General features: G+C 37.1%; 56 protein-coding genes (2 of these 56 cut by a window edge). 6 read left to right on the forward strand and 50 right to left on the reverse strand.

What is annotated here, in order from left to right:
- Window positions 1-193, forward strand: the 3' end of a protein-coding gene (locus tag M2419_RS11360; RefSeq protein WP_259255083.1) for an AraC family transcriptional regulator. The gene continues 665 nt to the left of window position 1, outside the view; 193 of the gene's 858 nt are visible here — the last part of the coding sequence; the start codon falls outside the window, past its left edge; it ends in the stop codon at window positions 191-193.
- 52 nt (window positions 194-245) lie between these two features.
- Complete coding sequence (locus M2419_RS11365) at window positions 246-1,160, forward strand: hypothetical protein (RefSeq protein WP_259255084.1); 915 nt, start codon at window positions 246-248, stop codon at window positions 1,158-1,160.
- Between the two features lie 461 nt (window positions 1,161-1,621).
- Here M2419_RS11365 and M2419_RS11370 read toward each other — a convergent pair whose 3' ends face one another.
- A complete protein-coding gene (locus tag M2419_RS11370; protein WP_259255085.1) occupies window positions 1,622-2,068 on the reverse strand; it encodes a nuclear transport factor 2 family protein in 447 nt (148 codons plus the stop codon).
- 326 nt (window positions 2,069-2,394) lie between these two features.
- Between M2419_RS11370 and M2419_RS11375 the strand changes: the two genes are divergently transcribed.
- A complete protein-coding gene (locus tag M2419_RS11375; protein ID WP_259255086.1) occupies window positions 2,395-3,045 on the forward strand; it encodes a type 1 glutamine amidotransferase domain-containing protein in 651 nt (216 codons plus the stop codon).
- A gap of 208 nt (window positions 3,046-3,253) precedes the next feature.
- On the opposite strand, the gene M2419_RS11380 is transcribed toward M2419_RS11375, so the two are convergent.
- Window positions 3,254-3,700, reverse strand: coding sequence for a nuclear transport factor 2 family protein (locus tag M2419_RS11380; protein ID WP_259255087.1), 447 nt, complete (start codon window positions 3,698-3,700; stop codon window positions 3,254-3,256).
- 609 nt (window positions 3,701-4,309) lie between these two features.
- Here M2419_RS11380 and M2419_RS11385 point away from each other — a divergent pair.
- Together M2419_RS11385 and M2419_RS11390 are read left to right on the forward strand one after the other, a co-directional pair.
- Complete coding sequence (locus M2419_RS11385) at window positions 4,310-4,540, forward strand: YfbM family protein (protein ID WP_259255088.1); 231 nt, start codon at window positions 4,310-4,312, stop codon at window positions 4,538-4,540.
- Between the two features lie 81 nt (window positions 4,541-4,621).
- On the forward strand, window positions 4,622-5,158 hold the full coding sequence (locus M2419_RS11390) for a hypothetical protein (RefSeq protein WP_259255089.1): 537 nt from the start codon (window positions 4,622-4,624) through the stop codon (window positions 5,156-5,158).
- A gap of 368 nt (window positions 5,159-5,526) precedes the next feature.
- Here the strand turns inward: M2419_RS11390 and M2419_RS11395 are convergent, their stop codons facing one another.
- The 44 genes from M2419_RS11395 to M2419_RS11610 form a co-directional block, all read right to left on the reverse strand.
- Complete coding sequence (locus M2419_RS11395) at window positions 5,527-5,814, reverse strand: hypothetical protein (protein WP_259255090.1); 288 nt, start codon at window positions 5,812-5,814, stop codon at window positions 5,527-5,529.
- A gap of 48 nt (window positions 5,815-5,862) precedes the next feature.
- Window positions 5,863-6,198 (reverse strand): hypothetical protein, encoded by a 336-nt coding sequence (locus tag M2419_RS11400; protein WP_259255091.1) that lies wholly within the window; start codon window positions 6,196-6,198, stop codon window positions 5,863-5,865.
- 736 nt (window positions 6,199-6,934) lie between these two features.
- The gene (locus M2419_RS11405; protein ID WP_259255092.1) at window positions 6,935-7,645 is read right to left on the reverse strand and encodes a hypothetical protein; all 711 of its coding nucleotides are present in this window, start codon (window positions 7,643-7,645) and stop codon (window positions 6,935-6,937) included.
- 234 nt (window positions 7,646-7,879) lie between these two features.
- Complete coding sequence (locus M2419_RS11410) at window positions 7,880-8,443, reverse strand: suppressor of fused domain protein (RefSeq protein ID WP_259255093.1); 564 nt, start codon at window positions 8,441-8,443, stop codon at window positions 7,880-7,882.
- A 534-nt stretch (window positions 8,444-8,977) separates the two neighbouring features.
- Window positions 8,978-11,356 carry a TonB-dependent receptor domain-containing protein gene (locus tag M2419_RS11415; RefSeq protein WP_259255094.1) on the reverse strand — a complete coding sequence of 793 codons (2,379 nt, stop codon included), beginning with the start codon at window positions 11,354-11,356 and terminating at the stop codon, window positions 8,978-8,980.
- A gap of 65 nt (window positions 11,357-11,421) precedes the next feature.
- Complete coding sequence (locus M2419_RS11420) at window positions 11,422-12,129, reverse strand: LytTR family DNA-binding domain-containing protein (protein ID WP_259255096.1); 708 nt, start codon at window positions 12,127-12,129, stop codon at window positions 11,422-11,424.
- Window positions 12,130-12,131: 2 nt separating this feature from the next.
- A complete protein-coding gene (locus M2419_RS11425) occupies window positions 12,132-13,193 on the reverse strand; it encodes a sensor histidine kinase (protein ID WP_259255097.1) in 1,062 nt (353 codons plus the stop codon).
- A complete protein-coding gene (locus tag M2419_RS11430) occupies window positions 13,183-13,545 on the reverse strand; it encodes a hypothetical protein (RefSeq protein ID WP_259255098.1) in 363 nt (120 codons plus the stop codon). Before M2419_RS11430 ends, M2419_RS11425 begins: the two co-directional genes overlap by 11 nt.
- A complete protein-coding gene (locus M2419_RS11435) occupies window positions 13,545-15,722 on the reverse strand; it encodes a peptidase domain-containing ABC transporter (RefSeq protein WP_259255099.1) in 2,178 nt (725 codons plus the stop codon). The genes M2419_RS11430 and M2419_RS11435 overlap by 1 nt, the downstream gene beginning before the upstream one ends.
- Window positions 15,712-18,687, reverse strand: coding sequence for a lantibiotic dehydratase (locus tag M2419_RS11440; protein WP_259255100.1), 2,976 nt, complete (start codon window positions 18,685-18,687; stop codon window positions 15,712-15,714). Before M2419_RS11440 ends, M2419_RS11435 begins: the two co-directional genes overlap by 11 nt.
- Window positions 18,684-19,790 carry a lanthionine synthetase LanC family protein gene (locus M2419_RS11445; protein ID WP_259255101.1) on the reverse strand — a complete coding sequence of 369 codons (1,107 nt, stop codon included), beginning with the start codon at window positions 19,788-19,790 and terminating at the stop codon, window positions 18,684-18,686. Before M2419_RS11445 ends, M2419_RS11440 begins: the two co-directional genes overlap by 4 nt.
- 1 nt (window position 19,791) lies before the next feature.
- Window positions 19,792-19,947 carry a hypothetical protein gene (locus M2419_RS11450; RefSeq protein ID WP_259255102.1) on the reverse strand — a complete coding sequence of 52 codons (156 nt, stop codon included), beginning with the start codon at window positions 19,945-19,947 and terminating at the stop codon, window positions 19,792-19,794.
- Window positions 19,948-20,157: 210 nt separating this feature from the next.
- Window positions 20,158-20,313 (reverse strand): class I lanthipeptide, encoded by a 156-nt coding sequence (locus tag M2419_RS11455; protein WP_259255103.1) that lies wholly within the window; start codon window positions 20,311-20,313, stop codon window positions 20,158-20,160.
- Window positions 20,314-20,415: 102 nt separating this feature from the next.
- A complete protein-coding gene (locus M2419_RS11460) occupies window positions 20,416-20,571 on the reverse strand; it encodes a class I lanthipeptide (RefSeq protein ID WP_259255103.1) in 156 nt (51 codons plus the stop codon).
- A gap of 101 nt (window positions 20,572-20,672) precedes the next feature.
- Complete coding sequence (locus M2419_RS11465) at window positions 20,673-20,828, reverse strand: class I lanthipeptide (RefSeq protein ID WP_259255103.1); 156 nt, start codon at window positions 20,826-20,828, stop codon at window positions 20,673-20,675.
- Between the two features lie 1,916 nt (window positions 20,829-22,744).
- The gene (locus M2419_RS11470) at window positions 22,745-23,098 is read right to left on the reverse strand and encodes a hypothetical protein (protein ID WP_259255104.1); all 354 of its coding nucleotides are present in this window, start codon (window positions 23,096-23,098) and stop codon (window positions 22,745-22,747) included.
- 181 nt (window positions 23,099-23,279) lie between these two features.
- The gene (locus tag M2419_RS11475) at window positions 23,280-23,927 is read right to left on the reverse strand and encodes a DUF4279 domain-containing protein (protein ID WP_259255105.1); all 648 of its coding nucleotides are present in this window, start codon (window positions 23,925-23,927) and stop codon (window positions 23,280-23,282) included.
- A gap of 9 nt (window positions 23,928-23,936) precedes the next feature.
- A complete protein-coding gene (locus tag M2419_RS11480) occupies window positions 23,937-24,344 on the reverse strand; it encodes a hypothetical protein (RefSeq protein WP_259255106.1) in 408 nt (135 codons plus the stop codon).
- A gap of 88 nt (window positions 24,345-24,432) precedes the next feature.
- Window positions 24,433-24,837 carry a hypothetical protein gene (locus tag M2419_RS11485; protein ID WP_259255107.1) on the reverse strand — a complete coding sequence of 135 codons (405 nt, stop codon included), beginning with the start codon at window positions 24,835-24,837 and terminating at the stop codon, window positions 24,433-24,435.
- Window positions 24,838-24,913: 76 nt separating this feature from the next.
- On the reverse strand, window positions 24,914-25,294 hold the full coding sequence (locus M2419_RS11490; RefSeq protein ID WP_259255108.1) for a hypothetical protein: 381 nt from the start codon (window positions 25,292-25,294) through the stop codon (window positions 24,914-24,916).
- A 277-nt stretch (window positions 25,295-25,571) separates the two neighbouring features.
- A complete protein-coding gene (locus M2419_RS11495; RefSeq protein WP_259255109.1) occupies window positions 25,572-25,970 on the reverse strand; it encodes a hypothetical protein in 399 nt (132 codons plus the stop codon).
- Between the two features lie 371 nt (window positions 25,971-26,341).
- Entirely contained in the window at window positions 26,342-27,877 is a 1,536-nt protein-coding gene (locus M2419_RS11500) for a family 43 glycosylhydrolase (RefSeq protein ID WP_259255110.1), read from the reverse strand.
- 323 nt (window positions 27,878-28,200) lie between these two features.
- Complete coding sequence (locus M2419_RS11505) at window positions 28,201-28,680, reverse strand: hypothetical protein (protein ID WP_259255111.1); 480 nt, start codon at window positions 28,678-28,680, stop codon at window positions 28,201-28,203.
- A 38-nt stretch (window positions 28,681-28,718) separates the two neighbouring features.
- The gene (locus M2419_RS11510; RefSeq protein ID WP_070565284.1) at window positions 28,719-29,129 is read right to left on the reverse strand and encodes a Dabb family protein; all 411 of its coding nucleotides are present in this window, start codon (window positions 29,127-29,129) and stop codon (window positions 28,719-28,721) included.
- Window positions 29,130-29,140: 11 nt separating this feature from the next.
- Window positions 29,141-30,466, reverse strand: a complete 1,326-nt coding sequence (locus tag M2419_RS11515; RefSeq protein ID WP_259255112.1) for a hypothetical protein — start codon at window positions 30,464-30,466, stop codon at window positions 29,141-29,143.
- Between the two features lie 87 nt (window positions 30,467-30,553).
- Window positions 30,554-31,933: a cell wall metabolism sensor histidine kinase WalK gene (locus M2419_RS11520; protein ID WP_259255113.1), complete on the reverse strand. Its 1,380-nt coding sequence runs from the start codon at window positions 31,931-31,933 to the stop codon at window positions 30,554-30,556.
- A complete protein-coding gene (locus M2419_RS11525; RefSeq protein WP_259255114.1) occupies window positions 31,930-32,619 on the reverse strand; it encodes a response regulator transcription factor in 690 nt (229 codons plus the stop codon). The genes M2419_RS11520 and M2419_RS11525 overlap by 4 nt, the downstream gene beginning before the upstream one ends.
- Window positions 32,620-32,819: 200 nt before the next feature.
- Window positions 32,820-33,530 (reverse strand): SH3 domain-containing protein, encoded by a 711-nt coding sequence (locus M2419_RS11530; RefSeq protein WP_153846974.1) that lies wholly within the window; start codon window positions 33,528-33,530, stop codon window positions 32,820-32,822.
- Window positions 33,531-34,262: 732 nt separating this feature from the next.
- Window positions 34,263-35,021 carry an NADAR family protein gene (locus M2419_RS11535; RefSeq protein WP_259255115.1) on the reverse strand — a complete coding sequence of 253 codons (759 nt, stop codon included), beginning with the start codon at window positions 35,019-35,021 and terminating at the stop codon, window positions 34,263-34,265.
- A 302-nt stretch (window positions 35,022-35,323) separates the two neighbouring features.
- Window positions 35,324-35,533 (reverse strand): hypothetical protein, encoded by a 210-nt coding sequence (locus M2419_RS11540; RefSeq protein ID WP_182329784.1) that lies wholly within the window; start codon window positions 35,531-35,533, stop codon window positions 35,324-35,326.
- An 80-nt stretch (window positions 35,534-35,613) separates the two neighbouring features.
- Window positions 35,614-38,262, reverse strand: a complete 2,649-nt coding sequence (locus M2419_RS11545) for a hypothetical protein (protein ID WP_259255116.1) — start codon at window positions 38,260-38,262, stop codon at window positions 35,614-35,616.
- A 21-nt stretch (window positions 38,263-38,283) separates the two neighbouring features.
- Window positions 38,284-39,099: a GLPGLI family protein gene (locus M2419_RS11550; RefSeq protein WP_153846979.1), complete on the reverse strand. Its 816-nt coding sequence runs from the start codon at window positions 39,097-39,099 to the stop codon at window positions 38,284-38,286.
- A 510-nt stretch (window positions 39,100-39,609) separates the two neighbouring features.
- A complete protein-coding gene (locus M2419_RS11555; protein WP_153846980.1) occupies window positions 39,610-39,990 on the reverse strand; it encodes an SH3 domain-containing protein in 381 nt (126 codons plus the stop codon).
- A 352-nt stretch (window positions 39,991-40,342) separates the two neighbouring features.
- Window positions 40,343-40,765: a hypothetical protein gene (locus tag M2419_RS11560; RefSeq protein WP_153846981.1), complete on the reverse strand. Its 423-nt coding sequence runs from the start codon at window positions 40,763-40,765 to the stop codon at window positions 40,343-40,345.
- A 62-nt stretch (window positions 40,766-40,827) separates the two neighbouring features.
- Window positions 40,828-41,391: a suppressor of fused domain protein gene (locus M2419_RS11565; protein ID WP_153846982.1), complete on the reverse strand. Its 564-nt coding sequence runs from the start codon at window positions 41,389-41,391 to the stop codon at window positions 40,828-40,830.
- A gap of 348 nt (window positions 41,392-41,739) precedes the next feature.
- A complete protein-coding gene (locus M2419_RS11570) occupies window positions 41,740-42,186 on the reverse strand; it encodes a nuclear transport factor 2 family protein (RefSeq protein ID WP_153846983.1) in 447 nt (148 codons plus the stop codon).
- Between the two features lie 156 nt (window positions 42,187-42,342).
- Window positions 42,343-42,831 carry a PepSY-like domain-containing protein gene (locus tag M2419_RS11575; protein WP_259255118.1) on the reverse strand — a complete coding sequence of 163 codons (489 nt, stop codon included), beginning with the start codon at window positions 42,829-42,831 and terminating at the stop codon, window positions 42,343-42,345.
- Between the two features lie 222 nt (window positions 42,832-43,053).
- Window positions 43,054-44,292 carry an McrC family protein gene (locus M2419_RS11580; RefSeq protein ID WP_259255119.1) on the reverse strand — a complete coding sequence of 413 codons (1,239 nt, stop codon included), beginning with the start codon at window positions 44,290-44,292 and terminating at the stop codon, window positions 43,054-43,056.
- Window positions 44,293-44,296: 4 nt separating this feature from the next.
- A complete protein-coding gene (locus M2419_RS11585) occupies window positions 44,297-46,042 on the reverse strand; it encodes an McrB family protein (protein WP_202883687.1) in 1,746 nt (581 codons plus the stop codon).
- A 128-nt stretch (window positions 46,043-46,170) separates the two neighbouring features.
- Window positions 46,171-46,575 (reverse strand): hypothetical protein, encoded by a 405-nt coding sequence (locus tag M2419_RS11590; protein ID WP_182329794.1) that lies wholly within the window; start codon window positions 46,573-46,575, stop codon window positions 46,171-46,173.
- Window positions 46,576-46,659: 84 nt separating this feature from the next.
- Window positions 46,660-47,040, reverse strand: a complete 381-nt coding sequence (locus M2419_RS11595) for a hypothetical protein (RefSeq protein WP_182329796.1) — start codon at window positions 47,038-47,040, stop codon at window positions 46,660-46,662.
- A gap of 44 nt (window positions 47,041-47,084) precedes the next feature.
- Window positions 47,085-47,492, reverse strand: coding sequence for a hypothetical protein (locus M2419_RS11600; protein ID WP_259255120.1), 408 nt, complete (start codon window positions 47,490-47,492; stop codon window positions 47,085-47,087).
- Window positions 47,493-47,579: 87 nt separating this feature from the next.
- Window positions 47,580-47,984 (reverse strand): hypothetical protein, encoded by a 405-nt coding sequence (locus tag M2419_RS11605; RefSeq protein ID WP_259255121.1) that lies wholly within the window; start codon window positions 47,982-47,984, stop codon window positions 47,580-47,582.
- 416 nt (window positions 47,985-48,400) lie between these two features.
- Window positions 48,401-48,847: a nuclear transport factor 2 family protein gene (locus M2419_RS11610; protein WP_259255122.1), complete on the reverse strand. Its 447-nt coding sequence runs from the start codon at window positions 48,845-48,847 to the stop codon at window positions 48,401-48,403.
- A gap of 342 nt (window positions 48,848-49,189) precedes the next feature.
- Between M2419_RS11610 and M2419_RS11615 the strand changes: the two genes are divergently transcribed.
- Complete coding sequence (locus tag M2419_RS11615) at window positions 49,190-49,531, forward strand: hypothetical protein (RefSeq protein WP_120335500.1); 342 nt, start codon at window positions 49,190-49,192, stop codon at window positions 49,529-49,531.
- A gap of 571 nt (window positions 49,532-50,102) precedes the next feature.
- Here the strand turns inward: M2419_RS11615 and M2419_RS11620 are convergent.
- The 4 genes from M2419_RS11620 to M2419_RS11635 all read right to left on the reverse strand — a co-directional run.
- Window positions 50,103-51,668 (reverse strand): DUF4832 domain-containing protein, encoded by a 1,566-nt coding sequence (locus M2419_RS11620; protein WP_228280021.1) that lies wholly within the window; start codon window positions 51,666-51,668, stop codon window positions 50,103-50,105.
- A gap of 44 nt (window positions 51,669-51,712) precedes the next feature.
- Window positions 51,713-52,927, reverse strand: coding sequence for a SusE domain-containing protein (locus tag M2419_RS11625; RefSeq protein WP_259255123.1), 1,215 nt, complete (start codon window positions 52,925-52,927; stop codon window positions 51,713-51,715).
- A 123-nt stretch (window positions 52,928-53,050) separates the two neighbouring features.
- Window positions 53,051-54,691: a RagB/SusD family nutrient uptake outer membrane protein gene (locus tag M2419_RS11630; protein WP_120335571.1), complete on the reverse strand. Its 1,641-nt coding sequence runs from the start codon at window positions 54,689-54,691 to the stop codon at window positions 53,051-53,053.
- 16 nt (window positions 54,692-54,707) lie between these two features.
- Window positions 54,708-57,671 carry the 3' portion of a TonB-dependent receptor gene (locus tag M2419_RS11635; RefSeq protein WP_259255124.1) on the reverse strand. It continues 33 nt past the right edge of the window, so the window shows 2,964 of its 2,997 coding nt (coding positions 34-2,997); the start codon falls outside the window, past its right edge; its stop codon occupies window positions 54,708-54,710.

Below are 57,671 nucleotides of genomic sequence, written 5' to 3' on the forward strand. Positions count from 1 at the left end.
ACAGCCTAATGATGTGATAAAGAACAGAATTCTGTTAGAAGCAAAACGGCTGCTGGTACATACCAATCTGACGGCAAAAGAGGTTGGCTATGAACTGGGATATGAAGCTCCAGCATACTTCAGCAGGCTATTTGTGCAGAAATCAGGTGAAACGCCATCAGCATTCCGGGCAAAATTTCTTGCCATAAATTAAATTCAGTCTTTTTTGTAAATTCAGTCTTTTTTGCTCCAAAACAAAATTCAATATGATAAGCAGATTTTTTACTTACTTATTTTTTTCTCTTATTATCCCGATGGCTCTTCGCGCACAAAGTCCAGAAAGCCGGTCCTTGTCAGAATTGGCAGAACGAATAAAACCGGCACCGGACGAAGTTTTCAACAAATTTCGCGAAGCAGGTTTGCAGCCAGTGGATCATGTACTGACAGCCAAAGAAAAAGACAAGGTCGCAAAGGCTTTTAACATGCTGTCGCCGCTACATAGTAAAATTCTGAAACAACATCTGCACAGTATAAGTTTCATGGATAATATGCCCAACACGGCACTTACATCCCCGGTTGAAACAGCCGATTCAACCCAAAAATTCAACATCACTTTTCGTGCAGAGATTATTAATGAAACTGTTTCCCAATGGGCCACATGGAAGGAGAATTCATACTACACATTTCCTGAAGACAGCGGACTGAAGGTAACGATAGATGCCGGCGAGCTGGACGCTATGGTGTACGTATTGCTTCACGAGGCAACGCATGTAGTGGATGCGGTGCTGGCTCTTACACCTCACTCCTTCGAAAGTGATACAGTTGCGGCACCTACAGCATTTACCCGGGGTATCTGGCATGCCGCGAATGTGCCCGAGAAAGCGTTCATTAGCCCTTTGCTGGCAACCGCACGCTTCCGGAGCGGAAAGCAGGTGTCAGTTTCTGATGCACCTAAAATTTACAAAGAGCTTCAAAAAACACCCTTCGCGTCACTTTACAGTACAGCTGCATGGTTTGAAGACCTCGCTGAGCTAGTGGCTATCTATCATTTGACAGCAAAGCTAAACCAGCCGTTTCGGGTATCCGTAAAACAGAACAGCAAAGAAATCATGAGTTTTGAACCGATGAAAAGTAAGCTGGTAAAAAAGAGGCTGGAGCAGCTGAAGGTATTTTATGATTAGCGGTCCTTCATGATTAATCCCGAGTTGTAAGCTCTGGTTGATAATCAAAGGATGTTTCAAATGTTTACTAGTACAACCTGTACTTCACTAAGAGCGTAAGCTTTTTGAATTAAAACTGCAGTTAGTAAAAAATTATAAAACTATTTTGAACTGGCTATTGTTCTTATAATACAAAACGGCTACAAGCTACCTTTCGAAAGAAAGGTTCAACATAAAAATTGGCGTCGTACAGTGAAAATCCAATAGTCTTTAAAAACATTGGATGACGAAACAAAAAAGAGGAAACGATAGGAAACATAAAAATTACTGTACAAGTAAACGCTAAGAGAAAGGGTCTGATGAGAATCAGGCCCTTTTGACATAAAAAAGCCAGATCTCGCGACCTGGCCTTTAAACTAAACTTAAACATATGATTCACTAGTGCTCTACCTATAGCTTCGCAGAGCAATAGTTCTTGAGATTTATTTATATGAATTAATTGATTTGGATACTTTCCAGTAATTAGCCACACGCTCCAAGGTAACTAAGTCCGTTTTGGTGAAATTTTCAAATTTTAGAGTCACTTTAGCTACCATATAATCTGCAGATTCTTCGAGGACATCAATGCTTACTGTGCAGTCTAGTTTTTCGCCTTTTTGTTTTTTTAAGTATTTAACTACTTCGCTACGGCTGTTAGATTGCGTATTGGATGCTTGGATCTTTTGATTAAAATCAGCTGCAAATAACTGCTCTACACCTGCTGATTCGCCCTCAGTCGTTACCGCAACATAATGATCCAAAGCCAAGTCTGCTGTGGAAAGGTTAACGTTTGCTTTTGTTGCTTTTGCTCCAGGTCCTTCAGCTGCCATAGCGAAAGTTGATACTGCGATTAAGGCTGCTGCTGCGAATGTTTTTACTAATGCTTTCATAATGTCTTTTTTATAGTGTTAGTTTTTTTCTGTTCTTATTTGTTGACTCAAAACTACGGCACAATAGGCCCCTAGCCTAAGGGCTTTAGACCAACGCTCAGGAAAACTCGGTAAATGACGGGAATGGAGAGGTGAATTTTAATTTTGTGATGTAGGTCACGGTAAACTACCATACAAAATCAAGAAATTTGTTCCAACAAGAAGAAAATCAAAACGATATGAAATCAAAACAATTCTTTAGGCAAATAGGAATATTTTCGGTTTTTTTAATCTTAATAGTGACGCATTGCTATGCAACAAACCGAAAACCAAAAATTCTATTTGTAGTGACTAGTCACGATACAAAAGGCAATACAGGCGAAAAAACAGGTTATTATCTCGGGGAAGTCTCGCATCCATGGGAGGTTTTAACAGCTGCTGGATATGAGATTGATTTCGTTAGCCCACAGGGCGGAAATCCACCTGTGGATGGATTTGACCTAAATGATCCCGTTAACAAAAAATTCTGGGAGGATAAATACTACCACAGTAAAATCACCCATTCACTCAAACCTTCTCAGGTAAAACCTGAAGAATATAAAGCTATCTTTTATGCCGGAGGACATGGTGCGATGTGGGATCTTCCTTTCGATTCATCAATCGCAAAGATTGCCAGGAATATATACGAGGCAAATGGGCTTGTTGCAGCTGTATGTCATGGACCCGCAGGCTTAACCAACATCAAACTGAGCACCGGCGAATATTTGATAAAAGGGAAAAAAGTTAATGGCTTTAGCAACGAAGAAGAAGAGCTTGTCAAGCTTAGCAATGTCGTCCCCTTTTTACTAGAGGATAAGCTAAAGGCAATAGGTGGGATTTATGAAAAATCCGAACCTTGGCAGTCCCATGTCACCGTTGACGGCAGATTGATCACTGGCCAAAATCCGCAATCTGCCAAAGCTGTAGGAATGGCTATCGTCAAGGCATTAGGTGAGTAAGGCATCCCCCCAAGATAACAACATTGGCTCTTTGAAAACCATGGGTCTGTTTAATAATTGCTAAACAAGAAAACACGAAGAGAAAGGGTCTGATGAGAATCAGGCCCTTTTGACGTAAAAAAGCCCGATCTCCCGACCTGGCCTTAATAAACATATGATTCACTAGTGGTTTGTCTTTTATTACTGGCAAACCACCAGTTGTAAAATTTTATCTATACGTATTGATTGATTTGGAGACTTTCCAGCTGTTACCCACACGCTCCAAGGTAACCAAGTCAGTCTTGATAAAGTTTTCGAATTTCAAAGTCACTTTAGCGACCATATAGTCTGCCGATTCCTCAAGGATATCAGTATTTACTGTACAGTTCTGCTTCTCTCCTTTTTGTTTTTTCAAGGATTTAACCACTTCGCCACGACTATTAGATTGCGTATTGGAAGCTTGGATCTTTTGGTTAAAATCTTCCGCGAACAATTGCTCAACGCCTGCCGATTCTCCCTCAGTGGTTACAGCCACATAATGATCCAAAGCTAAGTCTGCTGTTGAAAGGTTAACGTTTGCTTTTGTTACTTTTGCTACAGGTCCTTCAGCTGCCATAGCGAAAGATGATACGGCGATTAAGGCTGCTGCTGCGAATGTTTTTACTAGCGTTTTCATAATGTCTTTATTTTATAGTGTTAGTTTTTTCATCTAAATAATTTGTTCTTCATTTGTGATGAAGCTATCATGAGCATTTCCATCGATGCTCATGATGGTTTTTGTTCTTATTTGTTGACTCAAAACTACAACGCAATAGGCCCCTAGCCTATGGGCTTTAGACTAACAGACCGGAAAACTCGGTGAATGGTGGAAATAGGGAGGTAAGCCTGCTTCGTATCAGATTCGTACCACGTTCGGATCATCTACAGATGATGTACAGACACCCAACAGACCTTTACCAGTCTCTATACAGGGAAAAACTGTTCAGAGACTGGTCAACAATAGAACCCTACCTGTCCTGATCCGAAGGCTATACGAAGCAGGTACGAACACAACCCCAACAAAAGCCATTTCCAAAATTGATATTTTAATGCAAATGATAAGAGTTACTTTTTGCATTATTATCATTCTAACTAGGCTCTGAATCACAGATCGTCATATTGTTTTTAAAAGACTAGTTTATTAGCTTTATAAATATTTCTTTTGCCAGGATGACTAGGTATCATTTTTCAAAATTTGATGCTGTGAAGTGGAATTGTTAACCGACTAATTACTATAAAAATGGGGATGATCCAACAATACATACGCATAGACAACAAAACTCTTCATTCTTTTATTGAAGACAGTAGCCGCCTAGAAGACATTATATTTAAACAAGACAATACCGATAACGAAAGTTTCCTTGATTTGGATAAAGCTTGGGACGGAGTTTTTTTTCTAATAACCGGACAAAGTTTGGCAAACGCTGTTGAAGAAGAAGCGCCGCTTTTAGGTAGGAGAATGGAGAGGCTGTGGTGATGTTTTTGAGTTAAGCTAATTATACTTTTTCAGAACTTAGAAATATTTTGAACAAACAATAACCAATTTGAATTAATCGACATGAAACAATTAATATTTACAATACTTTTTACATCAGTATATTTACTAAGCTACGCCCAGACGCCAGTTCAAGAATCAAAGCCCTCCAAAGGAGTACCTATTATGTTTGTTGATAGTGTTCGGGTAAGCCAAGCAGAGCTGCAAAAATATAAATCTGATGATATAGCTACAATAACTGTGTATAAAGACAGTATGAAATTTAAATATCTCGACAGTAACGCGATTGGAGCCATGTACATTGAAACGAAACAATTCAGCAAAAAACGCTTCCTGAATTACTTCAATTCTAAATCATCAGAGTTCAAGCATCTATTGACTTCAGAGCAAAGTGACGACAGCTTTCTGTATATCCTTAATGGGAAAGTCCTGGGTAAAGGCTATGAGGGCAAGCTAAGCGCCATTAGCGACAAAAATTTTAAATCTATAACAATCATTAACAAAAAGGAACTTGTGGATAAATATGGCGATACGGAAAAGAATTTTGGAATATTGATAGTCTCAGATGTTCCAGAGAATGCACCAAAGAAGAAAGAGTGACTTTAGCTTTCATTGAACTCAGCTAAAAGTATCAAAAAAACACACTATTAAAACTATTTCAAATTGACTGTTGTTCTTACTATACAAAACGGCTACAAGCTGCCTTTCGAAAGAAAGGTTCAACATAAAAATTGGCGTCGTACAGTGAAAATCCAATTGTCTTTAAAAACATTGGATGACGAAACATAAAAGAGGAAACGATAGGAAACATAAAATTACTGTACAAATAAACGCTAAGAGAAAGGGTCTGATGAGAATCAGGCCCTTTTGACGTAAAAGCCTCGTCTCACGACACAGCCTTGATAAACATATGATTCACTAGTGGCTTACTTGCACTAAATAGTATAAATTGGATATGCTACAAAAATCTATTTCATAGAATTTTTAAAAATAAATTCTATGATAATTCTACCAATTAACAGTATAGTCCACAGTATTATAGTTCCGACAAAAACAACTATTGGATGAGTAATCAAAGAAATCAAAGCTCCGGAAATACCTATCAGATGTTCTCCATTAAAATTCGCGGGCCTTTGTCCTGTAAAAGCAAGCGGTGATACAATCAACGTGAAAGGCAGGGTACCGAAAAATAATTGCCAAAAAAGTATAGAAAATTTAATATTTAATTTACTTGAATTTTGGAAATAAGCTTTCATTTGTATTTAATTTTGAATCAAAATATTCGGTTATCAACTTAAAGCTACTTAATAATCATTTTCCAATTCTGTAATGAATAAATTTGGATCTTCAATGGCATATCTTAACCATATTGAATCTCCTTCGTGAACATTATTAGGATTTTTACTCCAGCCACCGCTATTTTCGTATTCCTTATTATCAACAGTATATTTTACACGAATACTACGACCTTTATAATAAAACATTTTGGTAATAAGCCCTTTTACATACCGATCGTTTCTATTGACAGCTTCAATCTTTATAGCTCTTTCGTTTTCCCCCGTTTTCCAAATCCAATAAAGACCTCCGAAAACAATACTTGCAATTAAGATATTGCAAAAAACCAACTTAAACCTATCCATTAAAATAAATATTGTAAAATCGCAGCTGTGTTTACATTTCCGATATGTAATTCTGCGGAATTTGTCCAAGTTATTACAAATTCTTCACTTCAGTAGAACTATTTTAGATCGACAGCTGATTTTATAATAAAAACGTGAAAAAGATACCTTTCGAAAGGATGGTTAAACATAAAAATTTGGCGTCGTACAGTGAAAATCTAGGTTTTTAAAAACATTGGATGACGAAACAAAAAAAGTCACCTCTCACGACGGGCTTCTAAACTAAACTTAAACATATGATCCTCTCGTGGTTTGCCCATTTACGACGATGCTTACTTTAGCATCGGTGGCATTGTACAGTAATAATCTTTTTTATAACTATCTACATTCACTGACGCGAAACCCACGCTATATTCAAATAATGTAAAATCAAAACGAAAAGGAATAGATTCTTCAAAAAAAACTTTAAAATCTTCATATAACGGTTCCTCTATGAAATACAATTTTGAATCTTCAAATAGATATCGTTCATCTGTAATTTGTTCTCTAAATATTTCCTAAAATTTTTCATAAGGAATATGGGAAATATTTATAAATCCAAATACGTGTCTAGAATTTACTAAAGCTACCTCTAAAAAAACCTTATAATATAATTTGTCTTTTTCCATTTTGGTAATATTGAATTTACGGTATTGGTGAATAGCGAAAATGGGGAGGTAAAAGCCAAACAAGAGTAATTTTACCATTATTGCTATTGCTAAAATGGCATTGTTACCACTCGTGCATTATATTTACCTTTTTTAATCTCAAATAAAACTGCATACCCACCAGCCCCATCGCCATTAACAGAGGTGATGTATAAAATATCATTTGAGTCATCATAGTGGCATGATGCAAACTCGTTGTTTACATTAAATAGGTTCTCAATTTCCTTTGCTGGGATCTGGATAAATCTTCCCTTTATAGTAGCTTGAATAGAGGTGTAGTGGCTTGTAGGGATTTCGCCATCTGTTCCCCAGACCTGCTGCCCTCTAAATTTGTCTAAAATGGTATGCTCATCATATTCAGTCGACGAAAAATCACCTTTATTTTTTTCATAATCGAAGCTATGGGAATTTATTTGCACGGTTATATCTTTTGTCATAAATTTTGCTGTGCCTTCATCAAAAAATATATTAGGGATCTGCTTATAGGATTCTATATATTTAATTCTTGAATTGTGTACATACCCGGTGATGCTCTTATTATGGTTGTCGGTATAATCTACGATTACCCAATCACCGAACTTTTCATCAGGAAATGCATAAACAATTTCATCAGCAGCAATTTTTGAAACAACCGCACTATTAACTGTAGCTTGTTTCCTCACATTTACATAGCCGTCTTTGTCAAAGATTTTTGCAAATTGAGCCGAGGCAAATTGACATACTGTGAGAAAAAGTAGTACTAAAAGATATCTCTGATTCATTTGGTACAAAGTTATTTATTACCGATAATATTTTGCCCCCAAATTATTAAGATCTTGGACCACACGATCTTCCCATTACTTTATGAAAAAATATGCCATTTTCCATTGGGTGACCATATATTCTAATAACATAACCATCGCCTAATTCTTCTATCTTACATTAGTATCCAGTTTGCGCAGCTTGTATTGCAATAAACTGCATTATTCTTCCGTTAGGTCCGTAATCCTTTTAATTCAAACCAACGTGTCCCTGAATGGATCTAAATAATTTAATCCTCGTTCTTCAAATATTTCCTCAAGCTTTTCGGCACCATTTTCCTTTTTAAAAGCTACTTCCTCCTCCGTAATCGGCAGCAACCAATAGAAATGGACTAATTTATTATTATCAAGAGTAAGAATTTCGAGTTTGGGCCCGTCGAGATAAGGTAGCGAAATAAGGCCATAAGAGCAAGAAGAATCCAGACGCCATCCTCTTCCCCAGTTGATGGTATGCCAATGGCTCAGACTCGCGCCAAATTTATGATAATGTGCTACGACTATTAATGATTCAACTAATGTTTCATCTTGCTCACCAGAAAACATGTGCAGTTCGAGAGCAAATTCATCGTCCAAGCTGGACATGCCTATAGTGGCATAAGTCCACATGCTCCGTTCGGTTGTTGGGGGAAATTCCAAGATCCGAAAGTGATCGCCTAGATCCTTGTAAGGTCCTTTCTGCCAAGTCAATATATTATATCCTTGTCCCCAATTACAGGTGTAGTGTTCTAAAAGCTTTCGATGATATAAGGCTGTACCCATTTTAATTCAATTTATCAAAAAAAATCTACTCCAATAAAACTATTTCAAATTGACTATTGTTCTTATAATAGAAAACGGCTACAAGCTACCTTTCAAACGGAAGGTTCAACATAAAAATTGGCGTTGTACAGTGAAAATCCAATTGTCTTTAAAAACATTGGATGACGAAACAAAAAAGAGGAAACGATAGGAAACATAAAAATTACTGTACAAATAAACGCTAAGAGAAAGGGTCTGATGAGAATCAGGCCCTTTTGACGAAAAAAGCCACATCTCCCGATAAGTCCCGTTCACTGGGATCATCGATCCTTATAATCAAACGAATATTTGTGCAGCTAAGATTTTCTACACGCTACGTAGAGAATTGGTCAAATTCTGGGAACACTTGGTAAAACCGCCTCATGTTCTACAAATTGTCCATAAAAAAGCCACATCATATGATGTGGCTTTGAAATTTACAAATGACAAGCTCCTTTTGATTTAACAAAAAATAATTGCATAACAATTTTCATTAATTTTTCTTTATGCTCACCCTTAAATTCCAAGTCTTTCCTTTAAGGTTTTGTTTCCATCGTTTTCCAAACTTTTACTCTTTGATTTAGCTCCTGCAGAAAAATTGTATTTAAAACTGAGCGTAATTTTTCTCGTATCCCTTTTAAGATAACTTTGAGATATCGCTGGCAGGTCCTCTGTTTTTACTTTCACATTAGCATCATAGAAAAGGTCTGATACCGATAATTTTATAAACGCCTTTTTCCCAAAAAGAGATTTTCGGACGCCCAAGGTAGTGTTTGAAAAAGCGCCAATACTGTAAAGTCCATCCAAAAATGCTGTACTCCCAAAAAACACTGCTTCTACATTCCATCCTTTTGCTATCGAAAAACTGTTATAGAAACTTAGATTTCCATAATACTTTGACTTACTTTTGATCTCCCTATCCTGCAGTCCTGGATAACTAAATTTTAGATGATTACCCTCTAAATATAGATTGGAATTCCAAAATTTCACGAAATTGAAAGAACGAGAAGCACTCAGTATCCATTGATATTTATTATAGAAATTATCTGTAGTAAGCGTATATTTATATGTTTCAGGGTTATATAGATAATAATCGTTCAAACTATTATTTGTTATGATATAGTTTAAAGCAAGGTTAGTTTCCTTCAGACTGGCATTTATAGAAAGCTCATGATTAACTTCCGGAATTAATTTTGAATTTCCACGACTAACCGTGTAATTGTCTATGATAAATTCGTATGGTATCAATTTGCTGTACGAAGGTCTATTTATATTTTTTGCATAACCCGCAGAGAAAGTATAACTATCATTTAGCAAATAATCGAATCTCATTTTAGGTAAAAAATGGAAATAGTTTCTTTTGAGTTCCTGCTGAAGAGAAAGCTGATAGTCTGTATTTTCACCCCTTAATCCTAAGCTGAGGTTAACCTTTTCCGAAAATTTATATTCACCAAAAAGATAAAGGGCAAAAATAGATTCATTAAAACGGCTTTCCAAGGTATCAGTTTTATTAACCTGATTAAACAACTGTGTATTATCACTCTGCGTATGAACATATTTCGTTCCAACACTATACTTAAGTCTTTTATAATTCTTATCAAAATCTATGGCAAATGTCTTTGCATTAAATTTGGAATATGTATTATTAAAGGTATATCGCTTTTCACCTTCGATAATTTCCTCCAGTTTCTGATTTTTTTCATTTTCATATACTAAGACATCTCCAGAAAACTGAATCCGTGAATCCAACGTATCTAGTGTTCGAATATAATTGGTACCAAATGTATAATTGTTGATATCATATCTGATATCATTTCTGCTATCTATTTTCGATAAATTTCCATTTTCGTTTTTAGTAATAAAAACATTCCCAAGCCCATCGTATTTATTGTAATTTCTTCTAAAAGTAAGCGCCAATTTATCATTGTCAGATGGCTGATAGCCCATACCAACTGAATATGATCCGGAATTATAATTATTATCTGAAAAGTCTATATCTTGATTTAACGCTCCGATTTCTTTAGAATCTTTTATAAGTGATCTATTTTGATAACCTTTTTCAATCATTTTTTTTGTGTTATGATTTACATCGGCTTCAAAATAAATTTTCCCAAGATTTACACTAGCAGTTAAACCACCACTTCCCCCAGCTTTTATTCCTTTAAATAAACTTCCTTCTATTGAACCAATAATCCCTCTCGTCTTTTTCTTTTTGGTATAGATTTCAATAACAGCAGAAGTATTTCCATCATATTTAGAAGAAGGTGCCGTGATGATTTCTATTCTTTCAATTTTGTCACCTGACAACGTAGACAATACCATTTGCAAAGAAGTTTCTGGTATACGTTGCTTATCAAGGAAAACAGCTATGTTGGTTTTACCTTGAACTTTAATTTGATTATTGACAACCTGTACATAGGGGCTCATGCCCAATATAGCCATAACATCATTTCCCTGAGATATATCAGCCCCGTCCAGATTCAGTACGACACGATCCGTTTTATAATTTAATAATTTTTTTGTCCCAGTCACCTGAACCTCATCGAGGATGAGCTCATTTTTAATTAGAAAAATCGTGTCAACTTTAGAGGAAGTGCTGGAAATAATAATTTCACGCTCAGAACTTTTGTACCCTATCGCTGTGAATATCATTTTATATACTCCAGCATGAATATCCTTGAGCACAAATGAACCATCACCGGCAGACATTAACATTTTACTTGACTGATTGTCAGTAGGATCAATAATCTTTATAGATACCCCTTCTAAACTTTGTAATGATTTTTTATCTACAATAGTACCAGAATATATGTTTTGGCCTTTAGCATTTAGCGATATAAAGAAAATAGTTATCAGCAACAGTGTCCTCATTGTTTTATGTGTTAATTTCAACAAAAAAAAGACTTGAAATTTAAATCAAGTCTTTTTTTACACCAAACCCTATTTTCGGAGGACGAATACTAAATTTCGAGAACTTTCATCAGGTGTTCTTTATAGGATTCCCCGATAGGGAACAAGCGATCTGATCCTTCCAATTTCAGATGCCCGCCATTGAATGCTGTTATCTTTGAGATTGAAACAATAAAGGAACGGTGAATTCTAATAAAACCTGAATTCATTAAAGTAAACTCGAGATCTTTCATATTCATTAATGTCGTCAATTTGTTGTTCAAAAAAGATATTGATACATAATTTTTTAGTCCTTCTATATAAAGCACCTCATTGAGCTTTACTTTTAGATATTTGCCCTTTTGATCCCCTTTGACAAACAAAAAGTCTTTAACGAGTTTTGGAGTACTTGTGCTGCCGACATTGTTCCTTCTATTAAATTTGCTCACAGCAGTCATAAATCTTTCAAAGGTAACCGGCTTCAACAGATAATCCACGATGTCATTTTCGTACCCTTGAACCGCATACTCTTCAAATGCAGTGACCATAATAAATTTATGCTGCCCGTTTTTTATCCTGACAAACTCGAGCCCCGACAGCTCCTCCATATTGATATCTATGAAGACCAAATCTATGTCTTCATTTTTATCCAGATATTCCAGTGCCTGTAAAGGATTGTTAAAAGTTTTCTTCAGTTCAAGATGGGCTGTCTTATTGACATAACCAGCTAGTAATTCAACAATATGATGTTCATCATCAATTATAATACAAGTATTCATTATCAAATCCTTAATAATACTTCAAAAATATACCTGTCTCCGTCCACATAATTTTTATGCTCAAACCTGTCTTTGTAATATATTGTAAGTCTTCGAATCGTATTTTTTAATCCTATTCCCGAACTTTCATTATATTTTCTGGGTGTAACCGGGACATGGTTAATGCAAGTGAAATATAAATAATTTTCTTCGATTTTAAAAGATATAGCTATAGGTTTGTTTGGATCATGCAGTATACCATACTTAAAAGCATTTTCTATTACAGTAATGAAAATCAAAGGAATAACTTCAACATTTTTTAATAATGGGTCATAACTTAGTTTTACATGAATCTGATTGTTGAATCTGATTTTATAAATTTTAATCAAATTTTCTATATGTTCGAGTTCCTTTGATAACCGTACATAATGATTTTCCCCTTCAGTAGTTGACAACGAATAGCGCATGATATTCGAAAGCAAATAAATTGCCTCAGCAAGTTCAGGCGAATTGTTGACCGATTTACCATATAGGAAGCTTAAAGTATTATAAAGAAAATGTGGATTAATTTGGGCTTTAAGAAAATCTAGTTCCATCCTTGCCGTTAGAATCTCCTTACTCTGCTTTTCAATGAGAATTTCACTTTTTTCTTTTTCTACTTTTTGAAGTATGCCGGCACTTCTTTTAATAGTCCAATATCCAAAGGAGACAAGATATAACTGAAAATACAGATATCCTGATTCGATAAGAAATAGTTTTAATTGAAATCCCTGTTTTATACCGTATAAAAAGTTAATAAAAGGAATTTTGATTAGATAACGCATGATTAGATATAAAGCTAAACATGCAATAGATAAATAAACAGTTTTGAATAAATTTACTTTACAATAATTAAGGACATGAGCTGAATTTATATAAAAAACTAATGCCAACAATACATGAGATAGAAAAAAATCAACAAAATAAAAATCACTCTCAAGAATATATAATAACACTAATTTCAATAAAAAATATAAAGTCCAAAGAATAAGTTGGACTTTGATCGGTTCAAATTGTTTTTTCATTAAAAATTCATCAATACTCATCAAATATAATCGTTTTTTTATTTGAGAATTGAGTAAGATTGTTGTTTTGTGGAATAATACATAGGATACTATCATTCAGCTGCAGAATTTTCACGGGGTATCCTTCGATGTGGGCACGATCAGGGATTCGGCTCTTTGATAAATCCTTCCCATTTTCCTGACTGATAATTATAAATCCAAATTCCCTATTAACATATTCAATTTTGAACCTATCCATTTTAAGTGTGCTATCCTTTCTATTATATATCATTCCGTACACTATACCACTCATAACGAATACGACAATAAGCACGACTATTAAGGGCACTAGGGGGATTCTCCCAAGACTTCTATCTAATTCTTTTTTTTCCATTATGCACCTAGTTCTAATTGATTTTTTACTAACTGAAAATATTCAGTCTTTTGTTTAGTGAGCTCTTGGTGTGTGCCAGTTTCGACGATATAGCCATCCTTCATAACAATAATCTGATCAGCATTTTTTACCGTACTTAACCTATGTGCAATAACAAGGACTGTCTTCCCTTCGAAATAATTATCTAAATTTTCGGTGATCTTTTTCTCATTATTAGCATCAAGAGCACTCGTTGCCTCATCAAAAAAAAGATAATCTGGATTTTTGTAAACAGCTCTTGCTATTAGAATACGCTGTTTCTGTCCTGTGCTAATCCCAATTCCATTTGTCCCTAAAATAGTCTCGTAACCCATTGGCAATGAATGGATAAATTCATGGATATTAGCAATTTTCACCGCATCTTCCAATCTTTGGTAATCTATCTCAGCTTCATGGACCACGATATTATTTCTAATGGTATCTGTAAAAATAAACCCTTCCTGCATTACAGTCCCACATATTTTCCTCCATGAATGGTTTGATATAGAATTAATATTTACATCTTCAATCATGATTGTACCCATAGTGGGCTTATAGAATTTCAACAGGAGTTTTAAGAGCGTTGTTTTTCCACTCCCACTAGTACCAACGATTGCAGTAATCTTATTTGAAGGTATGATAAGGTTTATCCTATCCAATACATTTTTTTTGCCATCATAGGAGAATGAGACATCTTTAAGTATGATATCATTCGCTTTTGCTATATCGACATTATCGGATTCCAATTGGCTTTCATCTTCGTAATGATGTATATCATTAATTCTATCCATACTCATTTTAGCTTCTTGATAAGTTTGGATAAACTCAACAATCTGTACAACAGCGCCATTTAATTGACCTATAATAAAAGAAATTGAAAGCATCATGCCCAATGTCAGTTCCTGGTTCAAAACCAATCGGGCAGCCATGAACGTAATAAAGATATTTTTAAGCTCATTGATCAGGGCAGCTCCGGTAATCTGATGCTGTTTTAGCTCTATGCTATTTAAATTAATTTTGAATAATTCTACTTGCAATTTCTGCCACTGGGAAATCTTGCAGTTTTCGGCATTGTGAAGTTTAATTTCCTGCATTCCATAAATCAGCTCAATATTTTTATCCTGATTTGTTGATAGCTGGTTAAATCTCTTATAATCTATTAATGCACGTTTTCTAATAAAAAGACTGATCCATGTAAAATGCAAGATGCTTCCAACAAGAAAAATTAGAAATATAAGAGGATTGTAGTAAAATAGAACTCCTCCAAAAATAAAAAAGGCTAATAGTGTAAATACAATATTTAGTAATCCACTCGTAATAAAACTATCAACCCTTTGATGATCTAATATTCGTTGAAGAATATCACCCGCTAATTTCGAATCGAAAAACTTTAGTGGCAATTTCGTCAATTTATAAAAAAAGGTCGAAATAAGATTTAGGTTGACTCTTGTGCTGAGATGAATAAGTACTCTGGTCCGTATGACCTCTATAAGGGTCTTTCCGAAAAATAGAAAAATCTGCCCTAGAAGCATCAAGTAAATAAAAGAAAAAGACTTTCCAATGATCCCTATATCAATTATTTTCTGGTTGATAAAGGGCAGCGTCATTTGCATCAAACTTGTAAGTACCAGCGCCAAAATCAATACGAATATGGTTTTCTTATACTGAAAAAGGGTATCAAATACATGGTCGAAACTGATAGAACTTTTAGTTTCGATCCCTTCGGTGAAATCTCTAAAGTTCTCATTTGGTTCTAATAAGAGTAAGATTCCTTCACCTTCATCACTGAAGTACCTTTTAAATTCCGCATGTTTATACCTGATCCGACCTGCTGCTGGATCAGATATATACATATATTTTGAAGTGATCTTATATAACACGACAAAATGCTTTTGTTGCCAATATATTATACATGGACCTAAATCTTCTGTAATTAGATCCTGGAAACTGATCTTAATCGCATCAGACTCAAAACCGATTTTGATGGCAGCATTCCTTAATCCACCGATTGTGCTGCCCATACGATTAGTTCCTGAGACATCTCTCAAGTAATTGATGTCCATCTTCTTTCCATAGAAACAAGCTATAATTTTTAGACATGTTGGACCACAATCCATCACATCTTTCTGAATAAAATGTGGAAACTGCTTAAACAACATAATTATTTATTTTTATTAAGGATGTATAGCCTTTCTTCAACAAATAGTAAATCATATACTCTTTAGTCCTATCGAACTTAGCAAGATATCTGTTCACCGTCATATGAACAATCGAACGCATTAAGTTCTCAAATACAGTAGGAGAATTATTTTCTTTTATAATCTTGGCATGAATGGAAAACATGCTATCTTCCTCCGAATTTAAATGTAAAGAACGAATTAGGTCCTTACCTAATTCCCTAAAGATCAAATCTCCATTAACACGGTTTTCCTTTTTACCGAAATATCCAATATCATATATCAACCGCTCAAAAAAATCAAATTTCTCTTCCCAAGCATAAGCAAAAGAGTCCATAATTGCGTTAACGCGGATAGCTACGGCTTTTAGCTCATCATTTAATTCATCGTTGTAGTCATCATTCATACTATCTAAAAAATGAAGACTATCTTCATAAAATATGTTCTCTATTGATTCGATATTATGCTCACCATATCTTTCTATTTCACGCTCATATTCTTCGATGGACAGGCGCAGAATCTCTTCACTGGAAAGCTTCTCAGCAATCATATAACGACATCTCCATACTTCATCTAAACTTTTTAAGCAAATTCGTAGCCTGATATGGGTATCTGAATCTTCATATTTAATGAAGAAGAATTTTTCTAACATTCCGCTTTTTCGTAGCTCAGAGATGATAGGCTTCACTATTTTTACCAAATAAGTATCAAAATTACTTTCAGACATGTAAATTTTATAATATAGCCACTCTGAACTTAGCCTAAACTTCCTTTTTACATTTCCATTTTCACTGAACCTTTCGTTTCTTGGTATTTTTCTGATCTTTGAGTTTTCAACTTTCAGCACATATTGATTTGATACAGGGATGAATGTTCCATTATTTGATTGAGAAATTATATTCAGTTCTGGCCGCAGATGCTCCCTTAGAATTACTTTTTCCATTTTCTTTATCGATTCTTTAAGGATCGCAATTGAAATTTCATTATTTAAGTCAATAACAAGGTCATTGTCATTTTCTTTCAATTCGACGAACTGGGGCAATAGATACTTCTCCCTTAGAAAATGGACATCCTGGTCGTTTGACAATTCCAAAATCTCTTGAGAAGATAATTTCCAGGTAGCCGGGAAAACAATTATATCTTTTAAAATTACCCTCGGAAGAAACTCGAAGTTCTTTGAAAATTTTCCCCAGTAGAAGTATGCTCCTAAATTATTGTGTTGCGTCTGTACATCAACTAGAAATTCATATAATTTAAGTGTATTATAACTGGTGTTGTGGGCAGAAATAATTTTAGGACTTAGAAATCGACCCATCTTTTTACTTCTTAAATAAACAAAATCATCTATTACAGAAACCATAATATCATCTAATGGAATTGTATGCTCTGGATTCTTATATGAATTTGATAAAAATGGAATTTCATAATCCAACGAAAAATCTCTATTTAAAATGTTAGCGACTCGATTGTCAGGAAGATGTGAGAGATCGCAAAAAAGTAGATCAGGATTTCTCTCTCTTTCATAGTCTGCAATATTTTTAAGTTCCTCTTTGAATTGACTTCCTAAATGAGAAAATCTTCCTAGAATGTTCCCTGCACTCATACCTCCAAAACTCTCGATAAGAAGATTTTTACCATCATGATTTAACGCCTTAACCACTAAAGTTGAGGTAGTTGGATATGCATACTTGTGAAGAGGGAAATCGTTGATATCACTTTCTTTTAGCTCTATTTCATACTTGTTGTTTATATGAGCGTCAACTAACTTTTTTAATAGAAAATCTTCGATAAAACAATCTGTTTCATCGGAAATATTATTTTCAAAATTATATCCAATTCCTAGTTCAGGATCCAGCACTTCCAATAGAGACACCTCTCTAGTTTCAAATTTTTGGAAAAACTTCCTGGCAAATAATTGCATTTTTTCGCGATAAATAGGCTTGGATAGTCGACAGAAAATAGGCAAAATTCTTTCTATTTCTTCTATAGTTTTTGGTGACAATCCACCAGATTCCAACTCACGATAGCTATCGACCTGAAACAATTTCTTTTTGGTCAGATCAAGTCCAAGTTCGATAAGAATTTCCTCTATTTCCTTATATTTTGAAATATTTTCCTGTTGTTTTTCATAATCTATATCTTCTATTATCCGAATAACTCGGGTCAGAGACGATTTAATAATTGTTAATGTGGATTTTAATGACTCCTTCTTGCTTAGGGTGTCTAGCAGATCATACAGAAAATTTCCTCCAATTATTCTCGGCTCAAGTTCACTTACAATAATTTGTGAAGAAATTAAACTATTTATGTATTCATCAGTTTCCTCGACTGAAAACCCGAAATTTTGGATAGTTGCCCTAATTTCTACATATTCAACAAAAGTATTTCTACAAAGATTATATACAGCTTTCAGATATTCGTCCAGTTCGACAGATGAAATATTAAATTTCTTCCTAAACCCAGATATTTTTCCTTCATAGTATCTTAAACTACCTCTTAATATATAAGAGGTCGAATTTAAAGTAAACCTGAGGTTTTCTCTTACCCCATCTTTTGATAATATCAGCTCTTTTAGTTCGCAAAGAACATCCATATCCAATCTCGTTTTCTGTTTTAACTTGCCTAAAACTATCTTTTCTGACTCGTTTGGCAAATTTGCCCCTAATGTTACAGAAGAGAATTTTCCGAATGGAGTTGATCTCGTGGATGCCCTAAGTATATATTTAGCTAATTTTTGTACTAATCTTCTATTTCTCCTAATAGCAGTATAGTTAAACTCAAGTTTTTCTAGTTCACTATACAAATCTGCAGAGGCTAGATAAAGGCTTTCTACAAACTGTTTGTCATTTATGAATTTAGATAAATCATCTTCGGTTAATGAATTGATGTATGTAAAAGAAGGAGTTCTAACTAACAGGCTATCTTTTTGTACTTGATAATCTTTCATAAAAAAAATAAATTTAAAAAATCATTATGGGGTTCTCTTTCTATCATAGCTAAAGTAAGACAAACTCCTGCGCCCCCATTTAGGAGAGATTTTTGCTTCAGTTCTGCGCTATTGTTACTACTTAAAAAATTTTCAACTGAGATACTATACGACTGACCCAGACTAATAGTATTCATATTAAAATTGACGTGCTTCACGGCTTGACGAATGAGAAATTTAGACGATAAACCATGGCAAAGGAAAATATTTTTCTGATCCTCAACCAGCGGTCTTTCCGCAATTGATTGAATAGCATTTTTCAAATTCGGGTATATAAGATTTAAATCTGTCAATGTTGAACATTTTAAAACAAAATTCACTATGCCAAGATCTCCATAACACCAGCCACTTATTGCTGAATAATCATAACTTCTAGTTTCCATATCATACTTTATTGGAAAAACATTTGCACTCTCATCTGTAAGATTTAATTGCTGATCCTCAAAAAGCTTTAAAAAGTCAACTAAAATATTATTGATAAGGTCGGTAAAGACCCCTTTTTCTAATAAATTGATCAAAATATTACCTAAACCGGCATAACCATGAGCTATACCAAAATCAACAGTATGCTTTCCTATAAATGGATTTATAATTAAATCATTTACTTCGTGTTTTTTTATTCTTTCGTTTAATTGAATCAATACACTTTCGAGCAATTCTGTATTCACTGAACCTACAGAAAAAGCTGCAAGCATTCCTCCTGCACCGTATAAATTATCCCAAATATTTCTATTTGCTAAATATAACAGCTCTTCGCCCAGTGTATCAATCACATCGTCAAAATCAGGAAATTGAAGAAATGAAAGCTCTTCTTTACTAGACAAATACCCATAAATTGCGTATATTCCAGCTAGGCCATCTATATAATTTAGGGTCAAGGGATTTGTATGTTCGATACTATTGATCAGAGAGTTGTTCAGAGTCGTTAGATCTTTCCTTTTGATAAAAGTATAACCCTTCAAGTATAGAATACAACATAATAAAAAGTATCCTCCCTCGCCATCGATTCCAAGATTTTCTGATTGCCTTCTATCTAATCCTCTGAACAATTTCTCTAACAACATATTAATAATTTTTTGTTATGTCCTGCTCTAGCGCTGTAGTCAACATTGTTGGAATAGTACCAAAGTCATTCATTTTTGAATTCCCTGCTGCCACAAATTGAGATTCATTTTCGCGAAGTATTGGATATTTTCTGATAAGAAGTTGGATTTTTTTCATAATTTTTTCAGTTTGGTAAAGCACCCCTGTATGGGGTGCTCTATTGGTCTATCAAGTGATTGCATTCAATGGACATGGAGAAATTTTAATGAAGTAATCCTCCTCATATTACTCCCCTTTTACCTCCTTTGAGTTTAAGGATTGGTCCATTGATCTTCTTATTAAACAATGATTTAAGAAATCAATGTCTTTAAGTTTTTTTGTATAATACTAGGAAAGCGTTTCTTTTTCTTTAATAGTACACGATGACGATTTGAATACACATACATCACCTGCCGCAGCTTGTCCGCCTTGAATTTGGTCTAAGATACTTTCATTCAGCTTCGCTACATTTTTCTTGTTAATTTTTAATTTTTTTGAATTCATGATAATTTGATTTATAAATTTGTCCCTACTCTAACTGCTTTTCGGGTCCCGCTTATTTTTCTTCCTTTTTAAGAATCAGTCTCCTTATGTTTTTGTATAATACTAGGAAAGTGTTTCTTTTTCTTTAATAGTACACGATGATGATTTGAATACACATACATCACCTGCCGCAGCTTGTCCGCCCTGAATTTGGTCTAAGATACTTTCATTCAGCTTCGCTACATTTTTCTTATTGATTTTTAATTTTTTTGAATTCATGATAATTTGATTTGTAAATTTGTCCCTACTCTAACTACTTTTCGGGTCACGCTTATTTTTCTTCCTTTTTAAGAATCAGTCTCCTTATGTTTTGTATAATACTAGGAAAGAGTTTCTTTTTCTTTAATAGTACATGATGATGATTTGAATACACATACATCACCTGCCGCAGCTTGTCCGCCCTGAATTTGGTCTAAGATACTTTCGTTCAGCTTCGCTACATTTTTCTTGTTGATTTTTAATTTTTTTGAATTCATGATAATTTGATTTATAAATTTGTCCCTACTCTAACTGCTTTTCGGGTCCCGCAATAATTTTGATATACGAATGTAGTAGCTTAAAAAAATTGCACATTATTTTTTACACTAAATCCGAATATCCGCTGATAAAACCAGCGTTTGAATAAATTAATATCTTTCAAGAAAGACCAAAGATCTGGAAAGCTCAGCGAACCGGGAGGTGAAAGTTTATTTGGTAAATAAAGTCTAGCTATAACATGTATACACTATGACATTTAAAATATTACCGCAATCTATAATATAATACTACCCAAATATTGGACAACTGTATAAATGTTTAGATTAGCAGTTGAAGATGGAAAAAAGAATACAGGAAATTTAGTGCAAGCTTTAAGGCGAAAGTTGACATAGAAGGGATCAAAGAAAAACAGACTATCCAAGAGCTGGCGGCCAAGTACGAGCTCCAACCTACACAGATCAATACTTGTAAACGCGAGTTTCTGGATAATGCAGAATCTGTCTTTACCGCTGACAAATATCTTTATTTTATTGTGTTAGTTTTTTTCATCTAAATAATTTGTTCCCAATAGATGATGAAGGTATCATGATCATTTCCATCTATGCCAAAAGTTATTAAACTCATCCGAATAACAGGTTGTAATAATTGATAAAATCAGAATTTTATATTTTACAACATTGACAGACATAACTCGTTAAACTATAATTCATTTAATTAAAGCCCTTTAAAGGATGATATGTCTTTAATTTTAGTCAGCTCATTAGTATCTAAATATTTGAATGCGCTAACGAAGGGCCGATAAGATTAGAAAAGCGTATGCACAATAAACTACAAAGACCTCCCTCTCATCTCAATAGAAAGGCGGTTTTTGTTTATGGAATAATAATTAAAAGGATCCCTGTTCAATTATTTTCTTTAGCATTCCTATTTTAAGCTTTTTCTTCTCACCAACGTCCTTTCGCCGAAATTTAAATAAATCAAAAGATGGCTCTGGCTGAAAAAATCGTCTGCAGAACTACCATTAGTTTCAATGTTAAAAGTTTGGCAAAAGTCTTCGAAAAACTCATAACCGTCGTCTGTTAAATTAACAAAATAAATATCATCCGATACTGGAGATACACGATTCCATTTTCTAACATCGTTCATAATTATTTATATCTGAATTTGGTCTCTTTATGTTTATTAGCAGTATTGTAAATTTCTAAAGGATTCAAATTACTTAATGATGTTCTGTATTAACGTAAATTCAACCCAATTTATCAAAAAATAATTTACTTAAATAAAACTATTTCAAACCGACTATTGTTTTTACAATACAAAACGGCTACAAGCTACCTTTTTGAAAAAAAGGTTCAACATAAAAATTCGCGTCGTACAGTGAAAATCCAATAGTCGTTAAAAACATTGGATGACGAAACAAAAAAGAGGAAACGATAGGAAACATAATAATTACTGTACAAATAAACGCTAAGAGAAAGGGTCTGATGAGAATCAGGCCCTTTTGACGTTAAAATGTATTCATGCAGATATCAACTTATCCCCAATCACAATTTTCAATCAATATTTAGACAGTAATTAGTCACTGGTTATTCGGTTTACATTGAGTGATCACTGAACAATCACTGAACGACCACTGAACAAACATTGTTTAAATACCAAATTTGATCCCTCTTTGAATCGCATTTGCCGCAAAAAAAATTAAAAGAATGGAGAGGAGCTAAAACAGAAAAAGCCACATCCGTAGACATGGCTTCTAAACTAAATTTAAACATATGATTCACTAGTGATCTGACCTTATACCGATCTTGGCAGATCACTAGTTATTAAATACTATTTATACGAATTGATCGATTTGGATACTTTCCAGTCATTCCCCGTACGCTCCAAATTAACCAGGTCAGTCTTGATAAAGTTTTCAAATTTCAAAGTTACTTGAGCGACCATATAATCTGCTGATTCTTCTAAGACGTCTGTGCTTACTGTACAGTTCACCTTTTTGTTTTTTCAGTGATTTGATAACTGCTTCACGGCTGTTAAACTGTGCATTGGAAGCTTGGATTTTTTGATTGAAATCTTCGGCGAATAACTGCTCTACCCCTGCTGATTCGCCTTCGGTAGTGACCGCAACATAATGCTCCAAGGCTAAGTCTGCTGTTGAAAGGTTAACGTTAACTTTTACTGTTTTTGAACCTGGTCCTTCAGCTGCCATGGCGAAAGAAGATACTGCGATTAAAGCTGCTGCTGCGAATGTTTTTACTAGAGTTTTCATAATGTCTTTATTTTATATTGTTAGTTTTTAGTTCTTATTTGTTGACTCAAAACTACAACACAATACGCCCCTAGTCTACGGGCTTTAGACCAACGATCGGGAAAACTCGGTGAATAGCGGGAATGGGGAGGTGAAAAATTTCTATTAGGTTCCGCTTATAAAGGAATCTTTGAAATCACATTTAGGATCGATAGAGATTCCCCGACACATTAAAATTAAAGTCTATGGACAGACCGAGATCATTCAAATCTTTAATATTCATTTCGTTCAAGTTAGGCCCTCCGATCATTCCGTTTCCATTATGATAGTTCATAACCACCTGTATATATCCATCAGCCTTTTTTGAAAGGGCTTCAATTCCCCCCTTGTCTTTTTTTAATTCAGAAATCAATTCATTGAGTTTAGATTCAAAATCGTTTGGCTTTTTATTAGGCTCGATAATGATACCGCTAGACGTATAGCTGGTCTTTCCAGATTGTTTTATATCACCTTTATTCCAGCTTTCTGAAATTTCTAAGTGTGTATACTGTTTTAGTTCGGCTTCACTCAATACTGCCGAGGTCGCTTTAAAATATATTTCAATATCAGGTTCAGTGGAAATCCCGGTAATCTGGTCCTTATCAGAATCTATGTAAAACACCAGATAAAACCGCTCATTTTCTACTGGAATAAAGACGCTGATCTTGTTTTGGGTTACCGCTACGTTATCAATTTGGACACTGTTCTGAAATAAAACTGGTGAATGAATTTCCATAAATTGTTCGGTAACTCCCCATTCCATGGTTTTCAATTCAAACTTAACAAGATCCTGAATACGTTCTATAGTCATATATCTTAACTAATTAACATGTGTATGCACCTCTTCCTCGCTTAACCAGCGAAATGTAGCAGGTTCATCCGAAAGTACCTCAATCACATTTTCTAGATTACAGATAACAAAATGCTCTATATTTTTTCTTTCTAAAATATCATAGCTGCCTTCAATAACTGAATCCAAATAGCTTGAACATGTAGACCGAGCGAAACCTCGAAACTCGTCGTTCTCATTAACCATCTTCATTAAGGCCAAGTCGATGGTGACTTTATAAGAAACAAAATACTCAAATTTTATTTCAAGAATTTGAGCATGGTCAACCAAGTTCTTTAGAAGAATAATTATTTCGCTGTATTCTACATACATCTTATAAAAAAATAAATCTTGGGGAAAGTCTATATCAATAGCCCATTTTTCATATCGATCTTTCACATTCTACTAGCTAAATTTTGTTTCTCTAACTTTTTCCTTTCCAAATTCAATTTGAGCCGTCGATGTCAGTCATATAGGACCATCCTAACTATTTATCCAAATTTTCAATTTCTTTTTTGAAATCAGCTAATAAAGAATAAAATCTAGATTTCAATAGCTCGCTTTTTCTTTTATTGTCCATAACAATTTCATTAAAATAGATCGCATCAACCCAAATATTTAAATTATTAGTATTTGTTTCAAGAAAGAAATCATAGGCTTTTTCAATATCTGACAATTCGAAACTTGAATATGCATCTTTAGAATTGGATAATTGCATAGCTTTCAGTAATAGCTGACTTGACCTTGAATCCATTTTATAGCAATTACTCAATTGATCAAAATTTGCCAGGAATGACAAGTCATTACCAACTTCACGCTGAAGTAGATTTAATGCTCCATCTAAAGAATCTTCAAAACTTTTCAACGCTATCAAGTGCTTTTTAATATCCATTGCTTGTTCTTACTTTAATACTTTGATCGCAGAAAACAATCCAGCAACTGCATAAGCTGTCATCCCGGATGGAATTCTATAGGTTGATCCATAAAACTTTAGGTTCTTGATTAGTAATAACATCAATTATATTATCACTGCTACATACCATATAATGATCCTTAGCTAAGTTATCAAACATTCCATAACTTTCCCCATTAAACCATTGAAGAAATTTTGAAGCATCTGTTTTACAAAACGTATAGATAAAAGGATTATCCAAGGTCTTCATCCGCCCGGATTCATTCACTATTCTATAGGCTAACGGATTGCTAAATTCTATTTTTAAACACCTATCAGCAAGATCAGATTGTTTTAATAAGACGATCAGCGTCCCCTTTTTAAAATACATTTCATAAAAAAACGGATTATTTGGCAGATCCCTTATAGGATCCCATCGCTCATACTTTTCTTCCATTACAATGAATCTTGTTGAACTAAATAGGGTGAAGATTTATACATTTATACATTTGTCTAATTGAAGGCGACAGCTCTTCATAATAATTTTTTTGTTACTATTTTGATCTCCCTTAAGACCAATAACTAGGGGTAAGCTGCTACAAACAGCTAACATATTCTTTCAGGGAGCGTACCAGCCTATTAAATAAAAAGATCCACCAAATTCACACGACCTATATCTAAATATAGAGCTTTGTACTGAAATCCAGCTGAGCAAATGTGCGATCCTCAATCTATCATTTACACACAGCATTATCTAGCTTATAGAGATTTCCCAAACTATCGGTATTAAATTTAACGATACCCGTACTAGCATCTCCATCAGTATCATTACTAAATACATACTTCATATTAGGTTGTAAATAAAATGATTTTATTCCTGCACCAGGATAATTTTCTACTAAATTATTGTTCTGAGTAATGTCTCTAAGGTCGACAACTGTTTGGCTCTTAACATTATCTTTAAGTTGAAATCTATAAGTATCTATGCTATCTTCAAGGGAAAAACGTATAATATTGCCACTTTTTGAGATAATTGTTTTTTGAACGGTATTAACACAAATAGCATTTCCGTTACAGCTTTGAATTATTAATATTATTATAAATAAACAGAAATTATTTTCAACTCTTCTCATCTTATTGATATCTAACCTACTACAAAGCTAGGATAAATTCCTTTACAATAAACCCAAAGGGAAAGGGTCTGATTAACACATCAAGCCTGTTTGACTTACAAAAGCCACATCTCAAGACATGGCTTCTAAACTTAACTTAAACATATGATTCACTATTCGCTTGTCGCCTGCCTGACCTAACAGACCACCAGTTGTTAAATACTTTTTATAGGAATTAATCGATTTGGATACTTTCCAGTCATCACCCAGGCGCTCCAAAGTAACCAGATCTGTTTTAGTAAAGTTTTCAAATTTCCGAACTAATTTTTGGGGTCAAGTTATCGGCTTTCGCAATGGCTGAATTCTTTATTTAAGAACCTTAAGTTTTTAGTTCACTTTGCGTGTTGTTTAGATCTAATAAGCGTTACATCATCTATATAGCAATAAGCATTCGCCTTTCCACTAGCCATAAAACCTATTTCAACGCGCCCATTTTTAATGGATATGTTCGCTAGGGTAATATCACTCCAATGCTGATCCGCTTTGCTCAGTTTTTGTTTATACTCTTTACCATCACTTAAGGCATACATATGTAAATCCTCAAATCCACTACCGCGTTTAAATTTTGCAGATAAAGTATATTTTCCATCTGCTAGTTTCACATCTTGGCTGGACTGAATAATTTGTGAAACCTTCCGTTTAAAATCTATTTTATCACTAATCTGCAAGCTCTTTTCTCCAATTACCTGCTTTCTATCCTCGGCAGTGTTGAAATAATTAAGCACAGGAGATAAAGAATCACTAACAGATAGCTTATTCCCCTTAATGATAGTAGTTTGCCATCCTAATAACTGTTCCTGAACAGGTTTTACCGGACTTGGTATATGTCTTCTATCGGCCTCGAAACTACCGTTCTTCACATAATTATTGTCACTGTTAGCCAGCCATTCTCCTGTTGTTGGATGAAGACTCCATGAACTTAAGGAATTAAAAATAGGCTTCGGGCCATTAAAGGAAAGAGGACACCACTGGTTGTACCCTAGACCATTACCCGCAAAATTAGCCCATCTGTCTCCACAATATATCACTGTCTGCTTTTTAGTCCCTTTTAGCGTTACAAAAAATCCTGTTTGCGTGACATGGGCATAATCTGCCTCTGAGCCTTCCATGATTAGCATTTCATTGGTTGGCGTATATGGACCGTAAATATTATCTGAAACTAAGTAATAGGCAAAAGAGGAGTCCCAGCCGTATAAGTTAGAAGCAAATAAATAGTATTTTCCATTATGTTTAAACATACAATTACCCTCTCGTCCCTCGCCTTTAAATACCATATTGCAATCCAATAGTCCTACCTTACCGTCCTTTACACCAATTTGTGAGATGTAAATCCTGTTTCTTCCTCTCCCATAAGAATACACTAAGTAAGACTTTCCGGTATCCTCATCGGTGAAGACCGTTTGATCTCCGGTGTTGCTGGTGCCTATCATACCAGTCATATCGATGCGCTGGTGCCATTTAAATGGGCCATTGGGACGCTCCGATAAGGTAACTAACAATTGATCATTGTGTTGGATGAGCAGTGCATACTTACGTATTTCCTTGATGTATGCGACACCTAAACGTCCTGCCCAACGCGTTGTCTGGGTAGAATTTTTATTGAGTTCATCAAGAGTCAATACATCGCCTTGAGAGGTCCAGTTTACGAGATCCTTAGACACATAACAGGTTACAGAAACAAAATTGTCACGTTCAGGAGTAACACTAGGATCATTTCGGTATTTTTCAGATTCTTGATATTTTGCGCCATACCAAAAATATTTAGTCTGCCCATCTTCAGGATCTTTGAAAGAAAAAATACCTCCTCCTTGACTATAAATAGGATGTCCATCTTGGGTGTCCCAAAAAATATCATTTTTAATCTTCAAAAATCCTTTTTTAGGATTTGACTGACCTTGCAGCTGTGAAAATAACAGGCAAAAGATAAAAGAAAATAAAATGTTTTTAGAAAAGGTGATCATAGTCTTGGTCCAATGGAAAGATCCAAGATAAAGCAATAATTCTTAAAGGCCATCATGGTCCAACCTGTCCTTTCGAAAAAAGGCTCAACATAAAAATTGGCGTCGTACAGTGAAAATCCAATAGTCTTTAGAAACATTGGATGACGAAACAAAAAAGAGGAAACGATAGGAAACAAGAAAAATTACTGCCAATGTTGTGCCCCAGGTCAGACTGCGGCACAACATAATTGTTAGTTATTTTTTGTTACGAAAAGGTCATCAGCCCCCTCATTGATAGGGATATACAATCTTTCCCAGCTTTTTGAATGAACCATTTCCCAGCTATGCCCAGTACCTTTCAAATCTTCAGCCAAAAGAATCGTTCCAGGTTCGATTAAAAAAGTTGAGCCATCGCTGACTTTAAATCTGATTTTACCTTTCAGCGTAACCACGTATTGTCTTCTTGGAGCTGGATGAGCGTTTTTCTCCCATTCTTCTGTCTTATTGCTTGTCCAAAATGTACTCGTATTGGCGTGTTTCAATGTTGGAATAAAGCCTTTTTGAAACGAGCAGGTTCCATCCGGATTGTTGATCAATCGTACTGCAGGCATTTTACCTTCGGCTTCCACGTTGACCTCCTTAATTTTTCCATGACCTTCTTGCGCTTTCACAGCGTTTAAGCTTGATGCTGCCAATACGCAAGCAATAGTTAGTTTGGATATCATTTTCATTTTGTAATGTTTGAAATTATTATTTTGTTGTTTTAATTTTAGAATTCATAAACCGTGTCGTGCACCATCATCCGTTCAAAATAAGGTTTGTATTTAGCGACAAGGGCGAGGTGTCCCGGCAGTTTACCGTAAGCCTCTAGTTCCTCCAATGTCGCAAATTCCATGGACGCATTGTAGGTAAACGAGTTGTCCAATACCGCTCTTGGGGAAGAAGCAGCTGGCTTGCCATAACGTACATTTTTGACATAGGGAAGCTTTTTAAGACCTTCAAAAAACTGTTTAAACTCTTCTACCTGTTCAGCAGACAAGTCAGGTTTTAGCCAAAAAAGCAAATAGTGGAAATACACTTTTTTAGTTTTCGCTTTTTTCTCTTTTGCCATCAGTGAGGTGGCCGCAAAGCTCATAACACCAGCAGTACCTAGTGTAAGGATAAAATCTTTTCTTTTCATGTTATTGCTATTTAATTAAAATCAATTCTATATTTAAGCACAAATGCCCACTTGTGATCTGTTACCACAGCTTGATCCGCAGCATTTAAATTATAGATCGGACGATTTTGCGCATCAAAAGTCAGCCGGCTGCTATTACCGTGCATCAGTAGCGAGATACCTGCATCATAAATTAGACTTTTGTCTTTCAATGCCTTGTAGTCCCCTACTTGTACAGAAACCGCTGGCTGCAGCTGTAAATTATGTTTGGATGGATTGAAATAAGGGAGTGTACCGCCGACCTGTGCGTAAAATGTATTTCCCGTGCCAGCATTTGGCAAGCTATTTCCCGCACCATTCAGGCTTGCATTGGCCGCATCGATACCTGTCGCGGGGTTGTTTGTCCCTGCAAAGCGGAGATAGTTAGGACCATAATCGCTGTGCATGGCCATACCATAGGCACTAATCGAAGTTCCTTTCTCTTTGTCGATGGGCGCGTCATAGATGATATCCGCTGCAAAATTGCGCATATCGTCATTTTTGGTCATCTGCCGTTCATCCAGATGCCAAAGGGCATTGTGCATATACTCAAATCCAGCCCCTATGCTGAGCACATCTTTTTTACCGAGGTACGTACCCGAATTGAATGGCGTTTCGTTACTCTCTTTATCGTGAAATGCGTAGCGGAAGTAGCCTGACACATCTTTGCGTGCTTCATTTTTGCTGAAGGTGGCTTTATTTAATTTTGGATCAGCACTGGCGGCGGAATATGGATCAGCCAGTACCACCCGATAGTCAAATTTTCCAAACTGCCCTTTTGCATAGATGCTCATTTCACGCACGACCATATCAGTCGCCCCAGTATTGGATGTCGCATACAGAGGCAAGTCGTAAAGCAGCGTATTGAGCGGGCCTGTTGTAAAACGGGAAAGACCGCGCCAAGTCGAACGGCCGCCACCGATCGCAAGTTTGGGACTGAAACTATATTCTGCATAGGCATCCAAAAGATCCATATACGTATTAGTTTTGCTGTTGACGTTTACGTTGGTAGGCCCCATCTGTAATACAAACAGTAAATTTTCGGTAGGCTTGTAAGTCATCTTTGCCCTAATACGCCGCAAAGAAAGATCAGATACATTCGAAACGGACTCGTTGTTTACCAAGCTTCCCGGATTGAGCTGACTATATCTCGCCCACAGCTCAGCGTATCCGCTGAAGCTGATATAACGTGTATGCTCCTTATTTAAGAAATGAGTAAGTTTTGGATTTCCAAAATCATTGGTTTGCGCCTCGGCGAGCTCTGCGCTACCTAGTCCCAAACTGAGGAACAACGCCAAGGTAAGCTGTTTTCTATTCATGATTCAACCTAATTTTGTTTTTTTGATAAGTCAAAATTAGGCTGAATATGGAGGTGATATTATTAGAAAACCATTAGAATTTTTAGCTTATTCAAGCCCCTTTGGATAGGCCAGTTTAAGTTCGACTGAAAACACAGTCCCTACATGGAGAGTTGAATTAACCGCTACGGTACCCTGATGCATCTCCATAATCCGCTGAACAATCGAGAGACCGATGCCATGTCCCTCTTTTGAAGGCGTACCCGCCACACGGTAAAACAAATCAAAGATATGCGGGATATCCTTGCTGTCTATTCCGATACCATGATCTTTTACCTGCACCTGCGCTACGGTTTTATTTCTGGAGAGCAGTACCTGGGCATGCCGATCGGCACTATATTTACAGGCATTCTCGATCAGATTAGCAAAGGCCACTTTCAAGAGGTAGGCATTTGCAGATACCAAGATTTCCTCTTCGTCGATTGCAGCATTAGCATCAAAAGAGATGCTTACCCGATAGTCTTTATTTTTCTCTAAGACCACCAACTTTGCTTCAAGCAGTATTTCATCCAGTCTGATTTCTTCAAAATTTACCTGCGAACTATCGTAGTTTGCCCGGGCAAAATCCAGCAAAGCTGTCGAAAGTACCGTAGCCTCCTTCGCATCGAGCAATGCCCTATCAATAGAGTTAAAATACTCATCCACATTGGTATTCAGCTGCTGCGCCAATTCCAGTTCGGCGATCATAGCTGCCAAAGGTGTTCTAAACTCGTGTGAAATAATGGATACAAAATGGCGCTGGTTGTTGAAAGATTTTTCCAACCGATTGAATGTATTGTTGAATGTTTCGATAAGTTCTGAGAGTTCGTCCTTCGCATTACTATCGGAGACACGTGTGCTCAAGTTATGTTCGGACACATCCTTTATCTGATGTATAATGTAATTGATTGGCTTAAGAATATAACGTGCAAATAGAAATGAAGAGAAAAAAATAAAAAATAGGGCAACGATATAAATCGTTATCAAAATATTTTTCAGCCGTTCCATATGTGCAAAACCCGTTACATCGTACGCATGTCCGATCAAGAAAAAAGGCTTACCCTCAAATTGATAGTTTAAGCCCATATACAGTTCTTTGCCTTGCTCCCATGTAAAAAAATTAGACGTTTTGACAGATTCCAATCTAACATCGGGATACGTCGGTTCACCTATATCGGAAAAAACCACCCTATTCTGCTGATCGAAAACAGTAATCTGTGCTTCGTTGATCAGCTTTTTATTTTGTTCATGAATTCTTCTTATCTGATGTTCCTGCACCTGTGCATCAAAAATAAATTCTGCGCGCCAGATGATCTTATAGCGCAACCGATCCACAAATTCTTCCTGCCGATTTAATTCCGAGAAGAAATAAACCGCATAGGCGAATAGAAACAAGATGATAGCCGAAGAGAGCGTAAATACCCAGGAAGTTCTATTGACAATCTTCATTCTTTATTGGATAAAATAAATCCATGTCCGGATTTCGTATGAATCAATTTAGGTGAAAAATCCCGGTCTATTTTTTTACGCAAATAATTGATATATACATCAATATAGTTTGTTCCGGTATCAAAGTTTTTGCTCCATACATTACGTGCTATTTCATCCTTGCTGAGCATGGTCTCCCTATGTTTCAAAAAGAAGTGAAGGAGATCAAACTCTTTGGGAGTCAACTTAATAAGTTGTCCCTGACTATGAACCTGCTTACTCCGGAGATCAATACTGATACGATCATAAGTCAGCAGCCCCTGAATCTCTTCTTCACTGATTTCCCTGTGCCGTTTAAGTAAGACAGCGATACGTGCAAAAAGTTCGCGTATTTCAAAAGGTTTTACCATATAATCATCGGCTCCCGCATCAAAACCAGATATTTTTTCATCGATACTGCCCAATGCTGTGAGCATGATGATTGGGATCCTGGGGTAAGCCGCACGCATATGTTTACTGAGCTCTATGCCATTCATTCTTGGTAACATGATGTCTATGAGAAGTAAATCATAGTCAACAGATTTGGCTTCTTTGATCGCTGATTCCGCATCACCAAAAACATTGACCAGGTAGCCCTGACTTGCTAATCCTTTTTTCACACTCGAAGCAACGCGTTCATTGTCTTCTACGACCATTATTTTCACCATTCTAGCATGCTTGTATGTATCTACTAATACTGCTGGACAAAGTTAGTTATTTTTCAAAAAGGCTGAACAATTCGGTTTCAACTTATTAAAAGGTAACAGCAGTATAATCAAAATCCTATCCCCTCCTCATAGCCGCGCAGCCTCCATGAACTTTAGACAACGGTCAGGAAAACTCGGTAAATTTACCGTTATCGCTATTGCTAAAATGGCATTGTTACCACTCTTGCATTATATTTACCTTTTTTAATCTCAAATAAAACTGCATACCCACCAGCTCCATCGCCATTAACAGCAGTAATGTATAAAATATCATTTGAGTCATCATAGTAACATGTTGCAAACTCGTTGTTTACATTAAATAGGTTTTCAATTTCCTTTGCCGGGATCTGGATAAATCTTCCCTTTATAGTAGCTTCAATGGAGGTATAATGGCTTGTAGGGATTTCGCCATCTGTTCCCCAGACCTGCTGTCCTCTAAATTTGTCTACAACGGTATAGCCATCATATTGAGTCGATGAAAAATCACTCTTATTTTTTTCATAATCGAAACTATCTGAATTTATTTGCACGGTTATATCTTTTGCCATAAATTCTGCGGTGCTTTCATCAAAAAATATAGTAGGGATCTGCTTATAGGATTCGATATATTTAATTCTTGAATTGTGTACATACCCAGTGATGCTCTTGTTGTTTTTGTCTGTATAATCTACAATTACCCAATCGCCGAACTTGTCATCAGGAAATGCATAAACAATTTCAGCAACAGCAATTTTTGAAACAACCGCACTATTCACTGTGGCTTGTTGCCTCACATTTACATAGCCGTCTTTATCAATTATTTTTGCAAATTGAGCCGAAGCCAACTGGCATACAGTGAGAAAAAGCAGTACTAACAGATATCTGTGATTCATTTCGTATAAAGTTATTACTGATAATATTTTGCCCTCAGCTTAATAAGATCTTCGATTATTTTATCTTCTTTAATTGAGGTGCTGTATACAAATTTAAATTGAAAGCTGATAATTTCGTTACTTTTATTTCATTTTCTACTTTTTAATTACTCAGCTCATAGAGATAAATTTCCCGGAAAAGCTGTCGCACTTGAACAAAACCTCACACTGTCATCTGGAGAAAACAAAAAGAATGACGAGCAAAATTCTAATTATATAATTTTCCACAAACCTAATGGATCTGATTCATTTGAAGTGTTTCGCTACTTTATAGCTTATTCAAGTGGAAAGTAGGTGTGAAATGCTAATATGCTTTCTAAATCCTCACAATTGACTATTGTTCTGTAAATACAAAACGGCTACAAGCTACCTTTCGAAAGAAAGGTTTAACATAAAAATTAGCGTCGTACAGTGAAAATCCAATAATCGTTAAAAACATGGCATAACGAAACAACAAAGTGCACCTGAATTGTCCTATTTAATTTTATGTTTAATGTAATTGGCTAAATTCGGCATGTCAACAATAGCTTGATCAATCTTTTCCTGAAATAGGGACATTCCAAGTCTGATCTTTAGATTTTCATTTAGGGCATTATCTACCCTTTCTTTGCCTTGCAAAACATAAGAAGGTAAAATTAGATAGTTCAATGAGTAAATGTAAAAAATAGTTTATTCCAATAAAACTATTTCGAGCTAATAAAAAACCATCCATGAAGAAGGATGAGGATAGGTCAGTTGATATATCGTTTGTTCCCTTTCAGACAGATTATCATAATAAGTACCGAATTCGCTCAAATATTCCTCACCTAATCCCATTCTCCAAAACATATCCCTACTGTCCTTATCGGAAAACCTCGACCAAGGCGGTGGCATAGCGTTTTGAAGTACTTGAAATTGTCCAAATTGACCTAGAAAATCTCGTACTTCCATCAATGCAAAGCCCAATAAATTTTGACCACGCCAACAATAGATGTTTTCAATATCGACGTCATCTTGTGCAAGTCCAATACCCCAGATGGCATCAACGGGGCTTGCCTCAACAAGAACTCTATTTTCTGTTTTTAACAGATATTCGGCCAGCGCCCAATGTTGATTAAACTTATGGATGTTTCCTTTCCTAACGATCTCAAATTTGCGTTCATTCCAAATCTGATCATCATAGCCTACAACTTGCCTTCCCAACTCTTTGGCCTCACCCGGTTTAATACAGTTGATGATTTTCTCAAAATTCTTCTTATCATCAAAAAGTAATGCTTTTTGGGCCATCATCCAATGCTCCGCAGTCCTATAGGTAATATTATCTACTGTAAACGGACTCTCATACCATTGACTGAAAACAAATTTTCCAACTTCCTGATTTTGCTTGGCTATATGCCCCCAAAAGAAGAGAAATTTGAAGCTATCTCCATTTTCAAATCTATCTGTTAGCCACTTGATAGTATATTGTACCATATGCTCAATTCAAAATTGATTACCTATTATCCATCGACATACAATGATACGCAAAAAATTGAAGCCACATCTCTCGACGTGGCTTCGCAACTTATCTATTTGTTAGGGATGGCTCTTATTTATACGAATTGATTGATTTGGATACTTTAAAAATAACCAAGCTCCTATTAAAAGAAAAAATAAACGCCAGTTTGCCTTTTCACAGCTTCTTCAAACAGGCAAATAATTTCCTCCAAAAGCATCTGAATACGATCATCTTTTAGCCTTAAATTTTTCAAATATTTTAATCCTTTCTCCAACTGTTACTTACTCGTGATAGCATCGTCTTCAAAATCATCTATTAAACAGCCTAGCATATTATTCAAATCTGAAAATACACCACAAGCATCTAATTGATAAAATTGCGACTCTGAGAGAACTAACTGGATCAAATCATGATCTCCGGCTTCATTAAAATCCAAGAACTCTTCTGCCCTTTTGTCTTTTGGTGTAACGATATAACGATTTTTCATATAACAGTAATCCTATGGTTGTTGATCAATCAAAGGTCACTTGAGAACCTTAAGTTAACAAATTCTTTGGGAGTTAAACACTAGATTTTAAATCGCATTGCAATCAGAAACTGTCTTGGTCTGAGTTCGAAATAACTCTGTATAAGCTCATAATCTGAGGAAAATTGCTGCAGATAGTTTTTATTATTCAAGATATTGGTTGCTGTCAACTCTAAATCGGTACGCCAATGGCTTAGCCTGAACCGATAAGTTGCGTCCATAAAATACTGACTTTTTTGTGCCTTGACATTATTTGCATATAATGAATTGGACAAGGTGATCAAATGTCGATCATGGGGCGAAATTACCAGATTAAAAAAATGATTGTTATACAACAGCTCATTGCGCTGTCCAGCAGCCAATCTATTGTGGGTCCGACCCATAGCAAGCCGGTAATCTCCGGAAATCAACGCTGAAGACGAATTGATCAAGTCAAGTGTGAACGACTGACTGCTTACATGTTGTTTGACCAACTGCTCATTGAGCAAATAATCTGAAGTACTCCAACTGAAATTACCATTTAACTTTGCTACAGTTTTGATACGGACAAATAGTTTGGAAAGTCCACCACTGATCCCATGCGACAGACTCTGCGCATTTTGATTAATAATACTGGTCGTGCTGCGTCCCATACTATCCAATACTGTACTGAACATATAGTCACGCCAACTTTTTCTAAAATTATAACCCAGATTGGCAAAGCTTGCCTTCAAGGTGTTTTTATACGCATAATGTATTCCTGTACGCAGCTCTTCATTCTTGAGTAAGCGTGCATCATACTTTTGAATACTGCGATACTGACTGATGATGTAACCATTGTAGAAATTGTCGAGCCCACCAAAATTTCGACCTCCACTCAGGTTTGTACTGATCGTATTTTCCCCGTTAAACAGATAGCTCATCGAAGCAGAGGGGCTCCAACTGCTCCGCAATTCATTTTTCAGACGCTGTATACCTTGTTGTTTGACATTATAGTAATATTGACTGAATGGCAGATTAAAACTGTATTTAAACTTGCGCACTTCTTTCCCAATTTGGAGCGCCATCCGCAGCTGCATCTGCGCGCTATTCATAGCATTGAAATAACCAGTATCCAGGACGCGAATATCATGCTGATCATGCAGCTCGATATAGCTGTTTAACGTACTGTTGTTGTAATTCAGGTTGATGCTAGGTGAAAAAGTCCATGTTTTGATCTTGCGCGATAAACTCAGGCCATTTTCAAAATTAAAGCTCTTAAAACGAACGATCTGTCCCATCTGATCATAGGGCATCCCGCCGTTGAGCAACGATTCAAACTGACCGGGATTGACCGTAAGACGTTGAGGTGTACTGTGCCACTCTAAAGTAGACGTGATATTGACCAACTGCTTGCCTATAAAACGGCCGAGTGAAAAGGAATTGAGAAAGGCTTCGTCTGAGAATTTTTTGTCCTGCTGTATAGGGATGTCTTCATTAAAAAGAATATTACCGGCACTGTTATTCCAATGTTTACGATAATTGGTACTGTTACTAAAAAAAACGTTTGACTCGTTCTTTTCGACCAGCATCCCAATATTCAACTCATCGATACCATAGCGATTGTCTACTACCTCCTGGTTGTGGATCACTTCGTTGTTTGTAAAATATTGTGTCGACGTTGTTCCTTGCAATTTTCGATTATCGTGGAAATAAGAAAAATTACCTTTGACTTCCAAACCGTTCTTTAACTTTTGAATCATATTGCTACTCATTAAAAAGATCTGGTTGTTCAACCATTTTTTCTGATCGAAACCCGGAGTGGCGACCTCCCGAATGGAGAGATAGGACGGTCCATCTGAAAAGCGAGATCGCGCTGTAAAATAACCAGTACCTGAATAGAATGGTTTTAACTGCTGTGACACGTCATCGCCTACATTGTTCGTCTGAAATGAATTGAGCATTTGAAAGGTCTTGGCAAATGTCATTGGTGTAATATTAGCATCCCAAAGCGCAGGAGCTGCTCCAAGACCTAGTTTACCGGTACCTGTTGTGGTAAATTTCTTAAGCTGTAAATTAAGGGTGGCGCGGTTGGAAAAGACCAACTTATCCAACATTTTGATGGGTTGATGATTTTCAAGGATCTGAACTTTCATAACCGCATCTGCTGGAAGATTTTGATTGATAAGCCCGTAACGTCCGCCCATCATGTCCAATCCATTGACCCGATACTGTTGAATAGGTTCGCCTTGATAAAAGATCTGACCGTTGCGCATCTCTACGCCTGGAAGCTTCTTGATGATATCACCTATTACACGATCTTGCGCTCCTGTAAAAGAAGCTACATTATAATTAATCGTATCTTTTCGGTTGTACACTGGCACATCCGACACCTTTACCTCTTGTATTTTCCGCACCTCACTTTTTAAAATATAAGCATAATTTGCAGTCGCATTGGCAACATGTACGCTACGTTTGGCATAGCTGAGGTGATTAAAATCCAACTGTACTGAATCTACGTCGCTAACTTTAACAGTAAGTTTGAAGGCTCCACTAGCGTCACTTTTTGAAAAGTTCAATAAGGCTGCAGAACCGATCTTTTTATAAGACACAGTGACATTGGCGATCGGTTTTTGATTTTCGTCGAGTAATTTGCCTGTAATAATGGTTTGCGCAAAGGAATGGCCACCTATCCAGATAAATATGATGGTGAAAAAGAGTTTAGCTAGCATAGCGTCTATTTGCACATCTCATTAATGCCGCTCGATAGGATTATTATCTGTTTTCATTTCTGCACGGATATTTATTTTGCTTTCGTCAGATAATATAGCTCCGGTCAACAGCGCATATTCAATCATATTATCCCTTAATTTTTGCCTTTCCTTATAAAAATTAGCTTTTGTTGTCTTTTGGATAATAAGGTCTGGTCGTAATTGATCGAAAGTGGCCGATACACTGTTTACTTTGCTTATGGAGACCATATCGAATATGAAATACTTATCCTGATCTGATATGGACAACACTAACCCCGGTAGTCCACAAAACTTATATGGACCATCTGAAATCGGTATATCCATGGTAAACCACGCGATCCATTTTCGCCCGCCCCAGTCCGTCGTTGCTTTCTGACAAACAAAATGATGTATATGCGCAGTGTCAGGGTGTATTTCCCATTGCATATCTGCCTTATTTTCCTCATAGTAGGACAGCTCATTATTTCCACTAAACCCCACCCCGTTCATGGGATCGTAAGTGGAAATGATATCTTCGCGTTTTATAATTAAAAAGTTATTGGGTGCTATACGACCATAACTGTAGAAAAGCATATTACTGCCATGTGCCAGTGCTAATGCTGAATCAGCTCTAAATTTTGATAGGGTCTGAAAATGACTTTCTTGCTCACCGATCGTCAATTGTGTAAAAATACTTTTTCGCGAGGCACTAGATGTACTATCGTTCTGATAAGTAAACTTATACATGATCTTCATATCGAATGCCACCGGTTTGACCTGAGCATGAACGGTAAATTGAAATAATAAAAAAAATAGTGGGTAAAATAGTATTTTCATAATTAAAACGGATTCACTTGAAGAGGATTATAGCAGTTTTGATAGGCTGTTCTTATTTGGTCCGATGTAGGGTTATCATTTAATTTCGCATGCGTCACCTTAATAGTATCTAGCAAAAATGCACAAGTATAATTTAGATCACTATTTTTACCTTTAAAAAGAGCAGATTTACCCATAAATTAAGCGTTTCGTTTGGTTAAAAAATTACAAATCGTGATAACTAGCGTTACCAGAATGCACATTTACACTTCAAGTTATATATACATTACCGAATATTAAAATATTAAATCAAATCAATCGATTGCGTTATTTTAAACGGAAAATAATTTACGCAAAACTCACATTTCTGGTAAGCTATTTTGGTGATCTTCTTTCTTTTCGATGTTGCAATAGTCTCCATATCTTGTACTATGCATTGTTTCGATATCACAAAAGAAAAAAAGCCACATTTCCCAAAGTGGCCTTAATAAATAGATGATTCATGAGTGGTTTGCCCATTTACGACGATACTTACTTTAACATCGGTGGCATTGTACAGTAATAATCTTTTTTATAACGATCTACATTCACTGATGCGAAACCCACGCTATATTCAAATAATGTGAAATCAAAACGAAAAGGAATATATTTAATTCTTGAATTGTGTACATACCCAGTGATGCTCTTGTTATGGTTGTCGGTATAATCAACAATTACCCAATCGCCGAACTTTTCATCAGGAAATGCATAAACAATTTCATCAGCAGCAATTTTTGAAACAACCACGCTATTCACTGTAGCTTGTTGCCTCACATTTACATAGCCGTCTTTGTCAATGATTTTTGCAAATTGGGCCGAGGCCAATTGGCATACAGTGAGAAACAGTAGTACTAAAAGATATCTGTAATTCATTTGGTATAAAGTTATTACTGATAATATTTTGCCCCCGACTAGTAAGATCTTGTACCATACGATCTTCCTTACGATGACTCATATTTACGAATTTAATTGAAAGATAACAATCTCGCTACCTTTATATCATTTGTTGATTAAAAATCTTTTAAAATATATGCTCGGACTAGCTATTTACGAATTTATATAATGAAAGTCCTTTTACCCGTTTTCTGCTGAAAACTCGCTAGGGTTAATGACTTTTTGTAGATAAATTTCATCACTAAACAATTCCAAATGTTCTTGCATCAATCTTTATGTTGCTAGAAGTGGAAGCTGTTTTAATAACAGAACAGTATAACTTATTATTAACTCATTCCATGAGATTTGAAATCATATTCCTTCTCCGTAATGGATTATTAATGATTTCCTGAATGAATAATCCCCAATCCTGTTCCATATCATTTAGATAGTCAAATAGCGCTGGATAGTTGAATTTAGGAGCAAATGGAAAAGAAAATCTAACAATTAGGTCTTCTTTATGATAAATAAGAAGCTCCATCGTATTCTCCGTTAGTTGTATCAAATCTACTTTACATTGATCTCCCACATGGAACTTTGTTGTACCAAATAAAAAATAAAGTTCATTTTTTTCTACATAAAAAGCTGTCAAAACATCTTCAATCTGTCTGTACCATCCATAAATATTGGTGACTGGCTCCAAATTTTCAAACTCTTTGCCAGATTCTAAATCAAACAGTATATCGTGTAATTCAAAATTTCGTAGTAGTTTCATAGCTATCTATTTTTTAGAAAAATTGGTATTTTTGACTACTAAATCCCGAGATATTATTTCATTCAAACCAACGTGTCCCTGAATGGATCTAAATAATTTAATCCTCGTTCTTCAAATATTTCCTCAAGCTTTTCGGCACCATTTTCCTTTTTAAAAGCTACTTCCTCCTCGGTAATAGGCAGCAACCAATAGAAATGGACTGATTTATTGTTATCAAGGATAAGAATTTCGAGTTTGGGTCCATCGAGATAAGGCAGCGAAATAAGGCCATAAGAACAGGGAGAATCCATGCGCCATCCTCTTCCCCAGTTGATGGTATGCCAATGTCCCAAACTTGCGCCAAATCTATGATAATGTGCTACGACTATTAATGATTCAACTAATGTTTCATCTTGCTCACCAGAAAACATGTGCAGTTCGAGGGCAAATTCATCATGCAAGCCAGACATACCTATAGTAGCATAAGCCCACATGTTCCGTTCGGCTGTTGGGGGAAATTCCAGCACCCTAAAGTGATCGCCTAGATCCTTATAGGGACCTTTTGGCCAAGTCAAGACGTTATATTCCTGTCCCCAATTACAGGTATAGTGTTCTAAAAGCTTCTGATTATATAAGGCTGTATCCATTTTTTTCAATTTATCAAAAATAATCTACTCCAATAAAACTATTTCAATATAACCCTTGCTCTTACTATACAAAACGGCAACAAGCTTCATTTCGACAAGGAGATTCAACATAAAAATTGGCTTGGTACAGTGAAAATACAATAGTTTTTAAAAACATTGGATGACGAAACAATGGGAAACATAAAAATTACTGTACAAATAAACGCTAAAAGAAAGGGTCTGATGATAATCAGTTCTTTTGACTTAAAAAAGCCACATCTCTCGACATGGCTTTGAACTAAATTTAAACATATGATTCACTAGTGCTCTACATATTACATCATTTGACAGAGCACTAGCTATTGTAAACTATTTATACGAATTAATCGATTTGGATACTTTCCAGTCATTGTCTTCACGAACCAAAGTCACCAAATCAGTCTTGGTAAAATCTTCAAATTTCAACGTTACTTTAGCAACCATATAGTCTGCTGACTCTTCAAGGATATCCGTACTTACAGTACAGTTCAGCTTCTCGCCTTTTTGTTTTTTCAAGGATTTAACCACTTCACTCCTACTGTGATTTTGTGCATTGGATGAATGGATCTTTTGATTGAAATCATCAGCGAATAACCGCTCTACCCCTGTCGATTCTCCCGCAGTCGTTACCGCAACATAGTGATCAAGTGCAAAGTCTGCTGTAGAAAGGTTAACGTTTGCTTTCTCTGATTTCGATGCGGGTTTGTCAGCTGCCATAGCAAATGTAGATACTGCGATTAAAGCTACTGTTGCGAATGTCTTTACTAATGCTTTCATAATGTCTTTATTTTATTGTGTTAGTTTTTTTATCTGTTCTTATTTGTTGACTCAAAACTACGACACAATACGCCCCTAGACTACGGGCTTTAGACCAACGATCAGGAAAACTCGGTGAATGGCAGGAATGGGGAGATAAGCCCCCCTTAACAATGATTATTTTTTCTTGCGCAAAAATTTACCTTTGGTATCAAAATATAGTTTATTGTCATTCGTTAGTTCCAATTTATACCCTTTAGAAGATTTATCAATGCTCTCCACAGCAGTACCCTTGTAATTTTCTTTCAAGTAAGATTGTATTGACTGCGGAAAAAAAACGGTCGGCAGTCCAATTCCATCTGGAGCTTTAACCTCAATCCAGTTACCCAACTTCCCAAAGTCAATTTCCGTACGATCAGCCAATATCACTTCGTGAAATGTTCCTGTGGCAGAAGGGGATTTCTTTACCTTTACTTCAAGTATCTGTATATTCGGAAAATATGCCTTAATAAATGCCAAAGCACTATCTGGTAGCGTTACATTCTCTAAAGGTTTAGATTTAAGTTGATTTTCTTTGCTGAAATTATAAGCCTTATTACTTTGCGCAGCATTTGAACATGCGCAAAAAATTAAACAAGTAGGTATTACCAAGAATAGCTTCCACATGATCGTTGTTTTTTTAAATAATAACTTTTAAAGAAGCAAAATGTTTTTAAGGAATTTACCCAAATTCTTAAGCTAATTGAATATTCAATTCTACATACGCATACAAATCTTCTTCAACACTCTTTTTTTTAAGAAAAAGAGCTGTACTAAAAATCACTTTCTTTATTTTATAAAATACATTCGTACAATTGGGGCCCTGTCTCTTGAAAATGGCCAGGACTGCTAGGTGAACTCAATCAGTGTAAGAAGATCTTTTCCCAATGACCTGCTCAACTTTCCTTCGTCATCCAAGATCGACAGTAAACCAATCTGCGCTATGTATTCTTTCCCATGGTAGGTATCGCAAAGCTCTTTCTTTTTCTGGGTATTGGCATGGGGATACAGCAACATTCCTCCTACAGCATTCCAATAATCCACATAAACGTAGATCTGTCGTAGATCTTGCGTGGATATCATATCATAGCTATAATTCTTCCATTTGGTATCAATGACAAACTGTTTTCCACTGATTCGATGCTTCAACAGAATATCTGGTCGAAGGGTCTTATCGCGCCAAAATTGCTTGCTCTCCTGTCCTCGTACTTCCCAATCTTTCGAACAGTTCGCCAACTGCGCAAGCACATACTGCTCCCAGAGCTCATTCATATTGAAAAGCAGAGCCAGCATATTTTCAGTTCCCGCCTTGACATTGGGGGCATAGTTTAAAATAATCAATCGTGCTAATTCAATTGCTGTCCGATAAGGTTCCATTTTACGGCTATAAGATAGCCTATCAAATAATTGCTGGTCGGCCCAGATCTCTTTGACTTCTGGAAAATTCAATTGCACCGTCTTGCAACGTCCATAACGATAGCTCCCTCGCGACAGGCGAGCAACAACCTCCAAGCCTAGCTGGAGAATCTGATGCAGCACATGGTCACCGCCATATACTTGATGGGTATTGTAAAAATGCTCTTTATGAACGAGATTACGCTGAATATGCCCTGCAAACTCTAGTTTTCCTTTGAGCGCAACGGTATTTTTAGTTTCCTGATAATATTGTTTCACCAGTCCGTGATGCAGCAGTTCTTCTACCGCTGTTAAATACCAGTCAAAATAGATATCCAACAGATGGATCTGCTGTTTGTCAACAAAAGCCTCCCCAACTGCTGCAACCTTTAACCGCTCCGTTTCGAGAAGCATTTCGATCAATACGTCGCGCCAATTTACGGTAGATGCAGTCCGCTGGATCTTGGGAAGGATTTCAATGACAAGATCGTCCACCTGAACAATCCCGACATAGTTTTTAAATCGGATACCCTGATAGACAGGCGCAAAGTATTTACCCTGATGTAGGTCATTGTATTTGAGCAGCACATGGAAGTAAATCTCTACAAATCGCAGACTTTCTCCTGTCTGAGTCTTATAGGACTGATTGAGATACAACGTATCATGCTCATAGACTTGAAGGACATGCTGCATATGATTATCCGATCAATTGATTCAAGGCATCAATAATATTTTCTTCTGGTACCTCGAGTACATTCAGCTTTGGTTTATACTGCGGCTTCCGTATTTTATCGAAATCCGGAAAGAGATCTACTGAAAAGCTGTCTTTTTCAATTTCAACAAAACCTGCTCCCAGCACCAAAGCAATTTTCTCCTCATCCCGATAAAAGTATTCTTTGAGTAAGGGTACGATGCAATTGTTAAAGGCATGCGTGAGATCGCGCCGTGACTGCACATTAATCAGATAAGAATGTCCAATTTGATGGTCTTTGTCCAAAAGCACCTTGATGCGATTGTTGATTCTACTGAGGACATGTTGCAGATTGATATTTTCGATGATGATATCGCCGAGCAGTTCGGCATTGGGCATCATCTCCACAAAGGCAAACCGACGGCGCAAAGCAGTATCCAAAGCTTCCACCGAGCGATCGGCTGTATTCATGGTACCGATGAGATACAGATTGGATGGTACAAAAAATTTCTGCTTGCTATAAGGAAGGATAACTTCAAGTGCTTCGTCCCGTCCGGCACGTTTGGATTCCTCAATCAACGTAATCAGCTCACCAAATATGGCGGATACGTTGCCCCGATTGATTTCGTCGATAATTAAAACCACAGGCTTTCCTTGAATATCCTGATTGGCCATCGCCTTTTGAAATACCCCGGAATTAAACTTACTGACCAGTTCGGCACTGGCAGGCCTCTCTTCACTCGAGTGCAGTTCGAGATAGGTATTGTATGCCGCATGGGCACAGGCAATCTTAAACAAACCGCTTTCTACTTCATAGATAAGCTGCTTGCTTCCATCGTCGGTTTCATGAAAACGTGGTTTGATTCCTTCCACAAAATCCTCATAGCTCATGCTCTGATGAAAAGTTGTAAAAAGGATCTGTCCGCTATCCACATACCGCTGGTAACGTGCTTTCAATGAAGTCCTATCCTCAAGGGATAGTTCCGTTTCGCTTTTTCCTTCGATGATGGAAAGAGCCAAGTTGATGCTGTTATATGTTTTTCCCGTACCAGGAGGACCATACAAAATTTGGTTGAGCTGCATAGGGATACTGTTTGCGAATGTTTCGGTATTGACAGATGTTTCCTCACCCCCTATTTCTTTAATGATAGCATGGTGTTTTTCGACACGTTGGTTCAGCTTATTGATCAGACTGACAAACTCCTGAGGTGTAACGCGGTGCGCTGTAAACCGTTGAATAGATTGCTTGACACTCAAGATACCCAGATCGACGATAGCGATAATATCGGCCAATTGGCCATCAATATCCTGGTACATCGCTTCCAAAGAGACATAGTTTTCTTTGAGGCCAGCGATTCGAATCGTATACATTTTTGCAGTTTCATTGATTTTCCGTGCCAGCTTATACTTTTCCACCAAGGGCTCTTTAATTGTCTTGATTAAGTTTAGCACCGCACGATTTTGATCATCTTTGGGATCTTGGGTTTGGGTAAATTCAAAATAGTACGTATAAGTAGACTCCCCCAACACAAATATTAGACTCATAGCATCGCCAGAAGAACCCGGGAAATTGACAGGAATAGACCAAAAGGTAGTTGCAAAATAGCCCGAACGCTGGGTTCCGATAAAGTAATCCGTTTCGGAATTCTTCGTGGCACTTTGTCTCACTGTAAACGTAAAATTGTTGTCTGTCTGATGTTTGGACATCAGCCAATCAAAAACACTCTTTTCGTATGCTTCGTAACTTAACATATATGGTACTGGCTTGCTATCTCGGTATTCCTACCGTGTTAAATAATATTCTTGAAAATCTAATTTGATCGCTGTAGACACAGCTCTTAAGGATTGGACAGCTGCCTGTCCTTGGAACAAAGATACGATTAATACGTCTGTTTTTGTTGATATACTTTTGGTTCATGCGCTGACAGCACATTGATTAAACCATCAGCATGCAAAAAGATAAAATGCTGAACATTTTCTTTACTAACAATATGATAACTATTTTTTACTATCCAATCAATCAAATCAGATTTTTCCACCGTAAATAAGGACCAGTTTCCAGTAATACCATAATCGTCAATTATTTTTAAAGAACTGTTTTCATTTTGATTTTGATAATAAAGTGCATGAAATCCAAAATCGAAGACAAGGTTAAGTTCAATATTCTCTATTTCAAAACTTATCTGCAGTCCATTCTCTTGATCATCTGATAAACTTATTAAATAAAGGTCTCCATTAATCATCTCAGCGGGATGCCATTTTTTTAATATGTTGCTCTTTTTCATATGCAAATTTAGTGGTGTTTAATGGCTCATAAAAATGGGTAAGCATTCCTTGAGCAAATCCGAACTTCGTCTTTTTACTCCATTTCAGAATTCTGCTTGCCAGACAACTTCGATTTCATCACCACTTATGATGTCGATAATATTATTTACATTACCAACTGAATAGTGTTTCAGATCCCAATCTGAAAACATTTCTTGACTTTCTCTACGAAACCAATCTAAATAGTTTGAATTATCAGATACCACTAAACCTCTATAACTTGGGTGCTCATAGAGGCTTCTTGATCTTGCACCTTCATCTGTCACTTGATAAGACATTGCACCTTTAAATTTTAAGATTAATATTCGGTCATCTTTCATTTCAGCCAGATGAATCTCTATGCTACCACCGTTGTCCGTTAAATTAACAAAATAAAGATCATTTGGTGGAGGAGATACAGGATCCCATTTTATAAAATTGTTCATAACTATTGATACCTGAATTTTTTTCCTTTTAATTTATTAACGGGTTAACTCACTAACGTTTTCACCTCTTCCTTACTTAACCAGCGAAATGTAGCAGGTTCATCCGAAAGTACCTCAATTGCATTTTCTAAATTATAAATAACGAAATGTTCAATATTTTTTCGTTCTAAAATATCATAGCTGCCCTCAATAACTGAATCCAAATAAGCGGAGCATGTAGATCTCGCAAATCCCCGAAAATCGTCGTTCTCGTTAACCATCTTCATTAGCGCCAAGTCGATCGTAACTTTATACGAAACAAAATACTCAAATTTTATTTCGAGAATTTGAGTGTGATCAACTAAGTTTTTTAAAAGAATAACTATTTCACTGTATTCCACATACATTTTATAAAAAAATAAATCTTGAGGAAGGGATAAATCAACAGCCCATTTTTCATATTTATCTTTCATCGTGTAGTATCTAAATTTTGTTTCTATTACTTTTTCGTCCAAATTCAATATGGGGGCACTGATGTTAGTCCTACAGGTCCAGCCTAACTACCTTTCTAAATTTTCAATTTCTTTTTTGAAATTAGCTAATAGAGAATAAAATCGAGTTTTCAATAGCTCACTTTTTCTTTTATTATCCATAACAATTTCATTAAAATAGATAGCATCAACCCAAATATTTAAATTATTAGTATTCGTTTCGAGCATAAAATCATAGGCCTTTTCGATATCCGACAATTCGAAACTTGAATATATATCCTCAGATTTGGATAATTGCATAGCTCTCAATAATAACTGACTTGACCTTGAATCCATTTTATAGCAATTATTCAATTTATCAAAATTTTCCAGGAACGACAGGTCGTTACCAACTTCACGTTGAAGTTGATTTAATGCTTGGGCTAAAGAATCTTCAAAACTTTTTAACGCTAGTAGGTGCTTTTTAATATCCATTACTTATTCTTTTTTACGCCCAATAATCTAAGTAACTAACCGCTCTATTTTTTCACAATATGATCAGCTGTAGTTACGACTCTTGAGATTCTAATCTTATTTTATTTCCGGTTTATACAATGGTCGACACTGAAGATTTTGGGAACAATATCGGTACAATGATCAGTTCTTATACATAAGCCCAGTCCGATTAAAGTATACTTTTCTTCCATAATTACTATCATCTAGCGACCACACGCTATTTGTGCGAAATCTCAGCACGAATGGTGAATACCTAAAGTTAAATTAAAAGTTCCAAACTTGTATATCAGAAAAAAAGCCACATCTCCCGACGCGGCTTTTAAATTAAACTTAAATAGATAATTCTCTAGTGGCCTGTCCTCCACCCGATCTGGCAGATTACTAGCTATTAGATTTTATTTATACGAATTGATTGATTTCGAAACTTTCCAGCTGTTACCCTCGTGCTCTAAGGTAACCAGGTCAGTCTTGGTAAAATTTTCAAATTTCAAAGTTACTTTAGCGACCATATAGTCTGCTGACTCTTCAAGGATATCGGTGCTTACGGTGCAGTTCAGCTTCTCTCCTTTTTGCTTTTTCAAGAATTTAACGATTTCGCTGCGGCCATGACTTTGCACATTGGACGCTTGAAACTTTTGGTTAAAATCTTCAGCAAATAGCTGCTCTACACCTGCTGATTCTCCCGCAGTGGTTACCGCAACATAGTGGTCAAGTGCCAAGTCTGCTGTGGAAAGATTAACGTTTGCTTTCTCTGATTTCGAACCTGGTCCTTCAGCTGCCATAGCGAATGTTGATACGGCGATTAAGACTGCTGCTGCGAATGTTTTTACTAGGGTTTTCATAATATCTTTTTTATAGTGTTAGTTCTGTTGTTCTTATTTGTTGACTCAAAACTACAACACAATAGGTCCCTGACCTATGGGCTTTAGACCAACGCTCGGGAAAACTCGGTGAATGGCCGAAATCGGAAGGTGAAAATATGTACGAACACCCAATCTAATTTTTGAACGGCTTTCAGTTTACTGGGTAAACTAAATATCAACTAAGTAAGAGCGAATATTAGATCAACTCTCACGAATACGAATCGCTCAGCCCAGTCAAATTTCTTGTGATTACTTTTAGTATTAGATAATTAAAACATGCCCAAAAGGCATACATTATTTAACAAATAAAACTTAAAAACAATGAAAAAGTTATTGATGAGTTTGGTAGCCCTAGCTGCGCTATCGACAGCGGCTTTTGCAGGCACGGACACAAAAGCACCCAAAGAAAATGCAGAAGTAAAAACAAGTACTTCGGCAGCATCCGAAACCACCAACAAAGTTGAAGTTGCCGAATCAACAAAAGAAAGCAATGCAAAGTTTCTAAGAAAGTGTGTTTACACGCTAACAGTCTACAATAGTAGTGGCCAAGTTATTGACACTTTCACTTCGCAAACCTATGTTGAAAATTCCTGTTCAGGATTCTTCGACAACTGCAGAACGATTTACAGACATATGCTTGCCAATGGTGAATTAGGAATATAGTCTGCAAATTATATTTCATTCGAATTATAAGTGCTGAAAAATAAGCGGGGCTAAGGCCCCGCTTTGTATAATACCTAAATCATTTCCTACAAGTTAGCAGTTAACCCAACATGACTATGCTTAAGATTCCAGCCAATTACATTGTTTTACTTTGCTCCATTGAGTAATAAAATTCAACAAAACCACTTCAAATCTGCTGTTGTTCTTACTATACAAAACGGCTACTAGCTACATTTCAAAAAGAAAGAGTCAACATAAAAATTGGAATCGTACGGTGAAAATTCAATAGTATTTAAAAACATTGGATGACGAAACAAAAACGAGGAAACGATATGAAACATAAAAATTACTGTACAAGTATACGCTAAAACAAAGGGGCTAATTTGAACATCGGGCCCTTTTGAGGTAAAAAGCAACCAACGCTTAATTTTAGCTACTTAAAACACTATAAAATTTCAGGTATACGATTACTGTACAAGTACACGCTAAAATAAAAGGCCTGATCAATATCAGGCCCTTTTGACTAAAAAACTTTCGCTAATTTTGGCTTTTAAAGCTTATGCGAATGATCTCACTGTACCTGCACCTCCAATAGCTTTAACCATCCTGAATCAGTTATATCGCCATTTACGGCAAGCCTTATTCCCGGCTGATTTTCATTTGTTGTATCTACAATGGCGACGGCCCAGGTATAGTTCCCAGCAGCTACATCGACATTAGCTTTCAACTCGTATGCGACTGGATTATTCTTAAGCCAGGTGGAAGGTTCTCCTTTATCATCAACAAAAACTTTTTTTACCCTGTTTTCTTCGTCCAGGAGTGCAAAAGCTACTTTATATTTATAATTCCATTGAGGAATATTATTCGGGAAATATCCCCAGCCCATATTCCGCCAGCGGTGGTTAATTGTTGTTTCAGTACCCGAATTGACTTTCTCCGGTAAATAAATACGATCGGGATATAAACGATAGCCACCTTCAGAAATAAAACGCTGGCATAAGGTAAAAGATTTGGTGAACCAGCTTTCAATTTCACCGATACGGAAATCCATCATGTTTACAGCAGCTTCCAAGGAGCTGTCAAATTCGCCCTGCCGAACATCTTCGGGATGGTCTTGCCTGTATTTACCGCTTGGATCAGTCCAGTAACGGTGTGTACCAGTCGTAATCCAACCACCTTCCATAATAATCGGGCGTTTAAAATTCCAGACCTTGGCAAAATTCTTCTCCCAGCTTTGATAATAATCGGTCATTCCAAAGGCATCCTGACGCAGGCTGTACCCTTTATTGATCATCTTATTCAACAGCTTCTCCGAATTAGGATTAGGAGCTCCATTGCCCGCAGGGTCGCCAACTAAGCGGTGATAATTGATCAGCAAGGGCACTTTTGTAAAGTTCTTGGAATACACATCTGAAATCCAATCAACAACTTCTTCTTTGATCACCTCAATATTTTGGCCGGAAGGATTATTAGGATCTTCGTAAATGACACTATGTCCCTCCCCCCACAAACCGAGTCCATAGGCATCGACAAAGGAGGTTTTATTTAAATCATTAAAATCCTTCGCCAACTCTTCGATCAGCTTGCTATAATATTTCCGAAAAACAGGATCTTGCAGCACGGGTGTTTTTCTATCCGGAAAAGAAGCATTGGCAACATAATACTTGGCGCCTGCATCGAAAACAAACTGCGGCGTATTTGCTCCTTGATCGCGACCGTCGACGACGATACGAAAGGCGATTGGCAATCCTTTATCTTGTGCCCCTTTGATCATTTTATAGATTGCCGTGCTGGGATCCCTCCAGGCATATACGCCATCTACAGGATTAAAAGTTCGCCAGCTGGTACGGATATAACAGGCAGATGCATAGTCAATTGCTTTGACCGTTTTACCTAAGTCAGGTACATAGAATTGGGTGTCCCAATAGGAAGGAGTCCCCGAAGCTGAAGCATACATGACCCAGCCGTTTAAAGGGTTACGAAACATGGCACTGCGGTTGTAGCTGGGTTTCACCAAGGTCCCTGCTATATCTTTTTCGTTATCAGCACTATCTTTCTTGCATGAAACCGCTAGAAAGCAAAGCATGATAGCAAATGCGCTGAGGCAGGCTTTTTTATAGTTTATATTGTTTTTCACTTTCAGAAATGTTAAAGTTAATTTAAATGCTTTGATACAATTGCTTACCGTTTTAGCCCCAGAATTGTCATGTTCCTTAGATCAAAAATCAGCACATTGGTCGTGGCAGGAATGGTGAAATAAGAATTTCGGTTGGCGCCAACGGTACCTCCGCCCAATTCTGCAACTTTTCCTAAAGTAAGCGTCAGGGTCTGAGCCACACCTTCAGTCGTAGGCGGAGCACTAAAAGCATAAGCCAGGTTTTTGTTATTACTGTTGTCTCCTGTCACGATAAACTTGGTGGTCCCGACTTTACCCCCAGTATAGACCAAAACCTGCGGATCCGCCAAACTTACCTGACAATCCATTTTTACCGGAGTTCCCCAGCCATTGATACTTCCGTGCATCCACAAATCCGCCACCGTGGTCGTATAAGGCTGATCCCCTGTCCATGTCACTATTTTGGGAGCAAGTGCTTTCGCTGGAGAATAAATGGTTGCTGTCGCTTTTTGCATATTGACCACAACGCGATACTCGCCCGCAGTCGCTATTTTCCAGGAGAATACGTTTTCTCTCATTTTGATGCCAACGGCATTTCCATCGTTTAGTTCACCGCTTCCATCGGAGGTAACAACATAATTGGTTTCACCGTTAAATTCGACCGGAATTTCCAGTTCGCCAGGCTGCAAATTCAATACATAGGCATACTGATCCAGATTTTCCAATGTTTTTGGCATCTCCACTTTGCTCCCGCCAACGGCACTTCCGCTCAAGAACACTTTATCGGCATCAAAAACAACCGTCTTGATCGGGTTTACTGTAATTCTTACGGTACGTACTTCGGGTGCCTCAAAAGTAGCACCGCCCTCCCATTGGGCAACGACTCTAAACTCTAGTGTAAAGCTTTTATTTGCTGGTATGGCCCACTTTTCATTTGCCCAATTTTGTAATTGTTCGGAAGTAAAGCTTCTGCTCAATACGTTATCGTCTTCATAGTTAAATATGGCTGTACCGGTACCAAAATTGTTCCCCACCACATCTAACATCGTACTGTAGCTGACCAAATGATCATCTGATTGTACCCTAGCGGGTTTCCAGTTAAATGTGACGATATCTTTGGTCAAATTGACTTCGTCCAGCGTAATGTTTTCCGACGAAGGCTGAAGGTCCATCGTTTCATTGACTTTGGGTATATCCTGAATTTCCTGTTTGCAGGATAACTGGCAAAGTACCATGCTTAAGAAAAATAAGGTTTTGTATAAATAATTGATGATTTTCATTGATTTATAGTTTTGCTAACGTTTGGATAGAATCATGCGCTTGACTAGCGCAACTGCTTTTTTGTCATCAGATGGGAAAGCTGCCGAAAATACGATTAGGATTTGGACAGCCTCCCATAACCATTAATTATAACCCGGATTCTGCGGGAACGGTGCCCCTGTATTGGCATCCCTGATCACCTGTGGAATAGGCCATAAGATATTGTTGTCCGTAATTTTATCCTTGATCGCATTATTATATTTTTTGACCCGCTCCACCAAAGTATTGGTACGCACCAGGGTAAATCTTCTGCTTTCTTCACCAACTAATTCGCGGATACGCTCATCGAGCAGGAAATCCATATTCATCTGAGCGCCGGTAATTTCGGACGCTCCCGCTCTTTTCCGCACTTCATTGACGGCTTGGGCAGCTTTATCCGGCATATTTTGTCCCAAATAGGCTTCAGCAAGCAACAGATAGGTTTCAGCCAAGCGGAATTTCATACGGTCTTTATAACTACCGGTCAAACTTAAATTTTCAGTACGTCCGTAAAAGAATTTTGTAATCGCTGGAAATAAGCTTTTTGTCGTAAACCAGGTCTGTTCGGTAATATTGGCTTTTTTACCATATAGCGAGGCCTCATTCGCGTTGTTGTAATACCAGTTGCGTTTAATGTTATAACCTGAATTACGGATATCATTTGCTTCGAAAATACCAGCGACATTGCCTGTAGCATTGGTACCTGTGGTACCTACCCACCACTTCATTGGTACTAATTGTGCAATACCACGGCCGCCCAATGTGTCAGCCAAAACAAATCCTGTAATCGTCGAGTAATTGGGTATCCAAGCCCTACGCGTCCAGTCATCCGAATTGGTACCACCACCGATCGTGTTAAACTGGAACTGCAATACCCAGATACTTTCTTTATTGCCACTTTTTCTATTTTGGTTATTTTCCAGAAATAAATCGCTAAATACATCGCCTGGTTTGCTGCCATTTACGCCATATCTGTTTTTCATAAGGTTATAATACCCACTATTGATGACCGCCAATGCGGCCTTTTCTGCTTCGGCATGATTGCCCTGCAATAGGTAGATTTCGCTCAGCAAATGACTTGCGGCCCATTTGGTCAGCTTTCCTTCTTTTACGTCGTCCGGATTTGTAGGCAGGTTATCCACCGCAAACTTCAGGTCGTCTACCATGTGGCCGATGACTTCGGCTTTTGGTGTACGGGTAAAATTAAGCTGAAAATCATACAGGATAGTTTCCACATAGGGTACATCGCCATATAGATAAACCAAGGTACGGTAAGCATAAGCCCGAAAGAAGCGAGCTTCAGCCTGAAAACGTGCCTTATCCGCGGGCGTATCCCAATTGGTGTTTTTTTCGGAATAAACCAGCATCAGGTTTGCCGATGAAATGAGGTTGTAAGCCCAATTCCAGTAAGTACCCACAAACCGTTCTGAGGCAGTAAGTGTAAGGTTTGCAAAAGCCGTCAGCGAGCCATCGCTATTAATGGCATCGGCGATATCTGTAGATACCTGTAAAGCTTCATATGGGCAGGCACCATTATGGATGAAGGCGCCACCTTCGCCATAGGTATTGTATTCTGAACGTGTGAGTGTATACAAACCAGCACTCCCCACCTCGAAACCGTAGGTGCTGGTATAGGTATTGGAGGGGGCCAGTTCAGTTTTCAGTTCTTCCTCCAGAAACTTCTTACAGCCTCCTAAGGTTAACAATACGATAAGCCCTAAACTTGTTGTGATAATATTTTTCATTTTCATGTCCATTCGATTAGAAGTTTACATTTAAGCCAAACATATACGAACGTGCCGTCGGATAGGAGGCCATCCAGGTGTTGTCGTAATTGAGTACCTCTCTGATATTAGAAATCGTATTCAGATTGTTCACGCTAGCGTTTATATCAATACCATTTACACCGACCTTTTTAGCAATTTTGTGTGGCAATTTATAACCAAAGGTGATGTTCTTCACCTGTACGTAGCTCACCTTTTTATAGTACCCGTGTCCTAATGGATTGAGATAACCGGGTGAAACAATCGTCGCATTGGGATTCTCCGGTGTCCAATAATTGGCATCGTGTACATAGTTGGTAATCCCGAAAGTCCAGGCCCCAAGATTGGCCATGTGATCATCGCGCCATACATCAAAAACCCCGGTTACCAACGCAGATGCATAAAAATTTTTGTAAGAAAACCGATTGGCTAAAGATGCTGTATAGCGTGGATTTTTAGATCCGATGACCACCCTGTCACTCGCTTCTATCTTGCCGTTACCATCGCGGTCGTACAGCTTGGCAGCTCCGGCTGCTGCCCCATCCACAGTAATGGTTTCTCCATTTTGCCATACACCGATCATTTTATAATCGTAGAATACTCGTAATGGCTTACCAATAAACCAGTTGTTGGCAATATCATCGATACCATCCCCTCTCAACTCGACAATTTTGTCTCGGTTTAAGGAAAACACAGCGGTCGTATTCCATTGAAAATTTTCCCCTTTCACGTTCGTGGAGTTTAAGGTGACTTCAATACCTTTATTTTGGGTGGCGCCGATATTGTCCCAAATCCGGTTATACCCGTTCATGATAGGTACAGTGCGGGTCATCAGTAAATCTCTCGTTTTAGAGAGATAGGCATCGATAGTTCCTCCCAATCTGTTATTAAATAACTGAAAGTCCAGCCCCAGGTTGGTCGAATAGGTGGTTTCCCATTTCAAATTAGGGTTCCCCACACCATCACCGGCCAAATAGGCTGTCGTAACGGCAGTACCATCATCGCCCCAGATATATTTTACATTGGAGTATAAGCGGTCTAACGTGCGGTATGGTGTAATCGCCTGGTTACCGTTGGCACCATAAGAAAGGCGGATTTTCAGCATGTCCAGCCATTTGGCGTTATCTTTCAGAAAACGTTCCTCCCCGATTTGCCACGCCGCCGCTGCGACAGGAAAAAATGCGTATTTATTGTTGACACCAAATACAGAGGCTCCATCTGTACGTCCTGTCAGGGTCAATAGATACTTGCCTTTGTAGGCATAATTTATTCTGCCCATGTATGACAGCATCGCAGATTCCGATAAGGAAGCGCTGTTGGAAACAAGACGGCTGGCCGAACCGATCATAAAGTATTCGGTATCATCGGTTACAAAACCTGCACCGCTCTGGGCTGTTGACCAGCTTTTCGTTTTTTGCATACTGAATAAACCCGTCACATCAAAACGATGATCGCCGATCTGCCGCTCGTATTTGAGCAGGTTCTCCCAGGTATAATCGTTATAATTGGAATTGTTAATGGAAGCACTGCCTCCAGCCTGCGTACCCTGATCCCTGCCTTCAAAAGTATTGCGCCCGTAATAGGTTCCGGTAAATCCGTTCCGATAATTATAACCAAAATTTGATCGTAAGGAAAGACCCTCTACCGGCAGCAAAATATTGGCATAGCCAGAAAGAAAGAAGTTGTTATTATACCTATCCTGAATCGCGTTAACGTTGCGCATCGGATTGACGATCAATGAATACTCCATGGGCTCGGGTACATACTTCCCCGATTCGTCTTTATAGCTCCCATAAGGACTTTGTTTTATGGCATGTTCCAAATTTGGCGTAATACCACCGTCGCTTTTCCGGGTATATTGCAGGCCAACACCAGTGGTTAACCATTTATTAAAAGTCTGATCCACATTTGTGGTAATATTTAAACGGGACAACTTAGAATTGTATACCACACCCTCTTGATCCAAAGCAGCAAGGGCAGCCATATATTTTGTATTTTCTGTTCCACCGGAAATGCTCAACTGATGATCCATGGTCATGGCTTTTCGAAAGACGTAATCCTGCCAATTGTTAGTAATGCCTTTCGCATAATTACCGCGCTCTGTTACGCTAATAATATCCCCGGCGATAGGATCTAATAGCGCTCCAGTATAGCCCTGCCTAATTCGGGCAATATCTTGTTGAAAGCGGATATATTCATTTGGTCCCATAACATTGATGCGTTGCATAGGCTCGGCCATGCCGATCAAACCTTTATAGTTTACCTGAGCTCTACCCAGCGCCCCCCTTTTGGTTTGTATCAGAATAACCCCATTGGCCGCACGCGAACCGTAGATGGCCGAAGCCGAGGCATCTTTTAAGATCGAAAGGTTTTCGACGTTGTTGGGATCGATATCTGCCAGGGATCCGCTGTAGGGAATACCATCTAAAATAATCAACGGACTATTGTTGGCCGATATCGAATTTTCACCGCGTATCAACAGGGTCTGTGATGCTCCCGGCGCAGCCTCGCCGGTCGTAATGGAAAAACCGGCAACCTGTCCCACCAAGCGATCCATCAGGTTTGAGGTAGATACCATGCTTAGCTGCTCTTTTCCGACCACAGCCAAACCTCCTGTTAAATCTTTCTTCTTGGCTGTACCATACCCTACGACCACAACCTGATCCAGGACATTATTTCCTGACATCTTCACATTGATGATTCCTGATGGATTGACCTTTAATTCCTGGTTATTAAAACCGATGTAGGTAAAAAGTAGCGTAGCCGTGCGTGGCGCCAGAATGGTATAACGGCCATTTGCATCTGTCTGAACACCGGTTTTCGCCCCTTTAATCATAACCGAAACACCCTTAAGTCCTTCTCCCGCATCATTGGTGACCTGACCTTTGACATTTATTTGATCTGTTGCTTGCGAATAAGCATAATTAGCCGCCACCACCGATAGGGTAGCACTCATTATCCA

The sequence above is a fragment of the Sphingobacterium sp. BIGb0116 genome (genome assembly GCF_024808035.1).
GTDB lineage: Bacteria > Bacteroidota > Bacteroidia > Sphingobacteriales > Sphingobacteriaceae > Sphingobacterium > Sphingobacterium paramultivorum.

Excerpts from the sequence above, each read along its gene's own strand:
- M2419_RS11365 (WP_259255084.1), top strand. The coding sequence starts at position 246 with ATGATAAGCAGATTTTTTACTTACTTATTTTTTTCTCTTATTATCCCG.
- M2419_RS11370 (WP_259255085.1), bottom strand. The coding sequence starts at position 2,068 with ATGAAAGCATTAGTAAAAACATTCGCAGCAGCAGCCTTAATCGCAGTA.
- M2419_RS11380 (WP_259255087.1), bottom strand. The coding sequence starts at position 3,700 with ATGAAAACGCTAGTAAAAACATTCGCAGCAGCAGCCTTAATCGCCGTA.
- M2419_RS11385 (WP_259255088.1), top strand. The coding sequence starts at position 4,310 with ATGATCCAACAATACATACGCATAGACAACAAAACTCTTCATTCTTTT.
- M2419_RS11390 (WP_259255089.1), top strand. The coding sequence starts at position 4,622 with ATGAAACAATTAATATTTACAATACTTTTTACATCAGTATATTTACTA.
- M2419_RS11395 (WP_259255090.1), bottom strand. The coding sequence starts at position 5,814 with ATGAAAGCTTATTTCCAAAATTCAAGTAAATTAAATATTAAATTTTCT.
- M2419_RS11400 (WP_259255091.1), bottom strand. The coding sequence starts at position 6,198 with ATGGATAGGTTTAAGTTGGTTTTTTGCAATATCTTAATTGCAAGTATT.
- M2419_RS11405 (WP_259255092.1), bottom strand. The coding sequence starts at position 7,645 with ATGAATCAGAGATATCTTTTAGTACTACTTTTTCTCACAGTATGTCAA.
- M2419_RS11410 (WP_259255093.1), bottom strand. The coding sequence starts at position 8,443 with ATGGGTACAGCCTTATATCATCGAAAGCTTTTAGAACACTACACCTGT.
- M2419_RS11420 (WP_259255096.1), bottom strand. The coding sequence starts at position 12,129 with ATGAATACTTGTATTATAATTGATGATGAACATCATATTGTTGAATTA.
- M2419_RS11425 (WP_259255097.1), bottom strand. The coding sequence starts at position 13,193 with ATGAGTATTGATGAATTTTTAATGAAAAAACAATTTGAACCGATCAAA.
- M2419_RS11430 (WP_259255098.1), bottom strand. The coding sequence starts at position 13,545 with ATGGAAAAAAAAGAATTAGATAGAAGTCTTGGGAGAATCCCCCTAGTG.
- M2419_RS11435 (WP_259255099.1), bottom strand. The coding sequence starts at position 15,722 with ATGTTGTTTAAGCAGTTTCCACATTTTATTCAGAAAGATGTGATGGAT.
- M2419_RS11440 (WP_259255100.1), bottom strand. The coding sequence starts at position 18,687 with ATGAAAGATTATCAAGTACAAAAAGATAGCCTGTTAGTTAGAACTCCT.
- M2419_RS11445 (WP_259255101.1), bottom strand. The coding sequence starts at position 19,790 with ATGTTGTTAGAGAAATTGTTCAGAGGATTAGATAGAAGGCAATCAGAA.
- M2419_RS11450 (WP_259255102.1), bottom strand. The coding sequence starts at position 19,947 with ATGAAAAAAATCCAACTTCTTATCAGAAAATATCCAATACTTCGCGAA.
- M2419_RS11455 (WP_259255103.1), bottom strand. The coding sequence starts at position 20,313 with ATGAATTCAAAAAAATTAAAAATTAACAAGAAAAATGTAGCGAAGCTG.
- M2419_RS11460 (WP_259255103.1), bottom strand. The coding sequence starts at position 20,571 with ATGAATTCAAAAAAATTAAAAATCAATAAGAAAAATGTAGCGAAGCTG.
- M2419_RS11465 (WP_259255103.1), bottom strand. The coding sequence starts at position 20,828 with ATGAATTCAAAAAAATTAAAAATCAACAAGAAAAATGTAGCGAAGCTG.
- M2419_RS11470 (WP_259255104.1), bottom strand. The coding sequence starts at position 23,098 with ATGAAAACTCTAGTAAAAACATTCGCAGCAGCAGCTTTAATCGCAGTA.
- M2419_RS11475 (WP_259255105.1), bottom strand. The coding sequence starts at position 23,927 with ATGACTATAGAACGTATTCAGGATCTTGTTAAGTTTGAATTGAAAACC.
- M2419_RS11485 (WP_259255107.1), bottom strand. The coding sequence starts at position 24,837 with ATGGATATTAAAAAGCACTTGATAGCGTTGAAAAGTTTTGAAGATTCT.
- M2419_RS11490 (WP_259255108.1), bottom strand. The coding sequence starts at position 25,294 with ATGGAAGAAAAGTATGAGCGATGGGATCCTATAAGGGATCTGCCAAAT.
- M2419_RS11495 (WP_259255109.1), bottom strand. The coding sequence starts at position 25,970 with ATGAGAAGAGTTGAAAATAATTTCTGTTTATTTATAATAATATTAATA.
- M2419_RS11505 (WP_259255111.1), bottom strand. The coding sequence starts at position 28,680 with ATGAAAATGATATCCAAACTAACTATTGCTTGCGTATTGGCAGCATCA.
- M2419_RS11510 (WP_070565284.1), bottom strand. The coding sequence starts at position 29,129 with ATGAAAAGAAAAGATTTTATCCTTACACTAGGTACTGCTGGTGTTATG.
- M2419_RS11515 (WP_259255112.1), bottom strand. The coding sequence starts at position 30,466 with ATGAATAGAAAACAGCTTACCTTGGCGTTGTTCCTCAGTTTGGGACTA.
- M2419_RS11520 (WP_259255113.1), bottom strand. The coding sequence starts at position 31,933 with ATGAAGATTGTCAATAGAACTTCCTGGGTATTTACGCTCTCTTCGGCT.
- M2419_RS11525 (WP_259255114.1), bottom strand. The coding sequence starts at position 32,619 with ATGGTGAAAATAATGGTCGTAGAAGACAATGAACGCGTTGCTTCGAGT.
- M2419_RS11530 (WP_153846974.1), bottom strand. The coding sequence starts at position 33,530 with ATGAATCACAGATATCTGTTAGTACTGCTTTTTCTCACTGTATGCCAG.
- M2419_RS11535 (WP_259255115.1), bottom strand. The coding sequence starts at position 35,021 with ATGGTACAATATACTATCAAGTGGCTAACAGATAGATTTGAAAATGGA.
- M2419_RS11540 (WP_182329784.1), bottom strand. The coding sequence starts at position 35,533 with ATGAAAAATCGTTATATCGTTACACCAAAAGACAAAAGGGCAGAAGAG.
- M2419_RS11545 (WP_259255116.1), bottom strand. The coding sequence starts at position 38,262 with ATGCTAGCTAAACTCTTTTTCACCATCATATTTATCTGGATAGGTGGC.
- M2419_RS11550 (WP_153846979.1), bottom strand. The coding sequence starts at position 39,099 with ATGAAAATACTATTTTACCCACTATTTTTTTTATTATTTCAATTTACC.
- M2419_RS11555 (WP_153846980.1), bottom strand. The coding sequence starts at position 39,990 with ATGAATTACAGATATCTTTTAGTACTACTGTTTCTCACTGTATGCCAA.
- M2419_RS11560 (WP_153846981.1), bottom strand. The coding sequence starts at position 40,765 with ATGAAACTACTACGAAATTTTGAATTACACGATATACTGTTTGATTTA.
- M2419_RS11565 (WP_153846982.1), bottom strand. The coding sequence starts at position 41,391 with ATGGATACAGCCTTATATAATCAGAAGCTTTTAGAACACTATACCTGT.
- M2419_RS11570 (WP_153846983.1), bottom strand. The coding sequence starts at position 42,186 with ATGAAAGCATTAGTAAAGACATTCGCAACAGTAGCTTTAATCGCAGTA.
- M2419_RS11575 (WP_259255118.1), bottom strand. The coding sequence starts at position 42,831 with ATGTGGAAGCTATTCTTGGTAATACCTACTTGTTTAATTTTTTGCGCA.
- M2419_RS11580 (WP_259255119.1), bottom strand. The coding sequence starts at position 44,292 with ATGCAGCATGTCCTTCAAGTCTATGAGCATGATACGTTGTATCTCAAT.
- M2419_RS11585 (WP_202883687.1), bottom strand. The coding sequence starts at position 46,042 with ATGTTAAGTTACGAAGCATACGAAAAGAGTGTTTTTGATTGGCTGATG.
- M2419_RS11590 (WP_182329794.1), bottom strand. The coding sequence starts at position 46,575 with ATGAAAAAGAGCAACATATTAAAAAAATGGCATCCCGCTGAGATGATT.
- M2419_RS11595 (WP_182329796.1), bottom strand. The coding sequence starts at position 47,040 with ATGAACAATTTTATAAAATGGGATCCTGTATCTCCTCCACCAAATGAT.
- M2419_RS11600 (WP_259255120.1), bottom strand. The coding sequence starts at position 47,492 with ATGAAAGATAAATATGAAAAATGGGCTGTTGATTTATCCCTTCCTCAA.
- M2419_RS11605 (WP_259255121.1), bottom strand. The coding sequence starts at position 47,984 with ATGGATATTAAAAAGCACCTACTAGCGTTAAAAAGTTTTGAAGATTCT.
- M2419_RS11610 (WP_259255122.1), bottom strand. The coding sequence starts at position 48,847 with ATGAAAACCCTAGTAAAAACATTCGCAGCAGCAGTCTTAATCGCCGTA.
- M2419_RS11615 (WP_120335500.1), top strand. The coding sequence starts at position 49,190 with ATGAAAAAGTTATTGATGAGTTTGGTAGCCCTAGCTGCGCTATCGACA.
- M2419_RS11625 (WP_259255123.1), bottom strand. The coding sequence starts at position 52,927 with ATGAAAATCATCAATTATTTATACAAAACCTTATTTTTCTTAAGCATG.
- M2419_RS11630 (WP_120335571.1), bottom strand. The coding sequence starts at position 54,691 with ATGAAAAATATTATCACAACAAGTTTAGGGCTTATCGTATTGTTAACC.